Origin of the sequence: Streptomyces sp. NPDC012474 (assembly GCF_042955185.1) — a bacterium.
In the GTDB taxonomy this organism is placed as follows: Bacteria; Actinomycetota; Actinomycetes; order Streptomycetales; family Streptomycetaceae; genus Streptomyces; species Streptomyces cahuitamycinicus.
Window position 1 is genome coordinate 224252 of the sequence record NZ_JBIBEP010000009.1, and the last position, 56529, is coordinate 280780.

Consider the following 56529-nt stretch of genomic DNA (forward strand, 5'->3'; position numbering starts at 1 on the left):
ACACCAGCAGGTCGAACTCGGTGGGCGTGAGGTGGACGTCCTCGCTGCGCACCCGGACCCGGCGCTGCGCGTGGTCGATCTCCAGCTCACCGAGGCGCAGGATGCCGGAGCGGGGGGTGGCCGCCGCGATGGCGGCCCGCTCCACCCGGCGCAGCAGGACGTGCACGCGCGCCGCCAGCTCCCGCATCGAGAACGGCTTGGTCATGTAGTCGTCGGCGCCGACGCCGAGCCCGACCAGCATGTCCGTCTCGTCGTCGCGCGCGGTGAGCATCATCACCGGCACGGGGCGGGCGGCCTGCACGCGTCGGCAGACCTCCAGCCCGTCGAAGCCGGGCAGCATGATGTCGAGGATCAGCAGGTCGGGCTGCCACGCCTCGGCCGTGTCGACCGCGGCCGGTCCGTCACCCGCTGTTTGCACGAGGAATCCCTCGGCACGCAGGCGGGTCGCGATGGCGTCCACGATCGTGGCGTCGTCCTCGACGACCAGGACCCGGCGCTGTGCGCCCGGAGTAGCCGTCGCCGAACCGTTGTGGGAGGTCTGTGTCTGCTCCATCGCCCGCCCCTGGGGTGTGCTTTCCCGGAATCAGTGGGGTGATTCCTTCTGACTGGCTATGCCTGCGCATGGTTGCGATTGACGCTTGAATGATCGGCGTCAGGGGAGCAGCGTACGGGGAGTCAGCACACCTTTGCTATCCAGGGCTGATGGCGAGGTGCACGACGTCCGGAACGCCCCGGGCAACCGGGATCTCTTCGGTACGCACCCGATGGAACCCGGCATTCCGCAAGGTTTCCTCGAATTCGGGAGACGGCTGGGCGGACCAGACGGCGAGAACCCCGCCCGGTTTCAACACCCTTGCGCAGCTTGCCAGTCCGGTCTCCCGGTAGAGACTTCCGTTGCCGTCCGTGACAGTCCAGTCGGGTCCGTTGTCGATGTCGAGGCACAGGGCGTCGTATGTGTCGGATGTCTCATTGACGTGCGCGACGAGATCCGCCTCGACGATTTTCGTGCGGGGGTCCGAAAGGGCCCGGGCGGAGAGCGCGGCGAGCGGGCCGTCGCGATGCCATTCGACGATCGCGTGCTCCCGTTCCACCACCGTGATCCCTCCCCAGCGCGGGTCCGCCGCGGCGTGCGCGAGGGAGAATCCGACGCCGAGCCCGCCGATCAGGACGTCGGGATGGTCGCGGCCGGCCAGGGTTTCCAGGGCCGCGTCGACCAGCCGCCGCTCCGAGCGGCCGTCGGAGGTGTCCATCAGGAAACAGCCGTTGGCGATGATCTCCAGCCGGTCTCCGTGCCGGCGCAGCACGACCTCGCCGTGCGGGCCCTCGCGGCGGTCCAGGACATCGGGGATGTCGTACGGGGTAGGCATGGGGGCATCCTGGCAGGGGCGGTGGGCGTGGCGCCCGGCAATTCCCCGCGCGCCGGGGCGGATGCGGCGCGCGGCTTTCGGGTTGCTGTGTATCGGCTCTCGCGTGGCGCTGGTCACAGACAGCGGGGTGCCCGGGGCGAAGGCTGGGGCGTGACGGAAGGAGCGCCCGCTGTGGAACGCACCGTGCCGCCCCACGAGACGGCCCCGTCGGCACCGGGGGCCCTGCCTGTCTCCGACGTGCCGGGGCTGCTGGACGGGATGCCGCGGCAGCGGGGCCCGCGCGAGACGGCGGCGACGGGAGTACGGGAGCCCGTCCCCGGGGGAGTCCACCGCCTGCACGTGCTGCGCGGCGCCGCGGCCGCGCCGCGGCTGCGGGCGCTCCGCCCCTGGCGGCTGCTGCCCACCCCCACGGGAACGCCGTTCACCTTCGGATACGCCACCCTCCTCTGCCTCACCTCGCTGATCTCCGCCCACGCGGACCCTGCCCTGGTGCACGCGCTGCTCCAGGGCTCCAGCACGGACGTGGCGCACCTGGTGCGCTCGCCGGGACCGGTGCTGATCGGCAGCGCGCTGTGGGTCGCGGGCGGGATGACCTCGCCGTTCACCATCGCCTTCGTGCTGGTGCTGACCGCGCTGAAACGGCGGATCGGGAGTTTGCGCACGGCCGGTGTCTTCCTGCTCGGGCACGTCCTCGCCACCCTCGCGACCGAGGTGCCTTCACCGACCCGATGACGAACTGGGGGCACCTCATCGCCCTGGGCATCGGGATCGCGACCTGGCCGGTGGTCCGGCGCCGGCATGCGACGGGCCTCGGCCCGGCCGGGCACTGACCGCGCGGCCCCTCAGCTCCGGGCGTCGGCCGGCGGCGCGTACTTGGCGCTGGTCAGCGGGGCCACGACCTTCCAGCCCAGCGCTTCGTAGAGCCCTCGCCCCGCAGGTGTCCCGGCCAGGACGCCGGTCCGTGCGCCCTGCCGGACCGCGACGTCCTGCAACGTCCGCATGACGAGACTGCCCATGCCCTTGCGCCGGTGCTCGGGGGCCGTCTCGATCTGGTCGACGACGGCGGTCTCGCCGGTCGGGGTGACCTGGCCGCGCGCCGCAAGGGACCCGTCCGGCGCGGCCACCATCACCCGGGTCACCCCGCCGCGCGACCAGCTGCGCAGCCGGAAGCCGTCGGGGGCGGCCGGAGCGCCGTCCGCCGTCAGCGGGAGCGTCATCAGATATCCAGGCTCGGGGTCGATCCACCAGGTGTCGTCGAGCCAGCCGGAGACCACCGACGGGTCCCGGAAGGCCTTGAGCCAGACGCCGTGCCCGGTCACGGCTCCGGCCACCTTGCGGACGGTCGTCTCGTCGAGGCCGTCGCCCGTGGAGCCGAACACGTGCCGCGTGACGTGCCCGTGCATCCCCATGTCGATCGTCCAGCCCCAGGGCTCCGTCGTGGGCGGAGCGGCCCCGCGGGACACGACCCACCCGTCCACCCATGCCTGCACGGTTCCGTCCATGCCATCCCCCCGTAACGAGCGCAGCGCCCGAACGTCTATTACTCACCGGACCTTACGCGCCCTCCCGCTCCCGGTGGCACGGGTGATCGCTGACAGCGAACGGCGGCCGGGGAACATCCGGGCGCCGTCAAGCATTGAGTCGGCATAGCTCAACTTGACTGCCGAAGGGGAGATCATGGCTTCGACGTCCACACCGCTCACCCTGCCCGTGCTGCCGCTCGACGGCGAGGTCGTGCTGCCCGGGATGGTGGTCCCGCTGGACCTGAGCGACTCCGAGGTCCGTGCCGCGGTGGAGGCCGCTCAGGCCGCTGCCCGGTCAACGCCCGGAAAGCCCCGGGTACTCCTGGTGCCACGCATCGACGGGACCTACGCGAACACCGGTGTCCTCGGCACCGTCGAGCAGGTCGGCCGGCTCGCCGACGGCGACCCGGGCGCCCTGATCCGCGGCCGGAGCCGGGTGCGCATCGGCGCGGGAACGACCGGTCCCGGCGCCGCACTCTGGGTGGAGGGGACCCGCGTGGACGACACCGTCGCGGACCCGCTGCCCGGGCATGTCACCGAACTGGTCAAGGAGTACAAGGCTCTCGCCACCGCCTGGCTGCGCAAGCGCGGAGCCTGGCAGGTCGTCGACCGGGTCCAGGCCATCGACGACGTCTCCGCGCTCGCCGACAACTCCGGCTACTCGCCGTTCCTGACCACCGACCAGAAGGTCGAACTGCTGGAGACCACCGACCCGGTGGCCCGGCTCAAGCTGGCCACCCAGCACCTGCGCGACCACCTCGCCGAGCAGGACGTCGCCGAGACCATCGCCAAGGACGTCCAGGAGGGCGTCGACAAGCAGCAGCGCGAGTTCCTCCTCCGCCGGCAGCTGGAAGCCGTACGCAAGGAGCTGCGCGAACTCAACGGCGAACAGGAGGGCGAGGAGTCCGACGACTACCGCGCCCGCGTGGAGGCCGCCGACCTGCCGGAGAAGGTCCGCGAGGCCGCCCTCAAGGAGGTCGACAAGCTGGAGCGGTCCTCCGACCAGTCGCCCGAGGGCTCCTGGATCCGCACCTGGCTCGACACGGTCCTGGAGATGCCGTGGAACGAGCGCACCGAGGACTCCTACGACATCCGGGGCGCCAAGGGCGTACTGGACGCCGAACACTCCGGTCTGGAGGACGTGAAGGAGCGGATCACCGAGTACCTGGCCGTGCGCAAGCGGCGCGACGACCGGGGACTCGGCGTCGTCGGCGGGCGGCGCGGAGGTGCCGTGCTCGCGCTCGTCGGGCCGCCCGGCGTCGGCAAGACCAGCCTGGGCGAGTCCGTCGCCCACGCCATGGGCCGCAAGTTCGTGCGCGTCGCCCTCGGCGGGGTGCGCGACGAGGCCGAGATCCGCGGTCACCGGCGTACGTACGTCGGTGCCCTGCCGGGCCGGATCGTCCGCGCCGTCAAGGAGGCCGGGTCGATGAACCCGGTCGTGCTGCTCGACGAGATCGACAAGGTCGGCTCGGACTTCCGGGGCGACCCGGCCGCCGCCCTGCTGGAGGTCCTCGACCCGGCGCAGAACCACACCTTCCGGGACCACTACCTGGAGGTCGAGCTGGATCTGTCGGACGTGGTCTTCCTCGCGACCGCCAACGTGCTGGAGGCGATCCCGGAGGCGCTGGCCGACCGGATGGAGATCGTCCGCCTGGACGGCTACACCGAGGACGAGAAGGTCGTCATCGCCCGCGACCACCTGCTCCCGCGCCAGCTGGAGCGGGCCGGGCTGGACCAGGACGAGGTGGCCATCGACGAGGGCGCCCTGCGCAAGCTCGCCGGTGAGTACACGCGCGAGGCGGGCGTGCGCACCCTGGAGCGGTCGATCGCACGGCTGCTGCGCAAGGTCGCCGCCCAGCACGAACTGGGGGAGCGGAAGCTGCCGCTCACCGTCCGGGACGAGGACCTGCGCGACCTGATCGGCCGCCCGCACCACGTGCCCGAGTCCGCCCAGGACCCGGCCGAGCGGCGGACGTCCGTGCCGGGCGTGGCGACCGGGCTCGCGGTGACCGGAGCGGGTGGTGACGTGCTGTACGTCGAGGCGTCGCTGGCCGACCCGGAGACGGGCGCGGCCGGGCTGACCCTGACCGGCCAGCTGGGCGACGTGATGAAGGAGTCCGCGCAGATCGCGCTGAGCTTCCTGCGCTCCCACGGTGCCGAGCTCGAACTGCCGGTGGCCGATCTGAAGGACCGGGGCGTGCACATCCACTTCCCGGCGGGCGCGGTCCCCAAGGACGGCCCCAGCGCCGGCGTCACGATGACCACGGCCTTCGCCTCGCTCCTGTCCGGCCGGCTGGTCCGCACGGACGTGGCGATGACCGGCGAGGTCTCGCTGACCGGGCGGGTCCTGCCGATCGGCGGTGTGAAGCAGAAGCTGCTCGCGGCGCACCGGGCCGGTGTCACCACGGTGATCATCCCCAAGCGCAACGAGCCCGACCTGGACGACGTCCCGGCGGAGGTGCTGGACAAGCTCGACGTCCACGCCGTCACCGACGTCCGCCAGGTCCTGGAGCTGGCGCTCGCGCCCGCCACCGCGGGTGTGACGCCGGAGGTTCCGGTGGCCGCGTGACGGAGGTCATCGGATGAGAAGGCCCGGGTTCCCGTGAGGGAGGCCCGGGCCTTCACCGTGTGGTGACCCTGTGTACGCGCACGCCGTTGACCTGCGGAATACTTGCCGGACTGCGGCGAGGGCGGCAGGTGGCGGAGAATTCCAGTACCGGACCCTCAGGGCCGGGCGACGACCGAGGCAGGGGCTGACGTGCACGAGGAAGGCAACGACGGACACCGCGACGCCGGTGTGGCCGCGAGCGGTGTGGACCAGCCCGCCTTCCTGGCACTGGAACGCGAGCTGACCGTGTTGCTGCGGCGCGCCCGGGCCAGCCAGGGCGAGATGGCCCGCGCGGTCCACCCCGACCTGGAGTCGTCCGCGTACGGCCTGCTGGTCCGGCTGGACGAGTGCGGGAAGCAGCGGGCCACCGAACTCGCCGGCTACATCGGCGTCGGCAAGGCGACGATGTCCCGCCAGCTGCGCGCCCTGGAGGAGCTCGGGCTGGTCGCGCGCGAGCCCGACCCCGCCGACGGACGCGCCTGGCTCGTCGCCCTCACCCAGGAGGGCCACGACCGGGTCCGCCGGGTCCGGGAAGCGCGCCGCGCCCGGTACGCCGGTCGCCTGGCCGACTGGGACTCCCGCGAGGTCACGGAACTGGCCCGGCTGCTGAACCAGCTCAACCGGGGCATGGAGAAGTAGCGCCGGGGTGAGTCCAGGGCCGCGGACGCGCGTGCCGGGCCGGGCTCGAACGGGGCATGGAGAAGTAGCGCCGGGGTGAGTCCAGGGCCGCGGACGCGCGTGCCGGGCCGTGCGTCTGCGACGTGATCCGGACGACAGGCCCTCAGAACTCGACGAACGCCACCGTCGCGTCGTCGTGCCGCTTGCTCCGGCCGAGGAACGTCGCGGCGGTGTCCGACCGCTCCAGCGTCCGGACACGGTCCACCAGGGCCTGCGGGCCCTCCTTGCGGACGAGCCGGAAGCAGTCCGTCCAGTCGCCCTCCTCGAAACGTTCCACCCAGCGGGCGGCGCCGTCCGTCAGAGCGGCCAGGGCACGGACCCGGTCGCGGGGAACGGTTCCGGTCACCGCCCGGGCCGCCACCGAGGGGTCGGCCGCCGCCGTGAAGAAGCCGCCCTCCCTGTTGCGGAGCGTGGAGTCCACCAGCGCGTCCGTCGCCAGCGCCGAGCGGGGGAGCAGGGCCAGCCGGTCGTCGAGGACGGGCGTCACCACGCCGTCCGGGGACTCCAGGAGCAGGGCCGAGTCGGACAGGACCAGATACTCCACGGTGTCCGGATTCCAGCGGGTCACGACCACCGTGGCCTGAGGAGTTCGAGGGTGAGAAAGGTCACAGGTTGCGGCGTGCGCCTCGGAGGTACGCGCGATGGCGTGGGACAGCGCGTCGACGAGGGGAACATCCGGGAGTGAAACGGTCAGTTCGGTCAGTGCGCCGCCGAGGCGTGCCGTGAACCAGGGGACGGAATGCAGACAGCCCGTCCCGGCCCTCGGCGGTGTGACCCCGTCCAGGACGACCACCGAACCGCCCTGTCCCGAGGCCGGTAGCCCGACACCGGCGAAGTCCTCGTTGGGGCGGTCGGCGTCTCCCGGCTCCGAGGCGAGTTCAGTACGCATCCGGCCAGTCTGCACGAGCCCTTCACAGAGTCCGCAAAAGGCTGCCAATGACTGCCGTACGGGCGCAGCCGCGCAGGTCAGACGCCGGGTTTGGGCTGGAATGATTTGTTCCGGGAAGGCGTGGTGGCGAATACTGCCACCGGCCGTCGCCGCCGTCCAACCGGCGTGCCGCGCAAGGTCCCTGCAAGGGCCCGCGGAACTTGCCCCTCAACTCCCCTCCGGGGTTCACTCCTTCGGGTGGCGGGTCAGGTGATGCGCGTGCGCTGCCCACCGGCGCTGGGAGGGTCGGGAAGTGTACCGGGAGTACGCACCAGTTGACGGAGCGTCATCCGGGCCCAACGGTTCACGAGTCAGGAATGCGAGCACCGGTGCAGAAGACGCGGCCTCGTCGCACAGGCAAGCAGACGGCCCCCGTTCAGGGCGCTGAGCCGACGCCCCCCACCGGCAAGGGACGCCCCACCCACGTACGCAACCGGCTGATCGTCGCCGTGGCCGTGGTCGCCGCGGCCATCGCCGGTGCCGGCGCGCCCTCCGTCCTCGCCGCCTCCGGGCAACTCCACGACAGCCAGGAGCTGGTGACGCTCGCGGAGCAGACGCAGGACGCCCTCGCCCTCGCGCACTCCCTCGCCGACGAGCGGGACGACGTCACCTCCTACATCGCCGCCGGGCGCCCCAAGTCCAAGGCGCCTTCCGAGCAGCACAGCGCCCGGGTGGACCGGCAGGTCGAGGAGCTGCGCTCCGACACCGACACGCCCGCCTCGCTGCGCTCCGACCTCGACGACATAGCGGCCGTGCGCAGGGCGGCGCTCACCGGCAAGAGCAGCGCCCTCGAAGCGCACCAGGCGTACTCCGCCGCCATCACCGAACTCCACCGGCTCGCCGAGCAGCTGGCGCAGCAGACGCCGCCGCGCGCCGGCTCCGGCTCGTACGCGCTGGCCGAGCTGGACTCCGCCGTCCAGCAGGCCGCCTCGGCCCGCGGGCTGCTGCTCGCCGCGCTGAGCGTGCCGCGCAGCACGGAGACGGTCATCGACCCCGTCACCGGCCTGCCGACCGAGACCTCCGCCTCCTCGGACGAGGACACCCGGCAGCGCGACGCCCTGAGCGCCGCCGCGCAGCAGGCCCGGCTGCGTTCCGACGCGGCCCTGGCCGACTTCCGCGGCACCGCGCCCAAGCCGGCCCGCGCCTCCTTCGACTCCACGGTCACCGGCACCGAGGTCAACTCCGCCGACAAGTACCTCGCCACCCTGACCGACCAGCCGACGCTCTCCCGCAGCGACCTCGCCACCAGCGGCAAGAGGCTGGACGCGGCCCTGTCCGCCCGCGTCGACCTGATGCGCGGCGTGGAGTCGGCCCTCTACGACCGCCGCACCAAGGACCTCGAGGCGCTGCGCGACGACGACGTCACCTCGCTGGAGATCCGCGTCGCCGTCCTCGGCGCCCTCATGCTGCTCGCCGTCGGCGTCGCCACGGGCATGGCCCGCAGCCTCACCCGGCCGCTCGCGGTCCTGCGCCTGGGGTCGAAGCGCCTCGCCGAGGCCGAGGACCCGGCGGCCGAGGAACCGGTGAAGTTCACCGGCCGCAACGACGAGTTCGCCCAGGCCGTCCGCTCCGTCAACGCCCTGCACGCGCACGCGGCCGCCCTCACCGAGCGAATCACCACGCTGGAGTCCGACCGCAAGCACCTGGTCGGCCAGCGCCAGAAGATGGCCGACGCGCGCGAGGAACTGCGCGGCGAACTCGCCGAGTCCGCCGCCCAGCTGGAGCGGCTGCGCACGGCCATCGGCGGTACGTTCGTCAACCTCGCGCTGCGCACCCTCGGTCTCGTCGAGCGGCAGCTGGCCGTCATCGAGAACCTGGAGGAGCGCGAGCAGGACCCGGACCGGCTCGCCACGCTGTTCAAGCTCGACCACTTCGCCACGGTCATGCGCCGGCACAGCGAGAACCTGCTGGTCCTCGCCGGTACCGAGCACGTCCAGCACGCCGCCGGGCCGGTGCCGCTGGTGGACGTCGTCCGCGCCGCGGTCAGCGAGATCGAGCGGTACGAGCGGGTCCGGATCGCCGCGCTGCCGCCGCACGCGCACATCGCCGGGTTCGCCGCGGACGACCTCTCCCACCTGCTGGCCGAACTCATGGAGAACGCCACCTCGTTCTCCCCGCCCGACCTGCCCGTCGAGATCTCCGGCTGGCTGCTGGAGAACGGCGAGGTCATGCTCTCCGTCCAGGACGAGGGCATCGGCATGACCGAGGACCGGCTGGAGCGCCTCAACTCCCGCCTCACCGACTTCGACCCCGAGGCGCCCTACGACCAGGAGGGCGAGGACGGTCTCGGCCTCGGCCTGTACGTCGTGGCCCGGCTCGCCCACCGCCACGGTGTGCGCGTCCAGTTGCGCGAGCAGAAGCAGGGCGGTGTCGCGGCCGTCGTCGTCCTGCCGCGCACGCTCCTCGCCGCCGCCCCGGCCGTGGCGGTCCCGGCCTCCGGCCCTCTCGCCGGCACGACGCACTCCGTCTCCTTCCCGGGCGCCGACGCCGAGGCCAACTCCAACGTCCTGCCCGGCCGCGCGGCCGGCGACGACCCGTTGGTGGCCTTGGCGGAGAAGGCGGTACGCCAGGACGAAGCCGAGGCGACCACCGCAACGCCCGACTCGGAACCGGCCGGGGCGACGGGCGCGGCTGAGGCGGCGGAGGCGGCTGAGGCGACACCCCCGACGGCGCCCGCCGACCCCTCCATGCACGCCGGCTCGGCCGCCCCCGCGCCCGCCGAACCGCCCGCACACGACGGGCCGGCCGCGCCTGCGGAGCGACCCGAGCATGCGGATCCGGAGACGCCTGCGGACCTGGCGACTTCCGTGGAACCGTCCGCGCACGCCGGCCCGGCCGCGCCTGCGGAGCGGTCAGCGCCCGCGGACCTGACCGAGCCCGCCGACCGGCTAGCGCCCGGCGAACGGCCGGAGTCCGCCGAGCTGCCCATCCACGCCGAACCTGCCGGGCCCACTGGGCCGACGGCACCCACCGACTCGGCCGCATCCGCGGCTCCGGCGGCACATACCGATCCCACGACGCCCGCCGCTCCGGCCGCATACGCCGACCCGGCGGCACACGTCGAGGCGTCCGCGCCCGCCGATCCGACGACGTCAGCCGATCCCACGACGCCCGCCGCTCCGGCCGCATGCGCCGACCCGGCGGCACCCGTCGAGGCGTCCGCGCCCGCCGATCCGACGACGTCAGCCGATCCCACGACGCCCGCCGCTCCGGCCGCATACGCCGACCCGGCGGCACCCGTCGAACCGTCCGCGCCCGTCGGGCCGTCCGCGCTCGCCGAGCCGCCGGCCCCCGCCACTCCCGCCAAGCCCCCGGTATCCGCCGGTCCGGACGACGCCGTGGCGCCCGTGGAATCCCCCGCGGAGACCACGATGGAGCTGCTGATCCCCGTGCAGCCGGGGGCGCCGGACCCGGTCGGGTACGAAGCCGTGGCCGGGGACGGCGAGTCCGGCCCGCACGGGCCGCCCGCGCCCGAGGCGGACGGGGACGGCAGCCCGGAGCACGAACGCGCGCCCGACGAGGAGGAGGACCGCGTCACCGACAAGGGCCTCCCCAAGCGCACTCCGAAGATCACCGCGCAGACCACCGCCCCACGCCAGCGCAGCGGCTCCGTCGACGCCGAAGCCCTGCGTCGCCGTCTCGGCGGGTTCCGCCAGGGCGCGCAGGCCGGCTACCGCGACGTGGAGGCGGAGATCGCCGAGAGGACGGCCTCGCACCAGCGGCCGGCCACCGGCGCAGCAGGACCAGCTGGATCCGGAGATTCCACGGGGGGCACAGTCGAGGAGGCAAGCAGTTGACCGCGCCCAGTACCTTCGGACTGATCGGACTGAGCAGTGAGGCCCGCAACCTGCACTGGCTGCTCACCAACCTCGTCGAGGAGGTACCCGGTCTCCTCTCGGTCGCGGTCGTCTCCTCCGACGGACTGCTCCTGCTCTCCTCCGACGACCACCGCAACAAGGAGGCGAGGGAGGCCCTGCAGGCCCGCGGAACCAAGCGGACCGGCCCCCGCGGCTCCGCCGCCGACCTGGCCACGATCGTTTCCGGCATCGGCAGCCTCACCGTCGGCGCCGCCCGGCTGATGGACTTCGGCGGGACCCGGCACACGATGGTCGCGATGGACGAGGGCAGCCTGTTCGTGATGTCGATCAGCGACGGCTCGCTGCTCGGCGTCCACGGCTCCGCGGACTGCGACATGAGCGTCGTGGCGTACCACATGGCCCTGTTCGTCGGCCGCGCCGGCCACGTGCTGACGCCCGAACTCCGCAGCGAGCTCCGTAAATCCCTGGAGGATTCCCAGACGACGGGGAGTGCCCGATGAGCAGTAAGCCGAAGCACCACCTGCCTGTCCGCGGCGGCGACCGCAAACCCGCCCGGGTCCGCCCCTACTCGCTCACCGGCGGCCGAACCCGCTTCGGCCACGTCCTCCTCGTGGAGACGTTCGTGGCGAGCACGGCTGCGCTCGACGCCCCGGAGGAGCGCAGGGAACTGACGAACGGCAACCTCTCCACCCGCGTCATGCCGGAACTGCGGGCCATCGTCGAACTGTGCCGCCGGATGCGTACGGTGGCCGAGATCGCCGCGCTGCTCAAGATGCCGCTCGGCGTGGTCCGCGTGCTCCTCAGCGACCTCGCGGACCAGGGAAAGATCCGTGTGTACGGAACGGGCACCGGCCACGGCACGGGCCGCCCGGACCGGGCTCTGCTGGAAAGGGTGCTGAGTGGACTCCGTCGTCTCTGACGCCGCTCACGGCGTTGCTGGTACATCCCCGTTCGTCCAGCCGGACGACGGCATGCACGCCTGGGAGACGGACCGCACCCGTGCCCCCATAGCCACGAAGATCGTGGTGGCGGGCGGTTTCGGCGTGGGCAAGACCACCCTGGTCACCGCCGTCTCGGAGATCACGCCCCTGCAGACCGAGGCGCTGATGACCGAGGCGAGCGAGGCCACCGACGACCTCACCGCCACGCCGGGCAAGACCACCACCACCGTCGCCATGGACTTCGGGCGCATCACGCTCGACGACGACCTGGTGCTCTACCTGTTCGGCACGCCGGGCCAGCAGCGGTTCTGGTTCATGTGGGACGACATCGTGCGCGGCGCGATCGGCGCCGTCGTCCTGGCCGACACCCGCCGCCTGAAGGACTGCTTCCCGGTCCTGGACTACTTCGAGAGCTCCGGACTGCCGTACGTGGTCGCGGTCAACCACTTCGACGGCAGCGAGCTGTTCGAGCCGGAGGACGTGCGGGAGGCCCTGACCATCCCGCGGCACATACCTGTCATGATCATGGACGCGCGTCGCCGGATCTCCGTGATCGAGACCCTCCTGGCCCTCGTGGGCCACGCGCTCGACGAAACCCCCGAGTAGAGGACAGCCCGCATGCGGAAGATACTCGTCGTCGGAGCCGGTCAGTCCGGGCTCCAGATCGCCCTCGGCCTCCAGTCACAGGGGTACGAGGTCACCCTGATGTCCAACCGGACGGCGGACGAGATCCGCACCGGCCGGGTCATGTCGACGCAGTGCATGTTCCACACGGCGTTGCAGCACGAGCGCGATCTCCAGCTGAACTTCTGGGAGTCCCAGGCCCCGAAGATCGAAGGACTCGGCGTCTCGGTCGCCGCCCCCGGCTCCTGGGCCGAGGGTCCCGCGGCCCGTGCGATCGACTGGCTGGGCCGGCTCGACGGGTACGCCCAGTCGATCGACCAGCGGGTGAAGATGGCCGGCTGGATGGAGACGTTCGCCCAGCGCGGCGGCCAGCTCGTCATCCACGGCGCGGCCGTCGGCGACCTCGACTACTTCTCCCGCACCTACGACCTGGTGCTCGTCGCGGCCGGCAAGGGCGAGCTGGTCCAGATGTTCGGCCGCGACGCGGAGCGCTCCCCGTACAGCGAGCCGCAGCGCGCGCTGGCCGTGTCGTACGTCCACGGCCTGGGCCCGCGCCCCGAGCACCCCGACACCGAAGGGGTCCGCTGCAACCTCGTGCCCGGCGTCGGTGAACTGTTCGTCATGCCCTGCCTGACCACCTCGGGCCGCGCCGACATCCTGTTCTGGGAGGGCATACCCGGCGGCCCGCTCGACGCCTTCAGCGGCGTCAAGGACCCCGCGGAGCACCTCTCCCTGACCCTGGAACTCATGGAGCGGTACGTCCCATGGGAGTACGCGCGGGCCACCAAGGTCGAACTGACCGACGCGGGCGGCACACTGGCCGGCCGCTACGCCCCTACCGTCCGCAACCCGATCGGCCGCCTCCCCGGCGGCGGACTCGTGCTGGGTGTCGCGGACGTCGTCGTGGCCAACGACCCGATCACCGGGCAGGGCTCCAACTCGGCGTCCAAGTGTGCCGCCGCCTACCTCTCCGCGATCGTCGAGCACGGTGACAAGCCGTTCGACGAGGAGTGGATGCGGGCCACCTTCGACCGTTACTGGAACACCGCCCAGCACGTCACCAAGTGGACCAACGCGATGCTCGCGCCGCCGCCGGAGCACATCCTGAACCTCATCGGTGCCGCCGGTGAGCTCCAGCCGGTCGCCGACCGCTTCGCCAACGGCTTCAACGACCCGGCCGACTTCGAGAACTTCCTCTACGACCCGGACAAGACGCAGGCCTACCTGGTCGAGGTGTCCGGCGCGGGCGCCGCGTAACCCCCGTAGCCCTCGTCCGACCCGTCCGTGGCACCTTCGGGGAGCTCCGGCGGCTCGTACCGCCGCAGGGGCTCCCCGTCCGGGTCCGGACGTACGGCGCCCAGGACGGGGTTGGCCGCGATCGGTGAGACCTTCACCTTCGCGCCCGGGCGGGGCGCCTGCACCACCATGCCGTCCCCGAGGTACAGCGCCACGTGCGTGGCCTTCTCGAAGTACACGACCAGGTCGCCCGGGCGCAGCTCGTCCAGCGGGATCCTCTCCAGCCGTTTCCACTGCTCCTGGCTGGTCCGGGGGACGGGCACCCCGGCCTCGGCCCAGGCCCGGGAGGTCAGCCCCGAGCAGTCGTACGTCCCCGGGCCCTCCGCGCCCCACTCGTACGGCTTGCCGAGCTGCCGCACGGCGTAGCGCACGGCCCGGCGGCCCTCCGCCGACGGGGCGCGGACGCCGCTCTCGCTTCCCTTGCTCACCTCGCCTTCCTTCCTCGCCTTGCTTCCCTGGCTCCCGCGATTCTTGTCGTTCCCGCTGCTGTCGCTGCTGTCGCTGCTGTCGCTGTTGGGGCCATCGTCGCCGTTGCGTTCGCCGCTGAGCGCGCCGGACGCCATGAACTCCTTCTGGGCCTTGGCGATGCCGTTCTGCTCGAACTCGGCGAGGTCGGTGAGCTGATCGCGGCTGAGGGAGGCGAGCAGCTTCTCGACGTCGTGCAGGCGGGCGCGGACCTCGTCCCGTTCCTTCTTGCGCCGCTCGGTGAGGGCGAGCTGCCGGTCGAGGGCCGTGCGGGCCTTGCGGGCCAGCTCGCGGGCCGTGCGCTCGCTGCCGGTCAGCCGGCCGACGGTGTCGGCCCGCTCCCTGGCGAGCCGGCCGATCACATGGCCCTGCTCGATCGCGTGCTGCGGGTCGCGGGCCAGGAGCAGACGCACGTACGGGGAGATGTCGGTGCTGCTCTGGTACTGCTGCCGGGCCAGCCGGCCGGCCGCTCCCCGGCTGTCGTGCAGGGAGAGCCGGGCGCGCGCGAGGGCGCGGTCCAGACGGTCGGTCTCGGCGCGCTGCTTCTTCAGCTTCTCCTCGGTGGCGTTGTAGGCCTCGGTGGCCTCCTCGGCCTTCCTGTAGAGCCCCTGAAGATCTGTCAGGAGACCGGCGATCTCGTGCTGTTCCGTGTCCGGCTCGGGAACGGCCGTGGCCGGGACGGGCGCCAGGACGGCTCCGGCCGCCGTCGCCGCGATGCAGACCAGACGCAGAAGATTTCCTGACATGCCATCACCTCCGATGCGGGGGCGGCGTGGTGCCGCCGGACACCGTGAGGATCAGGCGTGTGCGGGCGGTGCGCGCGGTGGGTGTGCGCGGTTCGGCGCAACGGGGTCACCCGTCGGCGTCGTCCGGCTTGCCGCGCGGCGTGGCGTCTGGCTTCGACCAGGGCCAGTTGAGCCGGCGGCTCGGGGAGCCCTCCGGGTCGTACGCGTACTTCCAGCGGTTGGTCAGGCCGGCCCTGCCCGGTCCCCGGGGGACGCGGCGGTAGACGAGCACGGTGTCCGGCCCGCCGTCGGGGTCCGGGACGGGGATGCGGTACGTCTTGGGCGGGTGGCCGGTGATACCGAGGAGGACGGGCAGGACCCTGCCGTCCATCGGGCCGCCCTCGAAGGGGGTGTCTTCGCTCTTCACGGGATCAGTGTCAGACATCCTCGGCGAGCGCCCGGACCAGGGCATCGGTCTGCGGGTCGCGGCGGGCGGTCACGGTCAGCATCGCCACGAACTGCTCGACGAGCCAGTCGCGGAGGTCCTCGGCGGGGGGCTGCTTGTCCTCGTCGAGCCAGATGAGCGACGACGCCTCCACCGCGGTGATCCACATGCGGACGGTCATGCGCAGGGCGGCGCCGGGTCCGGTGACGCCCAGGTGGCTGAGGATGTGCTCGGCGGCGACGCGGCGGACGCCGTCGACGATGGCGGTGGTGCGGGAGGTCCCGACGACGCTGCCGCCCTGGAGGAGGGCGCTGAAGCCGGTGTCGTGCCCGTCGACGAAGGCGAGGTAGCGGTCGAGGGCGCGGGACAGACGGGGGAGGAGGGGGCCTTCCCGCGGTTCGTCGAAGCAGTGCTGGAGCTCGTCGGCGGCGGAGCGCAGGGCGGCCTCGTAGAGCTGCTGCTTGCCGCCCGGGAAGTACCGGTACACCAAGGGCCGCGAGACCCCGGCCGCCTCCGCCACGTCGTCGAGGGACACCTCCTCCGGGGCGCGGTGGGCGAAGAGGTCCAGCGCGGAGGTCAGCAGCTGGCTGCGGCGTTCCTCGACGCTGAGTCGCCGGTAGGCGGGGGTCGGCGCGGCAGGTGTCATGCCTCGCAGGGTAATCGGGGTGCCGGGGTGTCCGCCTTCTACGCCAGCAGCCCCGACGACTTCCACAGCCGTCGTCCGACCCCTCGCAGCACCCCGATGTCGTCGAGGAAGTCGGTCAGTCGCCGGGAGCCGTTCTGCATGACCTCCCGGCGGTGGCCGCTCGCGCGGACCTGGGCGAGGGCCTCCCGCTTGTCCAGGCCCACGTTCGTGTAGACGTCGGGGTTCACGAACGCCACCGAGAAGACGCGGGCGAACTCGCCGGAGGTGATGCGGGTGAACTCCTGGGACCACTTGGGCGCGGTCACCATCTGGCGGCGGAGTTCCTCACGGGCGTAGCGGACGTGGCGGGCCTCCTCCACGACGTGGATGCGGGTGACGCCGCGGACCAGGGTCTGGACGCGTTCGTCGGGGAACGTCAGCCGCTGCATCCAGTCCAGGACCTCCTCGCCCAGCAGGGTCGCCGTGAAGGAACCCGGCGTGGTGGAGATGGTCTTGAACAGGCGGCCCAGCTGCTGGTGCGCGCGGCTGACCGGGTACCAGGGCGTGTCGCCCTGGGCTATCAGCCGGGCGAACATCTTGGAGTGCCGGCACTCGTCCTCGATCTCGGTGAGGGCGTAGCGGACGTGCGCGCTCGTGGCAGCCTTGTCGTAGATGTGCCGCACCAGCAGCTGCATGAGGATGATCTCGAACCAGATGCCGAGCGAGGCCAGGGCCGCCGCCTCGTGCTGGGAGAGCAGGATGCGCTGCTCCTCGCCCATCCGCTTCCACAGCGGGGTGTCGTAGAGCGACACCAGTTCCGGCGGCCAGAACCACTTGCCCTCCTCGAAGGGCGCGTCCCAGTCCAGTTCCTCGTCCGGGTCGAAGGAGTGCTTGGCTGAGGAGTCGAGCAGCCGCTGGGCCACCTGCTCCCGGTCCTTCAGCAGTCCGAGGGCGTCGCGCAATCCGTCGAGCGCGTCGGCTTCGGTCAAGGTCGTCATGGCTGCCCACCTCGTTGTGCACACGTCACTGTTGCTCTTATGAGACTGCCTGTCAGCAAGCTCGTCAATCCCCTGCGCACTACTTGTTGACCCGGTGTCTACCTCGTGTGAGCCTGCGGGCATGCCGACCTTCGACCTGTACACCAAGGAACCGGAAGAGCCCGTACGGCAGGTGCCGGCGAGCGGCGCGGCCCGTTTCGCCTGGGAGTACGACGACGGCCGCGACCGTCTCCTGGCCCTCTACCAGAAGGGCAAGGACAAGCAGTGGGACGGCCAGAAGCGGATCGACTGGGAGCTGGAGGTGGATCCGTACGATCCGCTCGGGACCCCCGACGAGGCGATGTCGCTCTACGGGACCAGGCACTGGGCGAAGCTGACGGAGAAGGACAGGGGCGATCTGCGCCGGCACTACGCCTCCTGGCAGTTCAGCCAGTTCCTGCACGGCGAGCAGGGCGCGATGATCTGCGCCGCGCGGATCGTGGAGTCGGTGCCCGACCTGGACGCGAAGTTCTACTCCGCGACCCAGACCATGGACGAGGCCCGGCACGCCGAGATCTACGGCCGCTTCCTGCACGAGAAGATCGGGATGCTGTACCCGATCAACGACAACCTCCAGTCCCTGCTGGACGACACGCTGCGCGACGCCCGCTGGGACATGCCGTACCTGGGCATGCAGGTGCTGATCGAGGGCCTCGCGCTGGCCGCCTTCGGCATGATCAGGGACACGACGGACAAGCCGCTGCCCAAGCAGATCCTCGCGTACGTCATGCAGGACGAGGCCCGGCACGTGGCCTTCGGGCGGATGGCCCTGCGCGACTACTACCGGCAGCTCACGGACGCCGAGTTGAAGGAGCGCGAGGAGTTCGTCATCGAGGGCTGCTACCTCATGCGCGACCGGCTGCGGGGCGTCGAGGTCCTGGAGAACTTCGGCATCCCCAAGGCCGAGGCGGAGGAGTACAGCGAGCAGTCCGAGTTCCTCACCCTGTTCCGCAAGCTCCTCTTCAGCCGCATCGTGCCCTGCGTCAAGGACATCGGCCTGTGGGGCGAACGCCTCCAGCAGGCCTACGTCGACATGGGCGTCCTGGAGATGGGCGACGCCGGCCTGGACCTGTTGATGTCCCAGGACGAGGAGATCGCCGAGAAGCTCGACGCGGAGCGCTTCGCGGCGGAGGAGAGGGAACGGGTGGCGGAGGTGCGGGGGGCGATCGACGCGGGGCGGTGAGCCGCCGGGCGAGGCCCGCTACAGCGCGCCGCAGCCCAGCCCCTCGGGCACCTCACCGAGCAGGGGTGTCGCGCCCTGGGGCGGGAACGAGGTCCGCAGGGTGAAGGCGTACGGCGTCGGGCCGTGCGTGCGCAGGTGCAGGACGCGGGACTCCGCCTCGGCGACCGTGGGGCGATGACCCACCGGGACCCACCAGAGGGCGACCATGGCCTCCTGGACCCGTTCGAACCACTCACGTCGCCGGGCGAGCATCTCCCGGTGCCGGCCCTGGTACATGTACGCCTTCAGGGCATCGGTGTCGCGCCACACGGACATGTTGATGATCAGCCAGGAGTCGCCGAAGACGGGCACGTCCGTGGCGTCGTCACCGGCCTCGCCCTGAAGACGCCAGACGAAACCCTCGGCCCCGTCCGCGTCCGCGTTCACCGGGTCGAGTTGGTCGACGAAGTCCCTCAACCGCGGTGAGTCGAGCGGCGCCTTGAGGCGGCCGAGGTTGACCTGGGCGAGTTCGTACGCGGGCTCAGTCATGAACCGAACGGTAGGTCGGGCGCCCTTGATCCCGGTAGCCCCGTCTCATCGACCGGTCGGTGCTCGCGTCATCCGCCGGTCGTCCCGCTGTCCGCCGGCCGGCGCTCGCGTTGTCCACCGGTCGTTGCCTCTCCAACCGGTCGTCGCGTCCTCAACCGGTCGGGTGCTCGCGGGAGTTCAGTACCGCCTCCATCACCGCCCGCGCGATCGGCGCCGCGTCACCGCCTCCGCTGATGTCCCCGCGCTCCGCCTCCGCGTCCTCCACGACGACCGCGACCGCCACCCGCGCTGCCAGGTCGCGCTCGCCCTGCGCCCAGGAGGCGAACCAGGCGTACGGCGTCCCGGAGTTGCCGAGGCCGTGCTGGGCGGTGCCGGTCTTGCCACCGACCTTGGCGCCGCGGATGGCGGCTTTGCGTCCGCCGCCGGTCTCGACCACGTCCCGCATCATCGCCCGCAGCCGGACGGCGGTGGACGGGTACATCGCCTGCCGGATCGCCCGCGAGCCGGCCGTCGCGAGGGTGCTGCCGCCCGGCCGGGTCGTGCGCTCCACCAGGTACGGGTCCCGCACCTGGCCGCCGTTCGCCACGGCCGCCGCGACCATCGCCATCTGCAGCGGTGTGGCGCGGGTGTTGTACTGGCCGATCGACGACAGGGCCAGCTGGGCCTTGTCCAGGGTGGTGTCGAACGTGGACCGGGCCACCGGGAAGGGGATCCGCAGCTCCCCGTTGCCGAACCCGAAGGCGCGCGCCGTGGCCGTCATGTCCGTCACGCCCACCTCCACACCGAGCTTGGCGAACACCGTGTTGCAGGAGAGGGTGAAGGCCTCGCGCAAGGAGGCGTCCGCGCAGCCCTTCGACGCGTTGGTCAGGCGCGTCCGCGTTCCGGGCAGCCGGTAGGGGTCGGGGGAGTCGGTCGGCGCTTCGAGGTCCGTGACCACACCGGCGTCCAGCGCGGCGGCCGCGGTGACGACCTTGAAGGTCGAGCCCGGCGGATACGTCTGCCGGACCGCCCGGTTGAGCATCGGGCGGTCCCTGTCCGCGTTGAGCCGCGTCCAGGCCCGCGCCGCGGCCGAGCCGTTGCCGGACAGCGGCTGGGGGTCGTAGGACGGGGCGGACACCAGGGCCAGGATCCGGCCGGTCGACGGCTCCAGCGCCGCCACCGCTCCCTTGCGGCCCGCGAGCCCCTTGAACGCGGCCTCCTGCGCGGCCGGGTGGAGGGTCGTGACGACGTCTCCGCCGGCGTTGCGCGCCCGCGTGAAGTCGTTCCACAGCGGGAACGGCGCCAGCATCGGATCCGCGCCGGACAGCACGCCGTCCTCGGTGCTCTCCAGCAGGGTCGTCCCGTAGAGCTGGGAGGCGAAGCCGGTGACCGGGGCGTACAGCGGGCCGTCGGTGTAGGTCCGTTCGTAGCGCAGGTGCTCGCGGGTGTCCCTGGAGCCGGTGACGGGCCGCCCGCCGACCAGGATGTCCCCGCGCGGCTGCTCGTAGCGGGTGATGTCGGGGCGCCGGTTGCCCGGGTTCCGGTCGTACGACGGTGCCTGGACGACCTGGACGCGGGCGGCGTTCACCAGCAGCGCCACCAGCAGCAGGACGCAGAAGTAGCCGGCGTGCCGGATGTGCCGGGTCACCGGGCGTCCTGCCCGTCGTCATCGCGCCGGGCCGAGTCGCTCACCCGGACCAGCAGCGCCACGATCGCCCAGTTGGTGACCACCGACGAGCCGCCCTGCGCCAGGAACGGCATCGCCAAGCCGGTCAGCGGGATCAGCCCGGTCACCCCGCCCGCGATCACGAACACCTGGAGCGCCACCAGCGAGGCGAGGCCGACCGCGAGCAGCCGGCCGAAGGGCTCGCGCTGCGCCAGGCCCGCCCGGAAGCCGCGCTCCACCAGCAGGCCGTAGAGGAGGAAGACGGCGGCGATGCCGGCCAGGCCGAGTTCCTCGCCCGCGGTGGCCAGGATGAAGTCCGACTTCACGGCGAAGCCGATGAGGTACGAGTGGCCGAGTCCGAGGCCCGCGCCGAGCAGGCCGCCCTCCGCGAAGGCGAACAGCGACTGGGCGAGCTGGTTCGCGCCCTCGCCCGCCTCGATGGAGGCGAAGGGATGCAGCCAGGTCTCGATCCTGCCGTGCACGTGCGGCTCGAGCCGGCCGACGGCGACCGCACCCAACGCGGCCAGCAGAAGGCCGACCGCGATCCAGCCGGTGCGGCCGGTGGCGACGTAGAGGAGCACCACGAACAGGCCGAAGAACAGCAGCGAGGTGCCGAGGTCGTGCTCCAGGATCAGCACGCCCACACTCACCAGCCAGACGGCGACGATCGGGCCGAGGACGCGGCCGGTGGGGAGCTGGAGCTTCCAGACGCGGCGGCCGGTGTAGGCGAGCGCGTTGCGGTTCGCCGCCAGGTACGCGGCGAAGAACACCGCCAGCAGCACCTTCGCGAACTCGCCCGGCTGGATGGAGAACCCGGCGATCCGGATCCAGATACGGGCCCCGTTCACCGCCGGGAACAGGATCGGCAGCGCGAGCAGGACCAGGGCCGCGACCACACAGACGTACGTGTAGCGCTGGAGCACCCGGTGATCGCGCAGCAGCAGGACGACGAGGATGAACAGCGCCACGCCCAGGGTCGACCACACCAGCTGGGCGGGTGCCGCCCGGTCCCCCGGGGTCTCCAGGTCGAGCCGGTAGATCAGCACCAGGCCGAGTCCGTTGAGGAGCACCCCGATGGGCAGGAGCAGCGGGTCGGCGTACCGGGCCCGCAGCCGTACCGCCAGATGGGCCAGCAGCGCCAGTACGCCGAGCCCGGCGCCGTAGCCCGCGGCACCGGGCGGAAGCGCTCCGTGCCGGGCGAGGCCCACGGCGCAGTAGCCGTACACCGACAGCAGGACGGCCAGCACGATGAGGGCGAGTTCGATGCCCCGGCGCCGGGGGAGGCGGCGGACGGCGGGCGTGGGCGGTTCCGCCGTCGCCACGGTGATTCCGGCCTTGCTCATGTCCGGAACCTACCCAAACAGTGCGTCTTGTGTGCCTTTGGGTGACCGAGTGTCAGCACCAGCGTGGCGCGGGGCCGATGTTGTCGATGTACCGGGCCGCGCCCCAGGCCCAGGTGCCGTCCGTCAGCAGGTACCAGAGCGGATTGCCCTGCACGGTCTCGCCGCCCGTCTTGCAGAAGATCTTGACGACGTCGCCCCGGTGGGCGAACCGGATGATCTGCGAACCGCGGTTCGGAGCGCTGCGCAGCGCCAGCGTGTCCGCCGTGACGACGCCCTCGTAGAGGCGCTGGTCGTGGTGGCCGTTCCCGCCGCTGCCGTTGCCGCCGCTGCCGTTCCCGCCGTTGCCGTTGCCGTTGCCGTTCCCATTCCCGCCGTTGCCCTCGTTGCCGTTGCCGCCGTTCCCGCCGCTGGGGTCGTATTGGCTGTTGCCATTGCCGCCGTTGCCGTTGCCGCCGCTCGGGTCCCAGTCGTCCTGGGCGGCGGCGGGCGTGACGGCGGCCGCGGCGGCGAGGAGCCCGGCGGCGGTGGCTATGGAGAGACGGGTGCGCAGGGACATGGGGGTACCTCCATGGATGGGCGAGGGTGCCGAAGCTGACTTATCGCCACATTAGGAGCGCCCAGGGGGTGTCGCCCCTCACGCTGGGCCATAGGAGAACGCGCCGCGGGCCCTCACTCCGCCGCCAGCTTCAGGGTGGCCACCGCCCCGCCCTCCGGAGCGTTCGCGAACTCCAGCCGCGCCCCCAGCACCTCGGCCTGTCCCCGTGCGATGGTCAGCCCGAGCCCGTGCCCCCGTGTACCGCCCTCCGTGCGGAACCGCTGCGGCCCGTGGGTGACCAGGTACTCCGGGAACCCGTCCCCGTGGTCGCGAACGGTCACCACCGGACCGTCCACGGTCAGCACCACCGGACCCCGTCCGTGCTGGTGGGCGTTGGCCACGAGGTTGCCCAGCACCCGCTCCAGCCGCCGCCGGTCCGTCTCCACGGACACATCCCGTACGACCCTGACCTCCGCGCCGTTCCCGGCGGCCCGCACCGTCCGCTCGGCCAGCGGCCCCAGTCGCTCCGTGTCCAGTTCCAGCCGCTCCCGGCCGGTGTCCAGCCGGGAGATCTCCAGCAGGTCCTCGGTGAGCGTGCGCAGCGCCGCCACCCGGTCGCGGACCGGCTCTGTCGGACGGCCCGGCGGCAACAGCTCCGCCGCCGCGTGCAACCCGGTCAGCGGCGTGCGCAGTTCGTGCGCGACATCCGCCGTGAATCGTTGCTCGGCCAGCAGCTTGCCCTGGAGCGAGGCCGCCATGGAGTCCAGCGCGGCGGCGACCGCGGCCACCTCGTCCTGAGGGCCGGCCTTCGTGCGCGGGCCCGTGCCGGGGCCCGTGCGGGGGTCCTTCACGCGCGCGTCCAGATCGCCCGCGCTGATCCGCCGCGCGACCAGTGCCGTGGTGTGCAGTCGCCGCGTCACCCGCGTCACAGCGAACGCCCCGACCAGCAGCGTCGCCCCGATCGCCAGACCCGACGACCACAAGATCGCCCGGTCCAGACCCTCGATCGTGCGGGCCTGCTGCGAGTAGTCGACCGCGACGGCCAGCGCTCGCTCGCCGTCGACGGGACCCGCCGCCCACATCGTGGGATGTCCCTCACGTTCGGCGACCATCGTGCCGCGGTCCCCGGCCACCGCCAGGTCCCGCAACTCCCCGGGCAGCCCCGGCGGATCCACCCCGGCGCCCCGCCGCAGCGTGTCCCCGGCCTCGTACCGCTCCGTCGCCTGCGTCAGCCGCTGCAGCGCCTGGTCGCGGGCCTGGCCGACGGTCTGGTTCGTCACCTGCACGTGCACCAGGACGCCGAGCAGGGCCGCCAGGGCGCAGCACATCACCGTGATGAAGGCGGCGGCCTTCGCGGCGAGCGTCCCGGACCACTGGGGCAGCCCGGGCCTCATCCGCCGCTCACCGAGGCAGAACCGGACGGGGAGGCGGACGAGGAGAGGGAGGGGGACGGGGTGGCGATGGGGGAGGCCGACGGATGCCGGGAGTGCTTGCGCGGGCCGGTGCGCAGCATCTCGTCGTGGGTGAGGAGCATGGCCCGCTGGTCCCGGTCCCAGGTCCACTGCAGGCGGTACTCGTACCCCGCGACCTCCGACGGCGAGCGGATCACCAGGGAGCGCCCGGCCAGCTCGACGCCGCTGAGCGCGTCCTCCCAGGCCATCACCTGCACCAGCCGGTGCTTCTCGACGGTGTAGACGCGGACCGCGGTCGTCTTGCCGGGCAGCAGAGGGAAGCCCAGCGTCAGATCGTCGTGCCCGTCGCCGGTCAGATCCCGGTAGTACGGCTTGAGCACAGGGCACGTCCCGTGTCCAGGGCCCTTCGCGCACTCGGCCATCCCGCGCTTCGTGCCGCGGTAGGGCGCCTTGGCGCCGTCGTACTCGCCGGGGTGCCGGGCGATCTCGGCCTGGACGATCCCGACCGGGTCCACCCGGCGGATGTCGTCGCCGGGCACCTTCACCCCCTCGACCACCTCGGTGTTCACCTCGCCGATCTCGAAGGCCGGGCTGGACGCCGGGGTCAGCTCCGGCCAGAGCCGGGCCGGTCCCTGTGCCGTCGGGGTCGAGCCCGCGCCCTCCAGCCCTCCGGCGTCCCCGCAGCCCACGGCGGCGGCCAGCAGGAGGGCGACGACGGCGAGGCGACGGGCGGCCTGTCCGGGGCGGCTGAGGGGCACTGCACTCCTGGCGTTCGGGGATGATGACGCGGGCGGACGCGACCGTCGGCCGCGTACACCTTATTCGTAGGGAAGTCCCATTTGCGCGAGAGGGTGGCCGGACGTGTGCGGCCGCGGGCGGGAAGGCGTACGGGTGCCGGGTGTACGGGTGCCGGTTACTCGGTGAGCTCCTCCAACAGCCTGGCCGTGGCCAGCCCGGCCCGCAGGTACTCGACGAACAGCTCGTTGTGCAGCGCCCAGGACGAGCGGCGGTCCCGGATCAGCCGGATCGCCGCCTCCGCGGAGCTGCCCTGGCGCATCAGCGCGTGCGCGACCACCAGGCCGGAACGGTTGTACCCGTGGTAACAGCGGACGAGCACGCTGCGGCCCTCGCTCATCGCCTCGCACGCCGCCTCGGCCAGCCGGATCACCCCGGCGAGCTGTGTCCCGTCCAGCGGCCCGTCGGGGATGGGCCACACCTGGTGCCGCACGCCGGGATCGGGCCCGTGCCCCGGCAGCCGCAGCAGCGTCTGCACGAGATCGAACTCGTTCCGCACGACGGCGAACTCCAGGTGCCCCAAGGCCCCGGTGTACTCGTGACCGCCCATCCAGAGCCCGGGGACGACCTCGCTCCACGCACTCTCCGGAGCGGGCACGTCGGGTTTACTGCGGGTACGCAACGGCGCCTCCCCACGATCACCGCCCGAGGGTCCGCGGGCAGGCCCAACTCCTCTCCAAGGTAGCCGGGTTCTTGCCCCCGCAGCACCCCGCCTGTTCCCATGGAATGGGGTGATGGTGCATGAACGGACTGCGCGTCATACCGACCTGGCGGCACGGCCGGGAGCGGCTGTACGTCTGCCTCCCGGACGGCGGGAACATCGCCTGGTACGACCGTGAGGCCGCCCGGGTGAACCTGCTCGTCCAGGACCGCGAGGACGACGTCATGCGGGCCCTCGGCCCCTTCGTCACCGGCCCCGTGACCGTGGGGCCGCCCCCGGTGCCGACCCCCGCCGAACTGGCCCGCCTCACCCTCCACCCCGACGACGACCTGGCCCCCAACCGCCCCGGCGAGGCCCTCATCGTCGCCCTCGACCGTGACCCCGGCCCCACGCACCGGCTGCGCCCCGACCCGCGCCGCAGGGCCCTGGCCGCCGAGCAGACGGTCGGCGACGCCCTGGACCGCCTCGACGGCGCGGGCTGGCACGCCCTGCACTCGGTGCCACTCCCCGGCGGCGACCGCATCCACCACCTGCTGATCGGCCCCGGCGGCCTCTACTCCGTCCACACCCTCCACGCCCGCAAGCAGCGCGTCAGCGTCGCCGACCCCATGATCACCCTGGGCCGCCGCGACCCCCAGCCGCTCCTGCGTCGCCTCCGCACCGACGCCGACCGCGCCTCCTACGCCCTGACGGCGGAGGTCCGCCCGGTGCTCGCCCTGGTGGACCCGGGGATGCTCTCGATCCCCACCGCCCCCCGGACGGTCCACGTCCTGACGGCCCCGGAGGTGGAGGGCCTGTCCCAGCGGGGCGGGGTCCTGAAACCGGCAGACGTGGAGGCGCTGCACGCGATGGCCCGCGACCGGAACACGTGGACGCGGGTGTGAGAGACGTGGGGTTGAGGGACGCGGGTGTGAGGAACGCGGGTCGGGGACGCCAGTTGAGGGGCGCGGGTGTGAGGAACCCGGGTCGGGGACGCGTGTGAGGGACGCGGGTTGAGGGGCTCGGCCGGTACCGGCCGGGCGGGACACGCCAGCACCTGCACCCGGCCAGGGCGATCCCCGTCAGGAGTCCGCCGGCGGTCCGGCTACGGGAGCGTCCCGGCCGTGTCCGTGTCCAGCAGGGGAGCCAGCAGGTCGCCGTAGTCCTGGACCCGCGGGGCGATGTCGGCCGCACGGAAGTCCAGCCGGCCGGGTGCGCGGCACTCCTCGACCTCCTCCCAGGTCACCGGGGCGGAGACGGTCGGCTCGGGGCGGGCCCGGAGGGTGTAGGGGGTCGCCGTGGTCTTGCGGGCGGCGTTCTGGCTCCAGTCGACGAAGACCTTCCCCGGACGCAGGCTCCTGGTCATCCGGTGCAGGGCGAGGCGTGGCATGGCCTTCTCGGCCTCGACGGCGAGTGCCTTGGCGTACTCGGACACCCGCTCTGAGGACGCTCCCCGCACGGCGGCGAGCAGATGCAGCCCCTTCGAGCCGGAGGTCTTGGCGTAGGTCTCGATGCCGTCGCGCGCGAGCCGGTCCCGCAGCCACAGCGCGACCTCGCAGCACTGCACGATGCTCGCCGGCGCCCCGGGGTCGAGGTCGAACACGATCCGGTCGGCCTCGTCCGGGGTGTCGACGAGCCACTGGTGGGTGTGGAACTCGGCCACGAGGTTCGCCGACCACATCAGGCTCGGCAGGTCCTGCACCAGGACCATCCGCGAGGGCCCCTCGACCCGTGGCACCTCGGCGGTGGTGACCCACTCGGGCGTACCCGGCGGCACGTTCTTCGTGAAGAACACCTGCCCGTCCGGGCCGTCCGGATACCGCAGGAAGGACACCGCCCGGTCCCGCAGATGGGGCAGCAGGACCTCGGCGACGGTCGCGTAGTAGTGCAGCACCTCGCCCTTGGTGAAGCCGGTGGCGGGATACAGCACCTTCTCCAGATTGCTGAGAGCGAGCCGTCGCCCCTCCACCACTGTGATAGGCGCCATACGATAAGAATCCCATGCAAACCGTGACGAACGCTCCCGAGCGTGACCGGAAGGGTGCAGCACGTGAGATCCATATGGAACGGCGCCATCTCGTTCGGCCTGGTCAGCATCCCGATCAAGCTGGTGAACGCCACCGAGAGCCACTCGATCTCCTTCCGCCAGATCCACACCGAGGACGGCGGCCGCATCCGCTACCGCAAATTCTGCGAACTGGAGGACCGCGAGGTCACCCAGGGGGAGATCGGCAAGGGCTACGAGGACGCGGACGGCACGATCATCCCCATCACCGAGGAGGACCTGTCCAGCCTGCCCCTCCCGACGGCGAAGACGATCGAGATCGTCGCCTTCGTCCCGGCGGACCGCATCGACCCGCTGCAGATGGACGCCGCGTACTACCTCCAGGCGAGCGGCGCCCCGGCGGCGAAGCCGTACACGCTGCTGCGCGAGGCGCTGAAGCGCAGCAACAAGGTGGCGATCGCCAAGTTCGCCCTGCGTGGCCGCGAGCGCCTGGGCATGCTCAGGGTCGTCGGCGAGGCCATCGCCATGCACGGCCTGCTGTGGCCCGACGAGGTCCGCGCCCCCGAGGGCCTGGCCCCCGACACCGACGTCACCGTCCGTGACCAGGAACTGGATCTGGCCGACGCACTGATGGACACCCTGGGCGAGGTCGACCTGGAGGACCTGCACGACGAGTACCGCGAGGCGGTGGAGGAGGTCATCGCCGCGAAGGCGTCCGGCGAGGCCCTGCCCCAGGCCCCGGAACCGGCCACGGGCGGCAAGGTCCTGGACCTGATGGCAGCCCTGGAGAGCAGCGTCCGCGCGGCCCGCGAGTCCAGGGGCGAGGAGGCCGAGCACGCCGAGGTCAAGTCGCTCCCGCAGCGCAAGACGGCCCGCACGGCCCCCAAGCAGACCGGCGGCAAGAAGTCGACGTCCACCGCGAAGAAGACGGCGGCCAAGAAGACCACGGCGGCGAAGAAGACGACGTCCAAGTCGGGCCAGGGAACGACCAAGAAGACGGCGTCGAAGAGCACCGCCAAGAAGACGACGGCGAAGAAGTCGACTCCCCGCAAACGCTCGGCCTGACGCCCTCCCGCGCGGGCACGCCCCTCCAAGGGAGACCGGCGAGTGCCATGCCGCAGCCCAGGAACCACCACGACCACCATCACCTCACCGGTGACGACCACCATCACCTCACCGGTGACGACCACCATCACGTCACCGGCGACGCGATCGACATCCACTTCATCGGCAACGCGACGGTGCTGCTGTCGTACGGCCCGCTCACCCTCCTCACCGACCCGAACTTCCTGCACCGAGGGCAGTACGCCTACCTCGGCCACGGCCTGGTGAGCCGCCGCCTGACCGAACCGGCCCTCGACGTGCACGAGCTGCCCCGTCTCGACGCGGTCGTGCTGTCGCATCTGCACGGCGACCACTGGGACCGCCGCGCCCGCCGGCACCTGGACCACACGGTGCCGATCCTGACCACACCGCACCCGGCCCGCCGCCTCAGGACCGTGCACGGGTTCCACCGCACGGCAGGACTGCGCACCTGGAAGGCGCTCACCCTCCAGCGCGACGGCGTCGAGGTCACGGTCACCGCCCTGCCGGGCCGGCACGCCGGTCAGGCGGCGCTGCGCAGGCTGCTGCCGCCGGTGATGGGAAGCATGCTGGAGTTCGGCCCGGCCGGCGGACCGCCCCGTATGCGGCTCTACATCTCGGGCGACACGCTCGTCTACGACGGCCTCGACGAGATCACCGAACGCTTCCCGGCCGCCGATCTCGCCGTCCTCCACCTGGGCGGCACGCGCCTGTCCGGGGGCTTCGTGGTCACGATGGACGGCGCCCAGGGGGCCGAACTCGCCCGTCGTCTCGACCCCCGGCTCGTGCTGCCCGTGCACTACGGGGACTACACGGTGATGCGTTCGCCGCTGTCCGCCTTCCTGGCCGAGGCCGATGCCATCGGCCTCGGCGACCGGATCGTCCACTGCGGCCACGGTGAGCACGTGCGCGTACCGTGCGGCCTCGGGGCGGCCCCGGAGGTCTACTGACTCAGAGGTCTGCCCCGGACGTCTACTGACCCCGGACCCTCGGCCTCAGGCCACCCGCCTGCTCTCCTGCTGCTCGGACTCGTCCTCCTCCTCGTCCGGCAGGTGGACGTCGTCGACGGCGATGTTGACCTCCACGACCTCCAAGCCCGTCATCCGCTCCACCGCGTTGACGACGTTGGTCCGGATGTCCGCCGCGGTGTCGGCGATGGCGGCGCCGTACTCGACGACCACATCCAGATCGACGGCGGCCTGGCGCTCGCCGACCTCGACCTTCACCCCCTGGGTGACCCCGGTGCCCCCGCCCGGCACCCGCTGACGCACAGCCCCGAAGGCCCTGGTCACTCCTCCGCCGAGGTTGTGCACCTCGGGAATCTCCCGGGCCGCCATACCCGCGATCTTCGCGACGACCGTGTCCGCGATGGCGGTGCTCCCGCGAGTTCCGGGAGCGCCCTTTCCGTCCTGGGATGCGTTCCTGCGCTGAGTGGTCTCCGTCATGACCGCCACCTCGATGATCGATGAGGGATGAGCAGCATCGTTCCCCTCCACCGTAGAACAACGGTGCATATGGGGCGAAAGTGGCGTTCTATTCTCCACGTGCCTCACTGTTCCCGGGTGAGGCCGCTCGCGTCTCGCCGCGCGCACGCTGAGAAGGGCACGAGGTTGGCGACAGGGGGGCGACAGGGGAACGAGGCAGTCTGCATGACCACCACGCACCCGGACAGCGCCCGTACGTCGCTGCGGGAATGGGCCACCGGCGTGACCGTCTTCGCGGCCATCATGCTCATGATCGGCGGCATTCTCGACCTCATGCGCGGCATCGCGGAGATCGCCGCGGGCGACATCTTCGTCCCGACGCGGAACTACGTCTTCGCGTTCGACCTCACGGCCTGGGGCTGGATCCACCTCACCCTGGGCGTGGTCGCCTTCGTCGTCAGCTTCGGCCTGTTCATGGCGGCGACCTGGGCTCGCGTCCTCGGCGTGGGCGTCGCCGGCCTCGTCATCATCGCCCACTTCCTCTCCCTGCCGTACTACCCGGTCTGGTCGATCGTGATGATCACCGTCTCGGGCTTCGTCATCTGGGCCTTGTGCGTGATGAGGAAGGACGACGTGTTCGTCCCGTTCGAGAGCCCACCGAACACATAGCGGCCGGGAGCCAAAGTCGTGGCAGATGGATGCTGTTGGGCTGAGAAGCTCTCGCTCGGCGTCTTGCGGGAGGCGGGTACGAACGGCCCTGGCTCCGGATCAGGACGTGGTCTGGATCAGATGGTGGCCGGTCCGTCGTTCCTGGGGTGGGCAGGGTCGACGACGGCGACCAGGAGCTGTGATGCCTTGGTCATGTTGTCGACGCCGACCGCTCGGGCCATGGCGGCGTGTGCGGCCTCGGTTGTGGTGTCCGGGGGGACCAGCAGCAGCGTGAAGTGGTCGTTGTGGCCGCGGGTGATGAGGACGGTGTCGTCTCCCACCGGGTCGGAGTCGAGGTGCACGACGCGGCCGTCGATGACCAGGCGGGTCGGAAGACCGTTCCAGGCGGACGCGTCGAGTCCGACGCGCGTGATGGGACCGAGGTGCTCGGTGAGGGCCGTGACCAGGGCGGGCAGCTCGGTCGCGATGTCTCTGGAACGCGGCCACCACGCGCCGTCGAGGATCCCCGTCCGGGACGGTGTGGTCTCCAGCCGCAACAGAGCCGTGCCCTGTCGCACCGCCTGATGGAATCCGTCCGGCAGAAGCAGCGGGGCAGAGTGGGAAACGTCGGAGTCAGCCATCATGGTCCGCCCCTCTCGGAAGCACGGCCGCATGTGCGCCGGCAGCGCCGATCCGGCGCACGCCTTGCCGGGTACGCGGCCGTGGTGGTTTCACGGTACTCCCCGGAGCAGGTGATGAAACGGTTCGGGCCCTCGTGCAGGAGTAGAGTCGAAGGACCGGGAGCATTTCGAGCCCCAGCAATTCACGCAGGTGCCGTTCCCGGCGATCACCGAACACCGGGGTGCCGACAGGCGGCCCGGGGACGGGTTCGCCATGACCACCATCCTCGGCCCCACCACCCGACGCGACCACGTTCCAGGGCTTCCGGTGCGTCTGTCGCTGACATCGAAGACCACACCGGCGGGCCGGCTCGACGGCGCATGGTGGCCCTACACCCGGGACCTGAGCGCCGAGCTGCCTCCGCTGACGGCCGCCCTCGCCGCATCACGGGGCCGGATCACGCGCGTCACCGTGAGCCCCGCCCGCTGGCCCGTCATCCCCCGCGAGGTGGTTGTGGACGGCCGCAGCGTGCACGTCGGACGGTTCACCGAACGGGAAGCGGACGATCTGCTCCTGGAACGGGAAGCGGACGATCTGCTCCTGGAACGGGAAGCGGACGATCTGATCCTGGAACGGGAAGCGGACGATCTGATCCTGCTCTCCTGCGCCGACGGCCGCTGGGACCTCTCGGTGATCCCGCCGGCGACCCGTCCCGCTGCCGCAGACCGGTTGATGGCCGCGACAGCGATCCCTGGGAGCGTCCTCAAGGCGGATGCCCTCATAGCCGGCGAGGCCGCCGCCGGGCGCGGCATGCGGCGCAGCCGGAACCAGGAGGACACCTGGGAGGCCGAGGGCGGGGCGTGCATGTCGCCCTACGGGTATCCGACCGGGCCGCGCGTCATCCCTGAGCCCGTGCCCGGGGAATGGCAGGGGTGACAGGCATGGAGACCGGGGTTTTCATCGCGGCGTTCCTCATCGCCATCGTCCTGGGCGTACGCCTGATCCAACTGCTCAACGCCCAGCACGCCGCACGCATCGCCGCCCACCACTACAGCGACGCCCTGCCCGGTGTCGGCAGACGTCGCCGCAAGCGCCCCAGGCCGGAGTCCAGGCCCGCCGCGGCGGTCGACCACACGGACACGGCCCGACCGCACGGGCATTCCCGCACCGGTGCCACGACTCCAGCCGAAAGGACAACACCCTCTTGAGCACGATCAGGACCGACATCGAGACCCTGCCGTCTGATGGACAGGCAGAAGTCCGTATCGTCGCCGCTTCCCCGGAAACCGCCCGTGCGGTCGCCGAGGTCCTGCGCCACTGCTTCGCCGGCACGGAGCAGCGCAGCTACCCGGCCCCGGGCGGCGGCACCCGGCTCCACCTCACGGTCGACACCGAAACCGCCGCCGGACCGGCCCGTTCGTGGTTGACCAGCAGCAGATCACCCGTCGGCAGCCGCACTCAGATCCACGCCGACGAAGCCTGACGGCCGGCGGTCTCTGCCTGGCTGGACGCGGCGGGCCTTGAGTTCCCGTCGATGACGACGACAGGTGTTTGTTGTGGAGCCGGACCGCAAGCGTTCGGGCCAGACGTTGCCTGGGTCAATTGCACCGAGCATGCCGTGGTGCAGAGCTTTCCAGCGGAGGTCGCCTTAGTACTCCAGCTGTAGATCGTGATCACGCTGTCTGGTGGGCCGGTCGAGCTTCAGGAGCGGCGATGGTTCCGGCTCGGTCTGGAGTTGGCAACTGTCTGCCCCAGAGGTGTACTTGGTACCCGAAAACCGCTTGCCTGCGTCAACCGCCGTGATGATCCTGGCTCGATGGACCTCGAAGAAGCGGCGCAAGCGTGGCGTGAAGACGGCTTCGTCATTCTCCCTGGCTTCATCCCACCCGATGAGCTGAAGCCCGCGGCAGGTGAACTGGACTTGCTCTTCCCCTCCGCTGAGGGGTTCCACGACGCAACCGATGCACGACGCGAGCGATTCATCGGCGACCAGTTCGCCGGGATCGACTACTTCCCGTTCGCCAGCACGGAGATCAGCCTGCTGGCTGTGAACCACCGGGTCCTGACGCTCGCCGAGACGCTGCTGGAAGACGACGACATCCAGATCTCCGGGGCGGAGACCTGGGCGAAGTACGCCGGTGCCAGCGACTACGACCAGGACCTGCACTGCGACTATCCGGGCCATACTCTTCTGGTGCCCAGCACTGCGCCCGGCTTCCGCCAGCTGGAGATGTTCGTGTACCTGGCGGACGTGCCCGAGGAACTCGGCCCGGCGCACCTTGTCTCGCGGAAGCACACGGCCGACCTCCCCGCCGTGCCCGACAGGCATCTGCGGCCCGGCCTCGAAAGCAAGAGCCGCTTCCAGGACGGCAGCGGCAGCCCGCACCTGTACGAAGCGGAGGTGTCCGCAGCCGGTACTGCCGGGACAGTCGTCGCCTTCGAGATCGGCACCGTCCATCGCGGAACAGCCATGACCGCGCCGCGCGGCGCCCGGTTCACCATGCACTTGAACTTCCGTCCCTCCGGAGTCCAGTGGGGTCAGCGTCGGGGCTGGGCCTACTCCGCCATCCAGGAGGACTGGTTCACGTTCGTCGAGCGGGCCACACCGCGCCAGCTCCAGGCATTCGGGTTTCCGCCGCCCGGACATCCCTACTGGACCCCGGAGACGATGGCCGGGATGGCGCTGCGGTATCCCGGGCTCGACCTCACGCCTTGGCGCCAGCCTGGCTGACACCCTGCCTCATCACGTGGCTTGACGATGGGGCCGGTGCGGGGGCGATCGCGGCCACCGTTGATCATCGGGGTGTGAAGACTGAAAACCATGCGGTGGCCGCAGGTCACAGCGTGGACCCCACTCTTTGGCAGGAGTCTTTCGAGGTCCTGATGGGCCGAATCGCGGGCCGCTTCGCCCGGGTGGAGCCACGGCGCCGAGCTCGACGGCTGGTGCTCGGACTCCTGTCGGACCTGCCGCGAAAGAACTGCTGGACGATCGCTGAGTGGGCCGGGGAGTCCACCCCGGACACCATGCAGCATCTGCTCAGCCGGGCCAAGTGGGATGCCGACGCCGTCCGTGACGACCTACGGGGCTATGTGGTGGAGCACCTGCACGACGAGCGGGCGGTGCTGGTGGTCGACGAGACCGGCGACGTCAAGAAGGGCACCGGCACGGTCGGCGTCCAGCGCCAGTACACCGGCACCGCGGGCAGAATCGAAAATGCCCAGGTCGCCGTCTACCTCGTCTACGCGGGACGGCGCGGGCACGCCGCGGTAGACCGGGAGCTGTACGTTCCGCGTTCCTGGACCACCGACCCCGACCGCTGCCGCGCCGCCGGACTCGGTGAGGAGGCCACCTTCGCCACCAAACCGGAACTGGCCGCCCGCATGGTCGCGCGGTTCCTGGACGGCGGCCACCGAGCCGTCTGGGTGGCCGGCGACGAGGTCTACGGCGGCAACCCGAGGCTACGGACCACACTGGAGGAACGCGGCACTGGCTACGTCCTCGCGGTGGCCTGCTCGCACGAAGTCACCACTGGCGCCGGGAGGTTCCGCGCGGATGCCCTGGCCAGAAAGGTGCCCAAGCGGGCCTGGCAGAAGTTGTCGGCAGGGACCGGGGCCAAAGGACACCGATTCTACGACTGGGCCGTTATCGGCCTCGTCGACCCATGCGCCGGAAGACGGCAGCTGCTGATCCGCCGCAAGCGCGGCACGGGCGAACTCGCCTACTACTGCTGCTACTCGCCCGTCCCGGTGCCGCTGACCGAACTGGTGCGGGTCGCTGGATCAAGGTGGCGGGTAGAGGAATTCTTTCAGGCGGGAAAGGGTCTGGCTGCCCTGGATGAACACCAGGTCCGCCGCTACGTGTCCTGGTCGCGCTGGGTGACCCTTGCCATGCTCGCACATGCCTTCCTGGCCGTCGTCCGCGCCGACGAACACTCACACCACCCCGCACCGGGCGGCCTCATCCGGCTGACCTGCAACGAGATCCAACGCTTGTTCATCACCCTCGTGGTCCGCACAGTCCACGACGCCGACCATCTGCTCGGCTGGTCCGACTGGCGACGCCGCCACCAAGCCCGATCCCAGGCCAGCCACTACCGGCGACAAGCCGCTCAAGCATGAAGATCACCATCTACAGCTGGAGTATTAGAGCGTCTCCTCAGACGCGATGCCGTTGTCTGTAAGGGCATGGGGGAGCGATCGCAAGCCACTGATCCGGTAGGTCATCAAGGATCTGGCAGAGGGTGTGCCCTGCTGATGCGGGCTGATTGGTTGCAGGGCTGAAAGCGGGGGTGGTCGTCATTGAATCCGCACTTTGGGCGAGCAGCATGTCGATGTCCCGGGCCGTTCGATCGAGATCGCCGATGAGGATGAGGCGTGCTCCATCGGCGCCAGAAGCGGTCGTAACTTCGACACCGGGGAAGACCACGACACCGTGGCGGTCTCCCGCGGCCTGCAGGTCCGGTAGCCAGTCGCCGGTGTTGTGGTCGGCGAGGGCGATCACTTCGACGCCCTGTTCACGCAGGCGGATCATGTAACGATCCGCGAAGTCGGCACGATCCTCCGGCGAGGAGAAGTCAAAGCTACTTCCAGCCGGCAACCGGAACTCTTGTGCGGGCGTCGCGACCTGAAGGTCGCACTTGTACCAACGAGACGCTGTAATCACCACTCTCAACCGGGTGCCGCGAACTCTTCAGCTCGCGGGCGTAGTCGAGAAGGATTCTGGTACATGCGAGACCGGGGTCATCTGTTGTGCGGATTGGCCCTGCTTCTTCTTGTGGTCTACGTAGCCGTTCAACGAGAATCTTGCATTACCGAATGCTTGTTCGGAACTTGCTGGGTGCTGGTCAAATCTTCATGACGGTGGCGCGTCCGCCACAGAGAGCGGTGAGGTCCTCCGGGTCGGAGGTAAGGATCGTGACTGGGGCGGGGGCGGCGAGGGCGGCGGCGCTGAGTATGGCGTCGATAGCGTATTTGTGGCCGTGCAGTCCGGCGTCGGCGAGGAGGATGGCGGCGTGACGGGCGATGGGTTCGGTGACCGGTTCGACGATAAGGCGGGACAGCGTCCACTCCAGGGCCGGCCGGTTGATCCTGGGGTGGACCACCTCGACGAGGGTTGCCGCAGAGGTGATCACTCGCAGGTCGTCGGCGCGTGCGAGGGCGAGCCAGCCGGTGACCGTGCGATCGCGCAGCACGGCCTTGGCCAGCCCTTCGCTGTCCAGGACGAGGGAGCCACCAGGGACGGCGGGAGAGCGGGTCACGCAGCGTTCGCCCCGTCCTGCGTCTGCTCCAATCGCGCCTGGTGGAGCTGGTCGCGGAGGGTCTGCATCTCCTCGTCCGTGACGGGCCCGTGCTCGGCCTCGGCGACCTGGATGAGCTCGTTCAGATTGTCGCGTTCGATCTGACGGGCCACGGCGGCGGCCACGTAGGCGGACAGCCCGGAGGGGCCGCTGCGGGCCTTGGCGGCTTCGGCGATGTCGCGCGGCATAGTGATGGAATACTTGCCGGTAGGCTCACTCATGCCACTCATCCTACCCCTCATCCTCTTGGTGGGCGTGGGAATCCCACCTTGCAGATAGATCCCCCATGGCTCGCCTTGTTGACTTGCGCGTTACCTGGCATGTCAGAGGGGTGGTGGACGTCATGAGGAGTTCGAGATCGCAGACACACGGCGTTCCCAAAAGGTGAAGTGGTGGCAAGACCGTGATTGTGGCGCGGGCCGGCAGAAACACTTCCGCGGGAAGTGCGACGGAAGTCAGGGCGCTAGCGGACGAGCTCGGCGCCGCGCTGCTCCGAGCGGTCCGACTCGGCGCCGCTGATGCTCGGCTCCTCGCGCTTCCGCCGGCTGTCGCGGCTTCGCCGCTCACGAGTCGGCCGTACGACCTCCGCCACTCGGCGCTGTCGACGTCGCTCAACGCCGGTGTCGACCCGGCCGAGGTGGCCGAGCGCGCCGGCAATAGCGTGGAGGTCCTGCTGACCCGCTACGCGAAGTGTCTCGACGGACGGCAGGATGTCGCCAATCGGCGTATCGAGGATCAGCTGTCCGTCCGCTGAAAGCGCCGGTCACCTGCGGCGATGCTCCAAGATCCCGTGTGCGCCTCGTCCACAGCCCCCGACATACGGCCGCACCGGGCCGCACACGCCTGCACACACACGAAGACCCCGCGCTCAGCGTCTCCGCTGATGACGGGGTCTTTGGGCACCTCATACAGGGTGCCCCCGGCAGGATTCGAACCTGCGCACACGGCTCCGGAGGCCGTTGCTCTATCCCCTGAGCTACGGGGGCGTGTCCGTCGCGTTGCTCGCGGCGACGGGTAGAACACTACCAGCTCCGGCGGGGTGGTCATGAACGGGTTTCCGCTGTCCGGGGCGGGGTTGCAGGTCGCCCGGTCGGGGTGGAAGTGGGGAAAACCCGGACGCGATGGCAGGGGCCGACCTACTCTCGAGTTGTGCCAGGCGCGTCGGGCCGGGTGCTTGTTGTGGACGACAACAAGGTCATCCGGCAGTTGATCAGGGTCAACCTCGAGCTTGAGGGGCTGGAGGTCGTGACCGCGGCCGATGGTGCCGAGTGTCTTGATGTCGTTCATCAGGTGCGGCCCGATGTCGTGACCCTCGATGTCGTCATGCCCCGGCTGGACGGGATCCGGACAGCCGCTCGCCTCCGCGCCGATCCGCGCACCCGCGACATGCCCCTCGCCATCGTCAGCGCCTGCGGTCACCACGAGGTCGAGGCCGGACTCGAAGTGGGCGTCGACGCGTTCCTCGCCAAGCCCTTCGAGCCCGCCGAACTGGTCCGCATGGTGCGTCAGTTGGTCGATCGGGCCCGGGCCGAGGGCCGGCAGCGCAGCGGCGCCCGGCCGAAGGAACACGCGACGGAGCGCACAAGGGAACACGCAACGGATCGCGCGAACGAACACGAGAAAGAACACGCCCGGCAAGCCGAGGAGCAGACCAAGGAAGTGGATCTACCCGCCGTGCCGTAGGCGAGTGACTCCTGCGCAGCCTGGCGCAGGCGCCGCGTCCACATCCCGGACCGGGCGGAAACCGGCTCGCATACCCACCCCCTTCCTCCCATACGCTTGTCCCGTGACCCCCGCCGAGCTCTCCCGTACCGTGCTGCACGCCGTGCGCCGCGCTGTCGACGAGGGTGAGCTCAGCGTGACCGTGCCGGAGCGGGTCGTGGTCGCTCCGCCGGGCCCCGGGGGCTGCGGCGACTACGCCACCAGCATCGCCCTCCGGCTGGCCCGCGAGGCAGGGCGGGCGCCGCGTGACGTGGCCGAGATGCTGCGGGCGCGGCTCCTCGACGAGCGGCGGTTCGCCGACGTCGTCGTCACCGGGCCCGGCTTCGTCAATCTCAGCCTGCACAGCACCGCCTCCGCCGACCTGGTCGGAGAGATCCTGCGGCGCGGGCGGCGCTACGGGCACACGACGACCGGGTTCAGCGGGACGGCTCTCAAGATCTACTGCCGGGCAGAGGTGCGTGCCGTCGTGGTCACGGACGTGGTGGCCCGTCTGGCGCGCAGCCAGGGCGACTTCGTCCGGGTCGTGTGCGACGGCCGGCCCGCCCCGGAGTGGAAGTCCGTCCTCGGTGCGGATGTCAGTACCCGGGGGCCGCGGTTCATCCCCGACCGGACCGTCACCGTATGTCCTGTCCCCGCCCCAGCCGACCCCCTGCCCCTCGGGCGGGACGCCGGCCGCTGGGCGCTGCTGCACCCCGCCGCCCACGACCGGCCCCGGATCCCCGGTGATCACCTCGTCCAGCGGGAGGGCAACCCCCTCTTCCGCGTCCGGTACGCCCACGCCCGCACCCGGGCCCTCGTGCGCAACGCCGCCGACCTCGGCTTCCACCCCGAGCCCGGTCCCGTGAGCGAAGCGGAAGCGCTGGTCGCCGTACTCGGCGACCACCCCCGCGTCCTCGCCGCCACCGCCACGCATCACACCCCCGACCGCCTGGCCCGGCACCTCCTCGCCGTCGCCGATGCCGCGATGCCCCTGCTCCCCGCCGTGCTGCCCCTCGGTGAGGAGAAACCCTCGGCCGCCCACCGTGCCCGGCTCGCGCTCGCCGAAGCCGCCGGGACGGTGCTGGCCGGCGGCCTGTCCCTGCTCGGTATCGACGCTCCCGACCATCTCTGAGAGACACGTACAGATCATGAGCCGTTCCGCACACCCCGCCGGGCCCCGTCACGCCGATGTCCTTCCCGAGGGCCACTACTCCGCCCCGCCCGCCGACCTCAACGCGCTGGACCCCAAGGTGTGGGCCCAGACCGTGACGCGTGACGAGGACGGGGTCGTGACCGTCGGAGGCATCCCCGTCACCCGGCTCGCCGAGGAGTTCGGCACCCCCGCCTACGTCCTCGACGAGGCCGATTTCCGGGCCCGCGCGCGTGCCTGGCGCACCGCCTTCGGGACCGGCGCCGACGTCTTCTACGCCGGCAAGGCGTTCCTCTCCCGCGCCGTGGTGCGCTGGCTCGACGAGGAGGGGCTGAACGTCGACGTCTGCTCCGGCGGCGAGCTGGCCACCGCCCTGTCGGCCGGCATGCCCGCCGACCGCATCGCCTTCCACGGCAACAACAAGTCTGTCGACGAGATCACCCGGGCTGTCGACGTCGGCGTCGGGCACATCGTCCTCGACTCCTTCCAGGAGATCGTCCGCGTCGCGCACATCGCGCAGAGCCTCGGGAAGCGGCAGAAGGTCCTCATCCGCATCACCGTCGGCGTCGAGGCCCACACCCACGAGTTCATCGCCACGGCCCACGAGGACCAGAAGTTCGGCATCCCGCTGGCCGGCGGGCAGGCCGCCGAGGCCGTACGCCGGGCCCTGCAGCTCGACGGTCTTGAACTGGTCGGCATCCACAGTCACATCGGGTCGCAGATCTTCGACATGTCCGGGTTCGAGGTCGCCGCGCACCGGGTCGTCTCGCTGCTGAAGGCCGTCCGCGACGAGCACGGCGTGGAGCTGCCGGAGATCGACCTCGGCGGCGGGCTCGGCATCGCGTACACCAGCGACGACGACCCCCGCGAGCCGCACGAGATCGCCAAGTCCCTCACTGAGATCGTCAGCCGCGAGTGCGAGGCCGCCAAGCTGCGTACTCCTCGTATCTCCGTCGAGCCGGGGCGCGCCATCGTCGGCCCGACCGCCTTCACGCTCTACGAGGTCGGCACCGTCAAGCCCCTCGACGGGCTGCGGACGTACGTCTCCGTCGACGGCGGCATGTCGGACAACATCCGCACCGCGCTGTACGACGCGGAGTACAGCGTCGCGCTGGTGTCGCGCACCTCCGACGCCGAGCCGATGCTCGCCCGCGTCGTCGGCAAGCACTGCGAGAGCGGGGACATCGTGGTCAAGGACGCGTTCCTGCCGTCCGACCTGGCACCGGGCGACCTCCTGGCCGTACCGGCCACCGGCGCGTACTGCCGGTCCATGGCCAGCAACTACAACCATGTGCTCCGCCCGCCGGTCGTCGCCGTCGACGGTGGTGAGGCGCGGGTGATCGTCCGCCGCGAGACGGAGGAGGACCTGTTGCGTCTCGACGTCGGCTGACCGGCGGAGGGCGGCATCGGCGGGCGGCGGAAGATCTCCTGTCCGCCGCCCCCGCGCACATGAAATAGACATCTCACGATCCGGACTAGGGGCAGAAACTCCCGTCCGGTGAGTGAGACTGGTTCCACCGTTGACGGTAAAGAGGAAACGAGGTCGGATGATGCGTACGCGTCCGCTGAAGGTGGCGCTACTGGGCTGTGGAGTGGTCGGCTCAGAGGTGGCGCGCATCATGACGACGCACGCCGACGACCTCGCGGCCCGGATCGGGGCCCCGGTGGAGCTCGCGGGCGTGGCCGTGCGGCGGCCCGACCGGGTGCGTGAGGGCATCGCCCCCGAGTTGGTCACCACCGACGCCACCGCCCTGGTCAAGCGCGGCGACATCGACGTCGTGGTGGAGGTCATCGGCGGCATCGAGCCCGCGCGCAGCCTCATCACCACCGCCTTCGAGCACGGCGCCTCCGTCGTCTCCGCCAACAAGGCGCTGCTCGCCCAGGACGGGGCCGCCCTGCACGCCGTCGCCGAGCAGCACGGCAAGGACCTCTACTACGAGGCCGCCGTCGCCGGTGCCATCCCGCTGATCCGGCCGGTGCGCGAGTCCCTCGCCGGCGACAAGATCAACCGGGTGATGGGCATCGTCAACGGCACGACGAACTTCATCCTCGACGCGATGGACTCGACGGGCGCCGGCTACCAGGAGGCCCTCGACGAGGCCACCGCGCTGGGGTACGCGGAGGCCGACCCGACCGCCGACGTCGAGGGCTTCGACGCCGCCGCCAAGGCCGCGATCCTCGCCGGCATCGCCTTCCACACGCGCGTGCGCCTCGACGACGTCTACCGCGAGGGCATGACCGAGGTGACCGCGGCCGACTTCGCCTCCGCGAAGGAGATGGGCTGCACCATCAAGCTGCTCGCCATCTGCGAGCGGGCTGCGGACGGGGCGTCCGTCACCGCACGCGTGCACCCGGCCATGATTCCGCTGAGCCATCCCCTGGCCTCCGTCCGCGGCGCCTACAACGCCGTGTTCGTCGAGTCCGACGCCGCCGGGCAGCTCATGTTCTACGGCCCCGGAGCGGGCGGTTCCCCGACCGCCTCCGCCGTGCTCGGTGACCTCGTCGCCGTCTGCCGCAATCGGCTCAGCGGCGCGACCGGACCGGGCGAGTCCGCCTACGCCGCGCTGCCGGTGTCTCCGATGGGCGACGTCGTCACGCGGTATCACATCAGCCTCGACGTGGCTGACAAACCGGGCGTTCTCGCCCAGGTCGCGACCGTCTTCGCCGAGCACGGAGTCTCGATCGATACGGTTCGCCAGTCGGGGAAGGACGGCGAGGCCTCCCTCGTCGTCGTCACGCACCGTGCGTCCGACGCCGCCCTCACCGGGACCGTCGAGGCGTTGCGCAAGCTCGACACCGTGCGTGGTGTCGCCAGCATCATGCGGGTTGAAGGAGAGTAACCAGCAATGACCCACCAGTGGCGCGGAATCATCGAGGAGTACCGGGACAGGCTGCCCGTCTCAGACAGCACGCCGGTCGTGACGCTCCGTGAGGGCGGCACGCCCCTCGTGCCCGCGCAGGTGCTCTCCGAGCGCACGGGCTGCGAGGTCCACCTCAAGGTGGAGGGTGCGAACCCGACCGGTTCCTTCAAGGACCGGGGCATGACCATGGCCATCACCCGGGCCAAGGAGGAGGGCGCGCAGGCCGTCATCTGCGCCTCCACCGGCAACACGTCGGCCTCCGCCGCCGCCTACGCCGTACGGGCCGGAATGGTCTGCGCCGTGCTCGTGCCGACGGGCAAGATCGCGCTCGGCAAGATGGGCCAGGCCCTCGTGCACGGCGCGAAGATCCTCCAGGTCGACGGCAACTTCGACGACTGCCTCACCCTGGCGCGCGGCCTGAGCGACAACTACCCCGTGGCGCTGGTCAATTCGGTCAACCCGGTACGTATCGAGGGTCAGAAGACGGCCGCCTTCGAGATCGTGGACATGCTCGGTGACGCGCCCGACGTCCACGTCCTGCCGGTGGGCAACGCGGGCAACATCACGGCCTACTGGAAGGGCTACACGGAGTACGCCGCCGACGGTGTGGCGACCCGCACCCCGCGGATGTGGGGCTTCCAGGCCTCCGGCAGCGCCCCGATCGTGCGCGGCGAGGTCGTCAAGGACCCCTCGACCATCGCCACGGCCATCCGCATCGGCAACCCGGCTTCCTGGCAGTACGCGCTGGCCGCGCGGGACGAGTCGGGCGGTTTCATCGACGAGGTGACGGACCGTGAGATCCTGCGCGCCTACCGGCTGTTGGCGTCCCAGGAGGGCGTCTTCGTCGAGCCGGCGTCCGCCGCGTCCGTCGCCGGTCTGCTGAAGGCAGCCGAGCAGGGCAAGGTCGACCCGGGGCAGCGGATCGTCTGCACCGTCACCGGCAACGGGCTGAAGGACCCCGACTGGGCCGTCGCCGGTGCCCCGCAGCCGGTCACCGTACCCGTCGACGCGGCGGCCGCGGCGGAGCGCCTGGGTCTCGCCTGAGGGCGCTCGAACCAGCCTGACGTGCGCCGATGCCCCGAGCGCCGGTGGTGCGCCCGACAGGTTCCGGCGTAAGACGGCGCCGGCCCGGGGAGAATCCCTACGGGGGGTGCACAGGGGGCTTACGACACGCATCGTGCGCCTCCTGTGCGCCCTATGTCGCCACAGAACCTTCCTTCGATAGGCTGTACTGAACCCGCCCGCCGCATATGCCTCCGCAGGGAGCACGGTGCCGCGCCGTCTCCGCGGCCGGGACAGCCGCCGGCCAGCCCGGTCGGCAGCGGCCCCCAGGGTTCTCGTACGCCCTCGAATGTCCACTGAACGTCATTCGACAATCACGCAGCTCAAGGAGAGTCATCGAGCGATGGCCGGTCCAGCGTTCCGCGCCGCCGCCGTCCGGGTGCGCGTCCCCGCCACCAGCGCCAACCTCGGCCCGGGCTTCGACGCCCTCGGCCTCGCGCTGGGCTTGTACGACGACGTGGTCGTCCGGGTGGCCGACTCCGGGCTGCACATCGACATCGCGGGTGAGGGCAGCGAGACCCTCCCGCGCGACGAGCAGCACCTTCTCGTACGGTCCCTGCGCACCGCCTTCGACCTGCTCGGCGGACAGCCGCGCGGTCTGGAGATCGTCTGCGCCAACCGCATTCCGCACGGCCGGGGCCTCGGCTCCTCCTCGGCGGCCATCTGCGCCGGCATCGTCGCCGCCCGCGCCGTGACCATAGGGGCAGACGCGAAGCTCGACGACACCGCGCTGCTCGAACTCGCCACCGAGATCGAGGGCCACCCCGACAACGTCGCGGCGTGCCTGCTGGGCGGCTTCACGCTGTCCTGGATGGAGGGCGGCGCGGCGCGCGCGATCAGGATGGAGCCCGCGGATTCCATCGTTCCGGTGGTTTTCGTGCCCGGGAAGCCGGTCCTCACGGAAACCGCGCGCGGACTGCTGCCGCGCACCGTGCCGCACGTCGACGCGGCCACCAACGCCGGCCGCGCCGCCCTGCTCGTCGAAGCGCTGACGCGCCGCCCCGAACTTCTGCTGCCCGCCACCGAGGACCGCCTGCACCAGGAGTACCGCGCGCCGGCCATGCCCGAGAGCGCGGCACTGGTGGAGCGGCTGCGGGGCGACGGCATCCCCGCTGTCATCTCCGGGGCCGGGCCGACGGTCATGGCGCTGGCCGACGAGGAGACGGCCGCCAAGGTCGAGGCTCTGGCGGGCGCGGACTGGGCAGCGAACCGGCTGCGCCTCGATCAGCAGGGCGCGAGCGTGCTGCCGCTCGCCGCCTCCGGTGACATCTGAAACCGCGCGGTTGCCGGATTTCGAGAGGGGGAATGTTTGTTGGATCCGGTAGTGTTAACCTCAAGTCTGCACCCGACCCCACCATGGCGAGGTGCCTCGTGTCCCCGTCCGGGACAGACATTCTTCCGGGAGCCCCCCAAGCCGCACTGTGTTCCGTACGTCGGACCGTACGCCGTACAGGCACACTGAGCGGGGCGCAGGGCACGCTCCGGAACCGGTGCGACCACGCCGCGTGACACTGACACTGGGTGCCACGGCTCAAGGAAGCGCCATCACCAGATTCCTCCGCCGCTTAGGCGGACCACCGCCCCGGCACGGTTCACACCACACGGACCGAAGTCGGACAGCACAACCGGTCGCCGAGCCAGACAGGCCGACGTCCGCTCCAGGGAAGGACCCTTCGTGAGCGACACCACCGATCTGATGGGCGCACGTGTCGAGGAGACCGCTGCCGCGCCCGCCACGGACGCCTCCGCGCCTGCCAGCGGTGCCGGCTCCCGGCGGCGCCGCGGTACCGGCCTCGAGGGCATGGTGCTGGCCGAGCTGCAGCAGGTCGCATCCGGCCTCGGTATCAGGGGCACCGCGCGTATGCGCAAGAGCCAGCTGATCGAGGTCATCAAGGAGGCGCAGGCGTCCGGCGGCGCCGCTCCGGCCGCGAAGGCCGACGCGCCCGCCGAGACCAAGCCCAAGCGCCGTGCCACCTCACGCACCCGTACGGGCGACAACGCCGAGAAGGCGGAGAAGAAGGCGGACGCGAAGGAAGCCTCCAAGGCCCCCGCGGACAAGGCCGACAAGGCCGTGGCCCAGCAGCAGATCGAGATCCCCGGCCAGCCCGCCGGAGGCGCCTCCCGGTCGAGCGAGAACGAGCGCGCGGGAGACGACGCGCCCGAGCGCCGCCGTCGCCGGGCCACCGCCGATGCCGGAGCCCCGGCTTCCGCCGCGGAGACCATCGTCGCCGAGGCGAAGACCGACACCAAGGCCGAGGCTCAGACGCAGCAGCAGTCCCAGAGCAACGAGGCCAAGTCCGACGCCGGTGACGGCGAGGGCCGTCGTCGCGACCGCCGTGACCGTGACCGCGACCGGGACCGGGACCGCGGGCGTGACCGCGACCGCCGCGGCGGCAAGGGTGACGACCAGCAGGGCGGCGGCCGTCAGGACCGCGGCCAGCAGCAGAGCCAGCAGGGCGGCGGCCGCCAGGACCGCGGCCAGCAGCGGGCCGACGAGGACGGGGACGACTTCGACGGCGGCCGTCGTGGCCGTCGCGGGCGCTACCGCGACCGCCGGGGCCGACGCGGTCGTGACGACGTCCAGGAGCCGCAGATCACCGACGACGACGTCCTGATCCCCGTCGCGGGCATCCTGGACATCCTCGACAACTACGCGTTCATCCGCACGTCCGGCTACCTGCCCGGCCCGAACGACGTGTACGTCTCCCTCGCCCAGGTCCGCAAGAACGGCCTGCGCAAGGGCGACCACATCACCGGTGCCGTGCGCCAGCCCAAGGACGGCGAGCGGCGCGAGAAGTTCAACGCGCTGGTGCGCCTGGACTCCGTCAACGGCATGGCGCCCGAATCCGGGCGCGGGCGACCGGAGTTCAACAAGCTGACGCCGCTGTACCCGCAGGACCGCCTGCGTCTGGAGACGGACCCGGGCGTCCTCACCACCCGCATCATCGACCTCGTCGCGCCGATCGGTAAGGGCCAGCGCGGTCTGATCGTGGCCCCGCCGAAGACCGGCAAGACCATGATCATGCAGGCGATCGCCAACGCGATCACGCACAACAACCCCGAGTGCCACCTGATGGTCGTCCTCGTCGACGAGCGTCCGGAGGAGGTCACCGACATGCAGCGGTCGGTGAAGGGCGAGGTCATCTCCTCGACCTTCGACCGTCCGGCCGAGGACCACACCACCGTCGCCGAGCTCGCCATCGAGCGTGCCAAGCGCCTGGTGGAGCTGGGCCACGACGTGGTCGTGCTGCTCGACTCGATCACCCGTCTGGGCCGCGCGTACAACCTCGCCGCCCCGGCCTCCGGCCGCATCCTGTCCGGTGGTGTCGACTCGACGGCGCTGTACCCGCCGAAGCGCTTCTTCGGTGCGGCCCGCAACATCGAGGACGGCGGCTCGCTGACGATCCTCGCCACCGCCCTGGTGGACACCGGGTCCCGCATGGACGAGGTCATCTTCGAGGAGTTCAAGGGCACCGGCAACGCCGAGCTGAAGCTCGACCGCAAGCTCGCGGACAAGCGCATCTTCCCGGCGGTGGACGTCGACGCGTCCGGCACCCGTAAGGAAGAGATCCTGCTCGCCCCCGACGAGCTCGCCATCGTCTGGAAGCTGCGCCGGGTGCTGCACGCCCTCGACCAGCAGCAGGCGGTCGAGCTGCTGCTCGACAAGATGAAGCAGACGAAGTCGAACGCCGAGTTCCTGATGCAGATCCAGAAGACGACCCCGACGCCGGGCAACGGCGACTGAGGCAGTCGGCTGAGGTAAGCACTGCACGAAGAGGGCCGCTCCCGGCACGGGGGCGGCCCTTTGTGCTGTTCGTGTGCGGGTAGGATCACGCTCTCTTCGAACTTGTGATCCCGAGGGGGGACATACGTGGGTACACCCATGCCCGGGGGCGGTCGGCACAGACGTCGCATACGCATCGCACTGCCCGTCGCCGCGGCCGGTGTCGCCGCCGCCGTGGCCGGCGCACTGCTGTCGACGTCCGCCGGTGCGGCCACCCCGCTGCCGCAGCCGAAGATCAAGCCCGCCGTCGCTTCGCCGTCGCTCGCCGACCTGGAGAAGCGTGTCGCGGGCGCCATGGCCGGTGACGACGTCGCCGGCAAGACGAGCAAGGCCTCGCTCAGCGCGGGCACCGTGGCCGGCGGCGTCGACCCCAAGGTCATCGGCGGCAACGAGACCACCATCAGCACGGCCCCGTGGATGGCGCAGCTCCACTACTACGACGACCGGGGAACCTCCGGCACCAGCGACGACATCGGCTTCTTCTGCGGCGGTGCCGTCGTCGCGCCGACGAAGATCCTGACCGCCGCGCACTGCGTCAAGGGCTACAACTGGAACGCCAACGGCGCCGTCGTCACCGGCACCTCCCAACTGCCCTCGGCCGACGGCACCGACCTGCACGGCGGCACCGTCACCGGCATCCACCGGCAGTGGAACCACCCGTCGTACAACGCGACGACCATCGACAACGACATCGCGGTGCTGACCCTGCCCGTCCCGGTCAAGGCCACCCCGATCCGCATGACGACCTCCGGCGACACCACGTCGTACAAGGCAGGCACCAGTGCCAAGGTCTACGGCTGGGGCCGCACCAGCTCCACCAGCGACGACATCTCCGAGACGCTGAAGACGGCCACGCTCCCCATGCAGTCCGACACGACGTGCTCCGGCGCGTACGGCGCGGACTTCGTCAAGGGCCACATGGTCTGCGCGGGCAAGCCCGCCACCGGCAGCGACACCGGCACCGTCTCCGCCTGCAACGGCGACTCCGGCGGCCCCCTGGTCGTCAACAACCGGATCGTCGGTGTCGTGTCCTGGGGTGTGACCGACTGCGTCGCGAAGGGCGCCTACAGCGTCTTCGCCAAGGTCAGCTCCTACGTCGGCGCCGCCTACCCGCGCCTCGACGACACCAACGTCAGCGGCGACCACAAGGCCGACCTGTGGGTGCGCAACGCCTCCACCAAGACCGGCTACTCCAAGGACTCCAAGGGCACGTCCTTCGCCGCCCGCGAGTCCTGGGGCAACTGGAACGGCGTGAACGTCGTCCTGCAGACGGACCTCGACCGCGACGGCTACCAGGACCTGGTCTACCGGCGCAGCAGCGACGGTGACGTCTTCCGGACGCACTACGTCATCTCCAGCGGCACCTGGTCCACCAAGCAGATCGCCGACAACTGGAAGACCCGCACCCGGATCATCACCCCCGGTGACGTCACCGGCGACTACCTGCCCGACCTGCTCTCGGTCGACTCCGCGGGCGTCATGTGGATCTACCCGGGCAAGGGCAACGGCACCTTCGCGCCCCGCGTGAAGGTCGGCTCCGGCTGGAACCAGTACAACTCCGTGCGCGGCAAGGGCGACTACAACGGGGACGGCAAGACCGACCTGCTCGCCCGCAGCAAGTCCGGCAGCGCCATCTACCTCTACAAGGGCACCGGCAAGGCCGGCGCGGGCGCCTTCTCGGCCCGGGTCAAGGTGCGCACCTGGGCCGACTACAACGCCTTCGACGCGCCCGGCGACGTCACCGGCGACGGCAAGGCCGACTTCCTGGCCCGCACCCCCGGCGGCACGCTCTACCTGTACGCGGGCACCGGCAAGGGGACAAGCGAGATCTTTGCCACAAGGAAGTCCGTGGGCACCGATTTCAAGCAGTACGACATCTTCGGCTGAAAAGGCAGGTGAGCGGGTTCCGCTCCGCCCTGACGAGCACGGACTGTGCCCACCGCCGCACGCGGTGGGCACAGTCCGTTGTGCAACCCTTTCCCGAGTTTCCCCGTCTGACCAGGTGGGGCGACGATAGTGCGAGGAAGGGTCTTCTCCGGCCACGCCTGGCACTGACCGCAGGGGGTAACCGACCGTAGAAGAGCTGAGGAGTACATGTCCGCCGAGAGCACACCCGGCCCGGGTATACCGGGAGACAGCGGCACCAGTGGAGCGCGCCACCGCGGCAAGGGCCGGCGCCGTAAGCCCCCGAAGCGTCACAAGGGCTTGTTGATCACGGCCTGGACGACCGCGGGAATCGTCGTGCTGGGCGGCGCCGGAGCCGGGTACCTGTACCTCAAACTCAACGGCAACCTCAAGAGCGTCGACATCGACCAGGCTCTCGGCACGGACCGGCCCAAGAAGGCCGACAACGGCTCGGAGAACATCCTCGTCCTCGGCTCCGACACCCGCGCCGGCGGCAACAAGAAGCTCGGCGGCGGCACCGACGACGGCAGCGCCCGCTCCGACACGGCGATGATCGTGCACGTCTACAAGGGGCACAAGAAGGCCAGCGTGGTCTCCATCCCGCGCGACACCCTCATCGACCGTCCCTCGTGCACGGACACCAAGGGCGACGAGTACCCCGCCGCGCGCAGCGTGATGTTCAACTCCGCGTACTCCACCGGCGGGGCCGCCTGCGCCGTGAAGACCGTCGAGTCGATCACCGACCTGCGCATGGACCACTACCTGGAGGTCGACTTCGCCGGCTTCCAGAAGCTCATCGACGACCTCGGCGGCGTCGAGATCACCACGACCAAGAGCATCGACGACCCAGACAGCCATCTGAACCTGAAGGCCGGCACCCACACGCTCGACGGCAAGCAGGCCCTCGGCCTGGTCCGCACCAGACACGGCGTCGGCGACGGCTCCGACCTGGGCCGGATCCAGCTCCAGCAGGCCTTCATCAAGGCCCTGGTCAACCAGATCAAGGACGTCGGCGTCTTCTCGAACCCGAAGAAGCTGCTCGACCTCGCGGAAACCGCGACCAATACGGTGACGACCGACTCCGACCTCGGCTCGGTCAACAAGCTGGCGTCCTTCGCGAGCGGCCTGAAGGGCATCAGCCCGGCCAACATGCACATGGTCACGATGCCGGTGGCCTACGACCCGGCCGACCCCAACCGCGTCCTCCTCCAGGAGAAGAAGGCCGACCAGATCTGGCAGGCCCTGGAGAACGACAGGCCGATCCCCGAGAGCGCGACGAAGGGCACGGCGACCGGTGAGGCCAAGGGCGTCGTGAGCGGCTCCTGAGGACCGCGCCCCGAAGGGGGCGCGGGCTGGTATCGATGTGCGGCTCCGCCGCGGGGGCGCGAACAACGCACGACGGCCCGCGGGGAACAAACGACGGCAACCCCCGGTTTTGGGAGTAGGCCCCAGTCCTGGCAGACTGGTACGTCGGCTCCGGTTCACGCTCCCGCATCCCGCGGCGGCGACCCGGCGCCCTCCCGAACCTAGGAGACACCTTGAAGCGCGACATCCACCCCGAGTACGTCGAGACGCAGGTCAGCTGCACCTGTGGCGCGTCGTTCACCACCCGCAGCACCATCGAGTCCGGCGCGATCCGTGCCGATGTGTGCTCCGAGTGCCACCCGTTCTACACGGGCAAGCAGAAGATCCTCGACACCGGTGGCCGTGTGGCCCGCTTCGAGGCCCGCTTCGGCAAGGCCGCCGGCTCCAAGAAGTAGCGAGCCTCAATTCGCCGGTCCACGGACGCGCCCCCGCACCGGGCGCTCCGGGACCGGCGTTTTTGGTCGCCCGCCCTTCACCCCGTCCCGCACAGGAGCCCAAGATGTTCGAGGCCGTCGAGGAACTCGTCGCCGAGCACGCCGACCTGGAGAAGAAGCTCGCCGACCCGTCGGTCCACTCCGACCAGGCCAACGCGCGCAAGCTGAACAAGCGTTACGCCGAGCTCACCCCCATCGTCGCCACGTACCGCTCCTGGACGCAGACGGGCGACGACATCGAGACGGCGCGTGAACTGGGCGCCGACGACCCGGAGTTCGCCGCCGAGGTCAAGGAGCTGGAGAAGGCGCGCGAGGTGCTCACGGAGAAGCTGCGCCTCCTGCTCGTCCCGCGCGACCCCAGCGACGACAAGGACGTCATCCTCGAGATCAAGGCGGGCGCGGGCGGCGACGAGTCGGCGCTGTTCGCCGGCGACCTGCTGCGCATGTACCTGCGCTACGCCGAGCGCGTCGGCTGGAAGACCGAGATCATCGACGCCACCGAGTCGGAGCTGGGCGGCTACAAGGACGTCCAGGTCGCCGTGAAGACCAAGGGCGGCCAGGGTGCCACCGAGCCGGGCCAGGGCGTCTGGGCGCGGATGAAGTACGAGGGCGGCGTGCACCGCGTGCAGCGCGTGCCCGCGACGGAGTCCCAGGGCCGCATCCACACCTCCGCGGCCGGTGTGCTCGTCACGCCCGAGGCGGAGGAGGTCGACGTCGAGATCAACCCCAACGACCTCCGCATCGACGTCTACCGGTCCTCCGGGCCCGGCGGACAGTCCGTCAACACCACCGACTCCGCCGTGCGCATCACGCACCTTCCGACCGGAGTCGTCGCCTCCTGCCAGAACGAGAAGAGCCAGCTGCAGAACAAGGAGCAGGCACTGCGTATCCTGCGCTCCAGGCTGCTCGCGGCGGCGCAGGAGGAGGCGGAGCGGGAAGCGGCCGACGCCCGCCGCAGCCAGGTCCGCACCGTCGACCGCTCCGAGAAGATCCGCACCTACAACTACCCGGAGAACCGCATCTCCGACCACCGCGTCGGCTTCAAGGCGTACAACCTGGACCAGGTCCTGGACGGCGACCTCGACGCGGTGATCCAGGCCTGCGTCGACGCGGACTCGGCGGCGAAGCTGGCGGCCGCGTAAGGCAGGCACGAGCACGTACGAGTGATCACGTACGAGTACTACGGAGGACTTGCGTGAACCTGCTGCTCGCGGAGGTGGCTCAAGCCACTCAGCGGCTCGCCGACGCCGGCGTGCCCTCGCCGCGTACCGACGCGGAGGAGCTCGCCGCGTTCGTGCACGGCGTCAAGCGCGGCGAGCTGCACTCCGTCAAGGACTCCGACTTCGACGCCCGCTACTGGGAGGTCATCGCCCGCCGCGAGGCCCGCGAACCGCTCCAGCACATCACCGGGCGCGCCTACTTCCGCTACCTGGAACTCCAGGTCGGCCCCGGGGTGTTCGTGCCGCGGCCCGAGACGGAGTCCGTGGTCGGCTGGGCCATAGACGCCGTACGGGCCATGGACGTCGTCGAGCCGTGCATCGTCGACCTGTGCACCGGCTCCGGCGCCATCGCCCTCGCCCTGGCCCAGGAGGTGCCGCGCTCGCGCGTGCACGCCGTGGAGCTGTCCGAGGACGCCCTGAAGTGGACCCGCAAGAACGTCCAGGGGTCCAGGGTCGAGCTGCGGCAGGGCAACGCGCTGACGGCGTTCCCGGACCTGGACGGCCAGGTCGACCTGGTCATCACCAACCCGCCCTACATCCCGCTCACCGAGTGGGAGTACGTCGCCCCCGAGGCGCGGGACTACGACCCCGACCTGGCCCTCTTCTCCGGCGAGGACGGCCTCGACCTCATCCGCGGCCTGGAGCGCACCGCGCACCGGCTGCTGCGGCCGGGCGGCGTGGTCGTCGTCGAGCACGCCGACACCCAGGGCGGCCAGGTGCCGTGGATCTTCGCCGAGGACCGCGGCTGGACCGATGCGGCCGACCACCCGGACCTCAACAACCGCCCGCGTTTCGCCACCGCCCGCAAGGCACTGCCGTGAGCACACCGGGCACCCCGCGCTCTTCGCGGACTTCATCCCAGCAGCACGTGTACGAGGAGGCCAGCTAAAGATGGCACGGCGATACGACACCAACGACGCGACCGACCGTGTGACCGGTCTGCGCGAGGCAGCGTCCGCCGTCCGCCGTGGCGAGCTCGTGGTGCTGCCGACAGACACGGTGTACGGCGTCGGCGCGGACGCGTTCTCCTCGGAGGCGGTCGCCGACCTGCTGGAGGCGAAGGGCCGGGGCCGCAACATGCCCACTCCCGTCCTCATCGGCTCCCCGAACACGCTGCACGGCCTCGTCACGGACTTCTCCGAGCTGGCCTGGGAGCTGGTCGACGCGTTCTGGCCGGGCGCCCTGACGCTCGTCGCCCGGCACCAGCCGTCCCTCCAGTGGGACCTCGGGGACACCCGGGGCACGGTCGCCGTGCGCATGCCCCTGCACCCGGTCGCCATCGAGCTGCTGACCGAGGTCGGCCCCATGGCCGTCTCCTCCGCCAACCTGACCGGCCACCCGGCGCCGGAGGACTGCGACGCCGCGCAGGAGATGCTCGGCGACTCCGTCTCCGTCTACCTCGACGGCGGCCCGACCCCCGGCATCGTGCCGTCGTCGATCGTCGACGTGACCCGTGAGGTGCCGCTGCTGCTGCGGGCGGGTGCCATCTCGGCGGACGAGCTCCGGAAGGTCGTACCCGACCTCGAGGTGGCGAATTGACGGCCCCTGGATCGGGGCGTGGCATAGGCAACGGGGAAAGCGCGGCGGAGATCACGACGACCTTCGTGGGACTTCCGCGCGACAGCTTCCGCATCCTCCACGTCAGCACCGGCAACGTGTGCCGCTCGCCCATCACCGAGCGGCTGACCCGCCATTTCGTCAGGGAGCGGCTCGGCGTCCTCGGTGGCGGGCTCGTCGTGGAGAGCGCGGGTACCTGGGGTCACGAGGGCGCGCCCATGGAGTCGCACGCGGAGACCGTCCTGGCCGACTTCGGCGCGGACGCCTCCGGCTTCACCGGGCGCGAGCTCCTCGACGAGCACGTGATCCGCGCCGACCTGGTGCTGACCGCCACCAGGGACCACCGGGCGCAGGTCATCTCCATGGGGCACTCGGCGGGCCTGCGGACCTTCACGCTCAAGGAGTTCACCCGCCTGGTCAAGGCCATCGACCAGGCGACCCTGCCGCCCCTGGAGGAGGGCGTGGTCATCCGCGCGCGCTCGCTGGTCCGGGCCGCGGCGGCTCTACGCGGGTGGCTGCTGGCACCGACCGCGGAGGCGGACGAGGTCTACGACCCCTACGGCGCGCCCCTGACGTTCTTCCGCTCCATCGGCGACGAGATACACCAGGCACTCGATCCGGTCGTCACGGCCCTGACGGGCGTCCCCGCAAAGATGTAGCAGCCGAGCGCCCCGGGGACCCCGGGCCTACATTGGACGTACGTCACCACGGCGAGTGAGCCGAGACCGACTCAGGCGCCCGGAGGCGAACCGCCAGAGAAACGCGCCGCCCGGAGCCCATCATGACGGTCACCCCTGCCATCGAGGCCGACGTCCTGCGCCGCCAGGACCCCGAGCTCGCCGACATCCTGTTCGGCGAGCGGGAGCGGCAGTCGACCACGCTCCAGCTGATCGCCGCCGAGAACTTCACCTCCCCGGCCGTGCTGGCCGCCCTCGGGTCACCGCTCGCCAACAAATACGCCGAGGGTTACCCGGGGGCGCGGCACCACGGTGGCTGCGAGATGGCCGACGCGGCCGAGCGCCTCGCCGTCGAGCGGGCGAAGGCCCTGTTCGGCGCCGATCACGCAAACGTCCAGGCCCACTCGGGCTCTTCGGCGGTGCTCGCCGCCTACGCCGCCCTGCTCCGCCCCGGCGACACCGTCCTCGCGCTCGGCCTGCCCTACGGCGGGCACCTCACACACGGCTCGCCCGCCAACTTCTCCGGCCGCTGGTTCGACTTCGTCGGATACGGCGTGGACGCCGAGTCGGGGCTCATCGACCACGAGCAGGTGCGCACCCTGGCCCGCACGCGCCGGCCCAAGGCGATCGTGTGCGGCTCGATCGCCTACCCCCGGCACCTCGACTACGCGTTCTTCCGCGAGGTGGCCGACGAGGTGGGCGCGTACCTCATCGCGGACGCCGCGCACCCCCTCGGGCTCGTCGCCGGGGGAGCGGCGCCGAATCCGGTGCCGTACGCGGACATCGTCTGCGGGACCACCCACAAGGTGCTGCGGGGTCCGCGCGGCGGGCTGGTCCTGTGCCGGGGCGAGCTGGCCGAGCGGGTCGACCGGGCCGTGTTCCCTTTCACACAGGGCGGTGCGCAGATGCACACCATCGCCGCCAAGGCGGTCGCGTTCGGGGAGGCGGCAACACCGGCGTTCGCCGCGTACGCCCATCAGGTGGTGGCGAATGCGCGGGTTCTGGCGGCCCGGCTGGCCGCGGCGGGCCTGGTCGTCACCACCGGCGGCACGGACACCCACCTGATCACCGCCGACCCGGCGCCCCTCGGCGCCGACGGGCGCACGGCCCGGGGCCGTCTCGCCGCGGCAGGCCTGGTCATGGACTGCTGTGCCCTGCCGCACGGCGACGCCCGGGGGCTGCGGCTCGGCACGGCCGCGGTCACCACGCAGGGCATGGGCGACAGGGAGATGGCCCGGATCGCCGAGCTGCTCGCCGGGGTGCTCGGGGGCGTGACGGAGACCTCAAGAGCACGTGAAGATGTGCGGGAGCTGGCCGGTGGATTTCCGCCGTATCCCGCTTGAGTCGGGGTAAGCGCATCAGGGTGCACAGCCACTCGTGCAACCATCGTCGCTACCCGGAAGTCCCCACTCATATGCGCGCATCGCTAGGGTGTGGGGCTGTGATGGCCAGCGAGACCTGTGGGGAAGCCCGTGCGTGAATACCTCCTGACGCTCTGCATCACGGCCGCGGTGACGTATCTGCTGACAGGGCCGGTACGTAAGTTCGCGATCGTGGCCGGAGCGATGCCGGAGATCCGGGCACGTGACGTGCACCGGGAGCCCACTCCGCGCCTCGGCGGTATCGCGATGTTCTTCGGCCTGTGCGCCGGCCTGCTGGTCGCCGACCACCTGACCAACCTCAGCCAGGTCTTCGAGACGTCGAACGAACCCCGGGCGCTGCTGTCCGGGGCGGCGGTGATCTGGCTGATCGGGGTGCTGGACGACAAGTTCGAACTGGGCGCTCTGATCAAGCTGGGCGGCCAGATGGTCGCAGCCGGCGTCATGATTCTTCAGGGCTTGACCATCCTGTGGCTGCCCATCCCCGGGGTGGGGACAGTGTCCGTCACTCCGTGGCAGGGCAACCTGCTCACGGTGGCGCTTGTGGTCATCACCATCAACGCGGTCAACTTCGTGGACGGCCTTGACGGACTGGCGGCAGGGATGGTGTGCATTGCCGCAGCGGCGTTCTTTCTCTACACCTACCGGATCTGGTACGGCTACGGTGCCGAAGCGGCCGCCCCGGCGACCCTGTTCTCCGCGGTGCTCATGGGTATGTGCCTCGGCTTCCTGCCGCACAACATGCACCCCGCCCGGATCTTCATGGGCGACTCCGGGTCCATGCTGATCGGTCTGGTGCTCGCGGCGAGCGCGGTGTCCGTCACCGGCCAGTTGGACGTGGAGGCGCTCAACGTCGATCTCGGTGGTTCGCGAGAGACTACCCACGCGATGCTCCCCGTCTTCATCCCTCTGCTGATGCCATTGACGATCATCGCGATTCCGGCCGCGGACCTGATCCTGGCGATCGTGCGCCGCACCTGGCGCGGCCAGTCCCCGTTCGCCGCCGACCGCGGTCACCTGCACCACCGGCTGCTGGAGATCGGCCACTCGCACAGCCGCGCGGTGCTCATCATGTACTTCTGGTCGGCGCTGATCGCCTTCGGCGCCCTCGCCTACTCGGTCAACTCGGCGTCCATGTGGATCGTGCTGGGTGTGGTCTTCCTCAGCGCGATCGGGCTGCTGCTGCTTCTGCTGC

The 56529-nt window shown here is 71.0% G+C and carries 55 protein-coding genes, 1 tRNA gene and 1 pseudogene (2 of these 57 only partly in view); 35 read left to right on the plus strand and 22 right to left on the minus strand.

Annotation, left to right across the window (positions count from 1 at the left end; genetic code table 11):
- Together ACFY9S_RS21495 and ACFY9S_RS21500 are read right to left on the minus strand one after the other, a co-directional pair.
- Positions 1-553, minus strand: the 5' portion of a protein-coding gene (locus ACFY9S_RS21495) for a response regulator transcription factor (protein ID WP_030851757.1). It extends 188 nt beyond the left edge of the window; only the first 553 of its 741 coding nucleotides appear in the window; its start codon is at positions 551-553; its stop codon lies beyond the left edge, outside the window.
- Between the two features lie 136 nt (positions 554-689).
- A complete protein-coding gene (locus tag ACFY9S_RS21500) occupies positions 690-1367 on the minus strand; it encodes a spermidine synthase (RefSeq protein ID WP_391131185.1) in 678 nt (225 codons plus the stop codon).
- 171 nt (positions 1368-1538) lie between these two features.
- Here ACFY9S_RS21500 and ACFY9S_RS21505 point away from each other — a divergent pair, with 171 nt between their 5' ends.
- A complete protein-coding gene (locus ACFY9S_RS21505) occupies positions 1539-2099 on the plus strand; it encodes a rhomboid-like protein (protein ID WP_391130899.1) in 561 nt (186 codons plus the stop codon).
- A gap of 110 nt (positions 2100-2209) precedes the next feature.
- Here the strand turns inward: ACFY9S_RS21505 and ACFY9S_RS21510 are convergent, their stop codons facing one another.
- Entirely contained in the window at positions 2210-2869 is a 660-nt protein-coding gene (locus ACFY9S_RS21510; RefSeq protein ID WP_391130902.1) for a GNAT family N-acetyltransferase, read from the minus strand.
- Between the two features lie 175 nt (positions 2870-3044).
- Between ACFY9S_RS21510 and lon the strand changes: the two genes are divergently transcribed.
- Together lon and ACFY9S_RS21520 are read left to right on the plus strand one after the other, a co-directional pair.
- Entirely contained in the window at positions 3045-5459 is a 2415-nt protein-coding gene (gene lon / locus ACFY9S_RS21515) for an endopeptidase La (RefSeq protein WP_391130905.1), read from the plus strand.
- Between the two features lie 189 nt (positions 5460-5648).
- Positions 5649-6137, plus strand: a complete 489-nt coding sequence (locus tag ACFY9S_RS21520) for a MarR family transcriptional regulator (RefSeq protein ID WP_391130907.1) — start codon at positions 5649-5651, stop codon at positions 6135-6137.
- A gap of 142 nt (positions 6138-6279) precedes the next feature.
- Here the strand turns inward: ACFY9S_RS21520 and ACFY9S_RS21525 are convergent, their stop codons facing one another.
- On the minus strand, positions 6280-7065 hold the full coding sequence (locus tag ACFY9S_RS21525) for a protein phosphatase 2C domain-containing protein (RefSeq protein WP_391130910.1): 786 nt from the start codon (positions 7063-7065) through the stop codon (positions 6280-6282).
- 368 nt (positions 7066-7433) lie between these two features.
- On the opposite strand from ACFY9S_RS21525, the gene ACFY9S_RS21530 reads away from it, so the two are divergent.
- From ACFY9S_RS21530 to ACFY9S_RS21550, 5 genes are read left to right on the plus strand one after another with little or no spacing between them, the layout of a single operon-like run.
- Entirely contained in the window at positions 7434-10901 is a 3468-nt protein-coding gene (locus tag ACFY9S_RS21530; protein ID WP_391130913.1) for a nitrate- and nitrite sensing domain-containing protein, read from the plus strand.
- Entirely contained in the window at positions 10898-11422 is a 525-nt protein-coding gene (locus ACFY9S_RS21535) for a roadblock/LC7 domain-containing protein (protein WP_391130916.1), read from the plus strand. Before ACFY9S_RS21530 ends, ACFY9S_RS21535 begins: the two co-directional genes overlap by 4 nt.
- A complete protein-coding gene (locus tag ACFY9S_RS21540) occupies positions 11419-11841 on the plus strand; it encodes a DUF742 domain-containing protein (protein WP_102911731.1) in 423 nt (140 codons plus the stop codon). Before ACFY9S_RS21535 ends, ACFY9S_RS21540 begins: the two co-directional genes overlap by 4 nt.
- The gene (locus tag ACFY9S_RS21545; RefSeq protein WP_391130919.1) at positions 11822-12469 is read left to right on the plus strand and encodes an ATP/GTP-binding protein; all 648 of its coding nucleotides are present in this window, start codon (positions 11822-11824) and stop codon (positions 12467-12469) included. Before ACFY9S_RS21540 ends, ACFY9S_RS21545 begins: the two co-directional genes overlap by 20 nt.
- 12 nt (positions 12470-12481) lie before the next feature.
- Positions 12482-13744, plus strand: coding sequence for a styrene monooxygenase/indole monooxygenase family protein (locus ACFY9S_RS21550; RefSeq protein ID WP_391130922.1), 1263 nt, complete (start codon positions 12482-12484; stop codon positions 13742-13744).
- Here ACFY9S_RS21550 and ACFY9S_RS21555 read toward each other — a convergent pair.
- The 4 genes from ACFY9S_RS21555 to ACFY9S_RS21570 form a co-directional block, all read right to left on the minus strand.
- A complete protein-coding gene (locus tag ACFY9S_RS21555) occupies positions 13708-14994 on the minus strand; it encodes an NlpC/P60 family protein (RefSeq protein ID WP_391130925.1) in 1287 nt (428 codons plus the stop codon). The two genes, ACFY9S_RS21550 and ACFY9S_RS21555, sit on opposite strands and share 37 nt — an antisense overlap.
- Before the next feature lie 106 nt (positions 14995-15100).
- Complete coding sequence (locus ACFY9S_RS21560) at positions 15101-15400, minus strand: hypothetical protein (RefSeq protein ID WP_102911734.1); 300 nt, start codon at positions 15398-15400, stop codon at positions 15101-15103.
- A gap of 10 nt (positions 15401-15410) precedes the next feature.
- On the minus strand, positions 15411-16064 hold the full coding sequence (locus tag ACFY9S_RS21565; RefSeq protein ID WP_391130928.1) for a TetR family transcriptional regulator: 654 nt from the start codon (positions 16062-16064) through the stop codon (positions 15411-15413).
- Positions 16065-16102: 38 nt separating this feature from the next.
- Entirely contained in the window at positions 16103-17041 is a 939-nt protein-coding gene (locus ACFY9S_RS21570) for a diiron oxygenase (RefSeq protein WP_388247045.1), read from the minus strand.
- 121 nt (positions 17042-17162) lie between these two features.
- On the opposite strand from ACFY9S_RS21570, the gene ACFY9S_RS21575 reads away from it, so the two are divergent.
- Positions 17163-18263 (plus strand): diiron oxygenase, encoded by a 1101-nt coding sequence (locus ACFY9S_RS21575; RefSeq protein WP_391130931.1) that lies wholly within the window; start codon positions 17163-17165, stop codon positions 18261-18263.
- Positions 18264-18281: 18 nt separating this feature from the next.
- Here the strand turns inward: ACFY9S_RS21575 and ACFY9S_RS21580 are convergent, their stop codons facing one another.
- The 7 genes from ACFY9S_RS21580 to ACFY9S_RS21610 all read right to left on the minus strand — a co-directional run bounded on the left by ACFY9S_RS21580 (position 18282) and on the right by ACFY9S_RS21610 (position 25143).
- Positions 18282-18791, minus strand: coding sequence for a DUF3291 domain-containing protein (locus tag ACFY9S_RS21580; protein ID WP_391130934.1), 510 nt, complete (start codon positions 18789-18791; stop codon positions 18282-18284).
- Between the two features lie 151 nt (positions 18792-18942).
- Entirely contained in the window at positions 18943-20418 is a 1476-nt protein-coding gene (locus ACFY9S_RS21585) for a penicillin-binding transpeptidase domain-containing protein (RefSeq protein ID WP_391130936.1), read from the minus strand.
- Positions 20415-21779: an FtsW/RodA/SpoVE family cell cycle protein gene (locus ACFY9S_RS21590; protein WP_391130939.1), complete on the minus strand. Its 1365-nt coding sequence runs from the start codon at positions 21777-21779 to the stop codon at positions 20415-20417. The genes ACFY9S_RS21585 and ACFY9S_RS21590 overlap by 4 nt, the downstream gene beginning before the upstream one ends.
- Positions 21780-21831: 52 nt before the next feature.
- A complete protein-coding gene (locus ACFY9S_RS21595) occupies positions 21832-22335 on the minus strand; it encodes an SH3 domain-containing protein (RefSeq protein ID WP_391130942.1) in 504 nt (167 codons plus the stop codon).
- Between the two features lie 113 nt (positions 22336-22448).
- Positions 22449-23708, minus strand: a complete 1260-nt coding sequence (locus ACFY9S_RS21600) for an ATP-binding protein (protein ID WP_391130945.1) — start codon at positions 23706-23708, stop codon at positions 22449-22451.
- The gene (locus ACFY9S_RS21605) at positions 23705-24484 is read right to left on the minus strand and encodes a hypothetical protein (protein ID WP_391130948.1); all 780 of its coding nucleotides are present in this window, start codon (positions 24482-24484) and stop codon (positions 23705-23707) included. The genes ACFY9S_RS21600 and ACFY9S_RS21605 overlap by 4 nt, the downstream gene beginning before the upstream one ends.
- 155 nt (positions 24485-24639) lie before the next feature.
- Complete coding sequence (locus tag ACFY9S_RS21610) at positions 24640-25143, minus strand: dual specificity protein phosphatase family protein (RefSeq protein WP_245936739.1); 504 nt, start codon at positions 25141-25143, stop codon at positions 24640-24642.
- Between the two features lie 119 nt (positions 25144-25262).
- Here ACFY9S_RS21610 and ACFY9S_RS21615 point away from each other — a divergent pair, with 119 nt between their 5' ends.
- Positions 25263-26066 carry an NERD domain-containing protein gene (locus ACFY9S_RS21615; protein WP_391130951.1) on the plus strand — a complete coding sequence of 268 codons (804 nt, stop codon included), beginning with the start codon at positions 25263-25265 and terminating at the stop codon, positions 26064-26066.
- A gap of 200 nt (positions 26067-26266) precedes the next feature.
- Here ACFY9S_RS21615 and ligD read toward each other — a convergent pair whose 3' ends face one another.
- Entirely contained in the window at positions 26267-27148 is an 882-nt protein-coding gene (ligD, locus tag ACFY9S_RS21620; protein ID WP_391130954.1) for a non-homologous end-joining DNA ligase, read from the minus strand.
- 54 nt (positions 27149-27202) lie between these two features.
- On the opposite strand from ligD, the gene ACFY9S_RS21625 reads away from it, so the two are divergent.
- Positions 27203-28231, plus strand: coding sequence for a Ku protein (locus ACFY9S_RS21625; RefSeq protein ID WP_391131188.1), 1029 nt, complete (start codon positions 27203-27205; stop codon positions 28229-28231).
- 47 nt (positions 28232-28278) lie between these two features.
- Positions 28279-29199 carry an MBL fold metallo-hydrolase gene (locus ACFY9S_RS21630; protein ID WP_391130957.1) on the plus strand — a complete coding sequence of 307 codons (921 nt, stop codon included), beginning with the start codon at positions 28279-28281 and terminating at the stop codon, positions 29197-29199.
- A gap of 45 nt (positions 29200-29244) precedes the next feature.
- On the opposite strand, the gene ACFY9S_RS21635 is transcribed toward ACFY9S_RS21630, so the two are convergent.
- The gene (locus ACFY9S_RS21635) at positions 29245-29694 is read right to left on the minus strand and encodes an Asp23/Gls24 family envelope stress response protein (RefSeq protein ID WP_391130960.1); all 450 of its coding nucleotides are present in this window, start codon (positions 29692-29694) and stop codon (positions 29245-29247) included.
- Between the two features lie 204 nt (positions 29695-29898).
- Between ACFY9S_RS21635 and ACFY9S_RS21640 the strand changes: the two genes are divergently transcribed.
- Positions 29899-30342 carry a hypothetical protein gene (locus ACFY9S_RS21640; RefSeq protein WP_391130962.1) on the plus strand — a complete coding sequence of 148 codons (444 nt, stop codon included), beginning with the start codon at positions 29899-29901 and terminating at the stop codon, positions 30340-30342.
- Between the two features lie 116 nt (positions 30343-30458).
- Here the strand turns inward: ACFY9S_RS21640 and ACFY9S_RS21645 are convergent, their stop codons facing one another.
- A complete protein-coding gene (locus ACFY9S_RS21645; RefSeq protein ID WP_391131191.1) occupies positions 30459-30962 on the minus strand; it encodes a DUF5994 family protein in 504 nt (167 codons plus the stop codon).
- 253 nt (positions 30963-31215) lie between these two features.
- On the opposite strand from ACFY9S_RS21645, the gene ACFY9S_RS21650 reads away from it, so the two are divergent.
- The 5 genes from ACFY9S_RS21650 (at position 31216) to ACFY9S_RS21670 (ending at position 35061) form a co-directional block, all read left to right on the plus strand.
- The gene (locus tag ACFY9S_RS21650) at positions 31216-31878 is read left to right on the plus strand and encodes a DUF5994 family protein (RefSeq protein WP_391130965.1); all 663 of its coding nucleotides are present in this window, start codon (positions 31216-31218) and stop codon (positions 31876-31878) included.
- Between the two features lie 5 nt (positions 31879-31883).
- Positions 31884-32150 (plus strand): hypothetical protein, encoded by a 267-nt coding sequence (locus ACFY9S_RS21655; RefSeq protein ID WP_391130968.1) that lies wholly within the window; start codon positions 31884-31886, stop codon positions 32148-32150.
- Complete coding sequence (locus tag ACFY9S_RS21660) at positions 32147-32425, plus strand: hypothetical protein (protein ID WP_391130971.1); 279 nt, start codon at positions 32147-32149, stop codon at positions 32423-32425. The genes ACFY9S_RS21655 and ACFY9S_RS21660 overlap by 4 nt, the downstream gene beginning before the upstream one ends.
- A 333-nt stretch (positions 32426-32758) precedes the next feature.
- On the plus strand, positions 32759-33673 hold the full coding sequence (locus ACFY9S_RS21665; RefSeq protein WP_391130974.1) for a phytanoyl-CoA dioxygenase family protein: 915 nt from the start codon (positions 32759-32761) through the stop codon (positions 33671-33673).
- Between the two features lie 152 nt (positions 33674-33825).
- Positions 33826-35061 carry an IS701 family transposase gene (locus ACFY9S_RS21670; protein WP_391131194.1) on the plus strand — a complete coding sequence of 412 codons (1236 nt, stop codon included), beginning with the start codon at positions 33826-33828 and terminating at the stop codon, positions 35059-35061.
- A gap of 37 nt (positions 35062-35098) precedes the next feature.
- On the opposite strand, the gene ACFY9S_RS21675 is transcribed toward ACFY9S_RS21670, so the two are convergent.
- From ACFY9S_RS21675 to ACFY9S_RS21685, 3 genes are all read right to left on the minus strand, one after another.
- A complete protein-coding gene (locus tag ACFY9S_RS21675) occupies positions 35099-35608 on the minus strand; it encodes a PHP domain-containing protein (RefSeq protein WP_391130977.1) in 510 nt (169 codons plus the stop codon).
- Positions 35609-35786: 178 nt separating this feature from the next.
- Complete coding sequence (locus ACFY9S_RS21680) at positions 35787-36200, minus strand: DNA-binding protein (protein ID WP_391130980.1); 414 nt, start codon at positions 36198-36200, stop codon at positions 35787-35789.
- Positions 36197-36460, minus strand: coding sequence for a CopG family transcriptional regulator (locus tag ACFY9S_RS21685; protein ID WP_391130983.1), 264 nt, complete (start codon positions 36458-36460; stop codon positions 36197-36199). The genes ACFY9S_RS21680 and ACFY9S_RS21685 overlap by 4 nt, the downstream gene beginning before the upstream one ends.
- A 296-nt stretch (positions 36461-36756) precedes the next feature.
- On the opposite strand from ACFY9S_RS21685, the pseudogene ACFY9S_RS21690 reads away from it, so the two are divergent.
- Positions 36757-36993 (plus strand): annotated as a pseudogene (locus ACFY9S_RS21690) (site-specific integrase); the annotation flags it as partial.
- A gap of 160 nt (positions 36994-37153) precedes the next feature.
- Here the strand turns inward: ACFY9S_RS21690 and ACFY9S_RS21695 are convergent.
- Positions 37154-37225: transfer RNA gene (locus tag ACFY9S_RS21695), tRNA-Arg, on the minus strand.
- A 115-nt stretch (positions 37226-37340) separates the two neighbouring features.
- Here ACFY9S_RS21695 and ACFY9S_RS21700 point away from each other — a divergent pair.
- From ACFY9S_RS21700 to ACFY9S_RS21775, 16 genes are all read left to right on the plus strand, one after another.
- Positions 37341-37922, plus strand: coding sequence for a response regulator (locus ACFY9S_RS21700; protein ID WP_391130986.1), 582 nt, complete (start codon positions 37341-37343; stop codon positions 37920-37922).
- 103 nt (positions 37923-38025) lie between these two features.
- Positions 38026-39072: an ArgS-related anticodon-binding protein NrtL gene (gene nrtL, locus ACFY9S_RS21705; RefSeq protein ID WP_391130989.1), complete on the plus strand. Its 1047-nt coding sequence runs from the start codon at positions 38026-38028 to the stop codon at positions 39070-39072.
- Positions 39073-39088: 16 nt separating this feature from the next.
- A complete protein-coding gene (gene lysA, locus ACFY9S_RS21710; RefSeq protein ID WP_391130992.1) occupies positions 39089-40480 on the plus strand; it encodes a diaminopimelate decarboxylase in 1392 nt (463 codons plus the stop codon).
- 157 nt (positions 40481-40637) lie between these two features.
- A complete protein-coding gene (locus ACFY9S_RS21715; RefSeq protein WP_102908197.1) occupies positions 40638-41930 on the plus strand; it encodes a homoserine dehydrogenase in 1293 nt (430 codons plus the stop codon).
- A gap of 6 nt (positions 41931-41936) precedes the next feature.
- On the plus strand, positions 41937-42995 hold the full coding sequence (gene thrC / locus ACFY9S_RS21720; RefSeq protein ID WP_391130996.1) for a threonine synthase: 1059 nt from the start codon (positions 41937-41939) through the stop codon (positions 42993-42995).
- 361 nt (positions 42996-43356) lie between these two features.
- On the plus strand, positions 43357-44286 hold the full coding sequence (thrB, locus tag ACFY9S_RS21725; protein WP_391130999.1) for a homoserine kinase: 930 nt from the start codon (positions 43357-43359) through the stop codon (positions 44284-44286).
- A 402-nt stretch (positions 44287-44688) separates the two neighbouring features.
- The gene (gene rho, locus ACFY9S_RS21730) at positions 44689-46758 is read left to right on the plus strand and encodes a transcription termination factor Rho (RefSeq protein ID WP_391131002.1); all 2070 of its coding nucleotides are present in this window, start codon (positions 44689-44691) and stop codon (positions 46756-46758) included.
- A gap of 138 nt (positions 46759-46896) precedes the next feature.
- Positions 46897-48684: a trypsin-like serine protease gene (locus tag ACFY9S_RS21735; RefSeq protein WP_391131197.1), complete on the plus strand. Its 1788-nt coding sequence runs from the start codon at positions 46897-46899 to the stop codon at positions 48682-48684.
- Between the two features lie 207 nt (positions 48685-48891).
- Positions 48892-50028: an LCP family protein gene (locus ACFY9S_RS21740; protein WP_391131004.1), complete on the plus strand. Its 1137-nt coding sequence runs from the start codon at positions 48892-48894 to the stop codon at positions 50026-50028.
- Positions 50029-50240: 212 nt separating this feature from the next.
- A complete protein-coding gene (rpmE, locus tag ACFY9S_RS21745; RefSeq protein ID WP_031140670.1) occupies positions 50241-50462 on the plus strand; it encodes a 50S ribosomal protein L31 in 222 nt (73 codons plus the stop codon).
- A gap of 104 nt (positions 50463-50566) precedes the next feature.
- On the plus strand, positions 50567-51643 hold the full coding sequence (gene prfA, locus ACFY9S_RS21750) for a peptide chain release factor 1 (RefSeq protein ID WP_102908191.1): 1077 nt from the start codon (positions 50567-50569) through the stop codon (positions 51641-51643).
- A 53-nt stretch (positions 51644-51696) separates the two neighbouring features.
- Positions 51697-52542: a peptide chain release factor N(5)-glutamine methyltransferase gene (gene prmC / locus ACFY9S_RS21755; protein WP_391131009.1), complete on the plus strand. Its 846-nt coding sequence runs from the start codon at positions 51697-51699 to the stop codon at positions 52540-52542.
- Between the two features lie 70 nt (positions 52543-52612).
- Entirely contained in the window at positions 52613-53260 is a 648-nt protein-coding gene (locus ACFY9S_RS21760; protein ID WP_102908189.1) for an L-threonylcarbamoyladenylate synthase, read from the plus strand.
- Complete coding sequence (locus ACFY9S_RS21765) at positions 53257-53937, plus strand: protein-tyrosine-phosphatase (RefSeq protein WP_102908188.1); 681 nt, start codon at positions 53257-53259, stop codon at positions 53935-53937. The genes ACFY9S_RS21760 and ACFY9S_RS21765 overlap by 4 nt, the downstream gene beginning before the upstream one ends.
- A gap of 122 nt (positions 53938-54059) precedes the next feature.
- Positions 54060-55298, plus strand: a complete 1239-nt coding sequence (glyA, locus tag ACFY9S_RS21770; RefSeq protein WP_391131013.1) for a serine hydroxymethyltransferase — start codon at positions 54060-54062, stop codon at positions 55296-55298.
- Positions 55299-55427: 129 nt separating this feature from the next.
- Positions 55428-56529, plus strand: the 5' portion of a protein-coding gene (locus ACFY9S_RS21775) for an MraY family glycosyltransferase (protein WP_391131016.1). Its footprint extends 245 nt past the window's final position; 1102 of the gene's 1347 nt are visible here — the first part of the coding sequence; the start codon lies at positions 55428-55430; the stop codon falls past the right edge of the window.

Coding starts and splice junctions, on each gene's coding strand:
- ACFY9S_RS21685 (WP_391130983.1), bottom strand. CDS start 36,460: ATGAGTGAGCCTACCGGCAAGTATTCCATCACTATGCCGCGCGACATC.
- ACFY9S_RS21565 (WP_391130928.1), bottom strand. CDS start 16,064: ATGACACCTGCCGCGCCGACCCCCGCCTACCGGCGACTCAGCGTCGAG.
- ACFY9S_RS21640 (WP_391130962.1), top strand. CDS start 29,899: ATGACCACCACGCACCCGGACAGCGCCCGTACGTCGCTGCGGGAATGG.
- ACFY9S_RS21540 (WP_102911731.1), top strand. CDS start 11,419: ATGAGCAGTAAGCCGAAGCACCACCTGCCTGTCCGCGGCGGCGACCGC.
- ACFY9S_RS21630 (WP_391130957.1), top strand. CDS start 28,279: ATGCCGCAGCCCAGGAACCACCACGACCACCATCACCTCACCGGTGAC.
- ACFY9S_RS21595 (WP_391130942.1), bottom strand. CDS start 22,335: ATGTCCCTGCGCACCCGTCTCTCCATAGCCACCGCCGCCGGGCTCCTC.
- ACFY9S_RS21575 (WP_391130931.1), top strand. CDS start 17,163: ATGCCGACCTTCGACCTGTACACCAAGGAACCGGAAGAGCCCGTACGG.
- thrC (WP_391130996.1), top strand. CDS start 41,937: ATGACCCACCAGTGGCGCGGAATCATCGAGGAGTACCGGGACAGGCTG.
- ACFY9S_RS21525 (WP_391130910.1), bottom strand. CDS start 7,065: ATGCGTACTGAACTCGCCTCGGAGCCGGGAGACGCCGACCGCCCCAAC.
- ACFY9S_RS21580 (WP_391130934.1), bottom strand. CDS start 18,791: ATGACTGAGCCCGCGTACGAACTCGCCCAGGTCAACCTCGGCCGCCTC.
- ACFY9S_RS21735 (WP_391131197.1), top strand. CDS start 46,897: ATGCCCGGGGGCGGTCGGCACAGACGTCGCATACGCATCGCACTGCCC.
- ACFY9S_RS21715 (WP_102908197.1), top strand. CDS start 40,638: ATGATGCGTACGCGTCCGCTGAAGGTGGCGCTACTGGGCTGTGGAGTG.
- glyA (WP_391131013.1), top strand. CDS start 54,060: ATGACGGTCACCCCTGCCATCGAGGCCGACGTCCTGCGCCGCCAGGAC.
- thrB (WP_391130999.1), top strand. CDS start 43,357: ATGGCCGGTCCAGCGTTCCGCGCCGCCGCCGTCCGGGTGCGCGTCCCC.
- ACFY9S_RS21555 (WP_391130925.1), bottom strand. CDS start 14,994: ATGTCAGGAAATCTTCTGCGTCTGGTCTGCATCGCGGCGACGGCGGCC.
- ACFY9S_RS21740 (WP_391131004.1), top strand. CDS start 48,892: ATGTCCGCCGAGAGCACACCCGGCCCGGGTATACCGGGAGACAGCGGC.
- ACFY9S_RS21635 (WP_391130960.1), bottom strand. CDS start 29,694: ATGACGGAGACCACTCAGCGCAGGAACGCATCCCAGGACGGAAAGGGC.
- ACFY9S_RS21570 (WP_388247045.1), bottom strand. CDS start 17,041: ATGACGACCTTGACCGAAGCCGACGCGCTCGACGGATTGCGCGACGCC.
- ACFY9S_RS21655 (WP_391130968.1), top strand. CDS start 31,884: ATGGAGACCGGGGTTTTCATCGCGGCGTTCCTCATCGCCATCGTCCTG.
- lon (WP_391130905.1), top strand. CDS start 3,045: ATGGCTTCGACGTCCACACCGCTCACCCTGCCCGTGCTGCCGCTCGAC.
- ACFY9S_RS21600 (WP_391130945.1), bottom strand. CDS start 23,708: ATGAGGCCCGGGCTGCCCCAGTGGTCCGGGACGCTCGCCGCGAAGGCC.
- ACFY9S_RS21645 (WP_391131191.1), bottom strand. CDS start 30,962: ATGGCTGACTCCGACGTTTCCCACTCTGCCCCGCTGCTTCTGCCGGAC.
- ACFY9S_RS21550 (WP_391130922.1), top strand. CDS start 12,482: ATGCGGAAGATACTCGTCGTCGGAGCCGGTCAGTCCGGGCTCCAGATC.
- ACFY9S_RS21615 (WP_391130951.1), top strand. CDS start 25,263: ATGAACGGACTGCGCGTCATACCGACCTGGCGGCACGGCCGGGAGCGG.
- ACFY9S_RS21665 (WP_391130974.1), top strand. CDS start 32,759: ATGGACCTCGAAGAAGCGGCGCAAGCGTGGCGTGAAGACGGCTTCGTC.
- prfA (WP_102908191.1), top strand. CDS start 50,567: ATGTTCGAGGCCGTCGAGGAACTCGTCGCCGAGCACGCCGACCTGGAG.
- ACFY9S_RS21590 (WP_391130939.1), bottom strand. CDS start 21,779: ATGAGCAAGGCCGGAATCACCGTGGCGACGGCGGAACCGCCCACGCCC.
- lysA (WP_391130992.1), top strand. CDS start 39,089: ATGAGCCGTTCCGCACACCCCGCCGGGCCCCGTCACGCCGATGTCCTT.
- ACFY9S_RS21510 (WP_391130902.1), bottom strand. CDS start 2,869: ATGGACGGAACCGTGCAGGCATGGGTGGACGGGTGGGTCGTGTCCCGC.
- ACFY9S_RS21650 (WP_391130965.1), top strand. CDS start 31,216: ATGACCACCATCCTCGGCCCCACCACCCGACGCGACCACGTTCCAGGG.
- ACFY9S_RS21500 (WP_391131185.1), bottom strand. CDS start 1,367: ATGCCTACCCCGTACGACATCCCCGATGTCCTGGACCGCCGCGAGGGC.
- ACFY9S_RS21670 (WP_391131194.1), top strand. CDS start 33,826: ATGGGCCGAATCGCGGGCCGCTTCGCCCGGGTGGAGCCACGGCGCCGA.
- ligD (WP_391130954.1), bottom strand. CDS start 27,148: ATGGCGCCTATCACAGTGGTGGAGGGGCGACGGCTCGCTCTCAGCAAT.
- ACFY9S_RS21760 (WP_102908189.1), top strand. CDS start 52,613: ATGGCACGGCGATACGACACCAACGACGCGACCGACCGTGTGACCGGT.